The sequence below is a fragment of the Paenirhodobacter ferrireducens genome (assembly GCF_004022265.1).
Classification (GTDB): Bacteria; Pseudomonadota; Alphaproteobacteria; order Rhodobacterales; family Rhodobacteraceae; genus Rhodobacter; species Rhodobacter ferrireducens.
The window spans coordinates 1-53,980 of the sequence record NZ_SAVB01000006.1 but is presented as its reverse complement, the minus strand read 5'-3'; the positions used below and the strand labels follow the sequence as shown (position 1 = coordinate 53,980).

The following is a 53,980-nucleotide window of genomic DNA, read 5'->3' as shown; positions in this document are numbered from 1 at the left end:
GCGCCCGCCCCTTCCCTCAGTCGAGGTCGAGCATCCGGCCGAGCGAGCGGCCGCCAAGGATGTGCAGATGAAAATGCGGCACTTCCTGCACCCCATTCTCGCCGGAATTGGTGATCGCGCGGAAGCCCTTGCCGCCGTCCTTCGCCGCGATCCCGAGCATGTCGCAGACCTTGGCGCAGGCGCGGGTGAAGTCGACGATCTCGGCGTCCGAGGCCTCAGCGCAGAAATGGTCGTAGGTGACATAGGGCCCCTTCGGGATCGCCAGCACATGCACCGGCGCCTTCGGCGCGATATCGCGGAAGACGAGCGTGTGCTCGGTCTCCAGAACGGTGTTGTTCGGGATCTCGCCGCGCAGGATGCGGGCGAAGATGTTGTTCGTATCGTAGACGTAAGCCACGGGTCTCTCCTCAGTCGACGAACAGATAATGGGTCGCCGCGATGTCCTGCGCAACCTCGGGCTCGATGTTCAGGAAGCGGGCAAGCGGCGTCGCGTTCTCCTCGGCGCGCACGCTTTCGCGCATCCGCACGAACATCGGGAAGCGCGCGTCGCGCATCCGGTCGCTCTCGAATTTCAGATCGAAGCGCACCGTCGGCAGAAGCCGGTCGATCACGTCCTGCGGCGTGCTGTCACCGGCCAGGCCGATGCGCCGGGCATGGCCGATCAGGTAGTCGTCGGTGAAGTCGCACTCGACCTCGAGGATGCGCACCGTCGCCTTGTCAGAGGCGAAATCCTGCATCATGTCGAAATCGGCCGGATCGACGCAGATAATCAGCTTGTCGGTGCGGAAATAGTCGAACAGCATCCGCACCAGCGCCCGGCGGTGACGATTGCGCTTTTCCACCGTGCGCTCGATGCCGCCCAGATGCGGCAGGCCGCCCTCTTCATGGAACAGGTAATCGACCGCGGGAATACCGGTGCGCAGGCGGATCTGCTCGACCAGCCGCTTCGCCACATGCCACTTCTTGCACACCACCATCATCAGCGTGCGCTCGCGCCCGAGGCTCGCTTCCGTTTCCCAAAAGCGCGGCGCAAAGCGGCGCCCGATGCGGCCGCGACCGGTCAGGAACTTGTAAAGCGAGCGTCCCTCGTTCGAGATCGGGAAGCTGACGCCGGTCTGCGTCCACAGCTCGCCAAGCCGCTGCTTGAGCTCGGCCGCATCGGCGCTGATCTTGCGCGCGAACAGGAAGTCCTGCGCCAGCAGCAGGTCGTAATGATCGTTGTAGAAGGTCACCGGCATGCCGTAGTCGGTGAACATCAGGAAGGTGAGGGTCCGGGTGCGGATCTCCCTCTCTGGCACGACATGGCGCACGATGGTCTGGAAGAAGGTCTCGTCCGGGATCCAGGTGGTGCGGAAGAAGCGCATCACGTCGGGTCGCTCGGTGCAGAAGGCCAGCACCGCCTCGATCGTATGCCGGCGCAGGCACCACCATTGCGAGCCGATCATCATCTGGATGTCCTCGGGCACCGCGCGGGTGAGGCCAAGCGCCTTCTGCAGCTCGAAGCTGCGGTAGAACAGCCAGCTTTGCGTGCGCTCGTTGAACCAGTGGCGATAGATCAGCCGCTCTTCCTTGATCCCGGTCTTGATCCAGTCCGAGGCGAAGAAATCGAAGCTTTCGATATAGTCGACATCGGTCGCATCGAGGAAGGCATGGGCGAATTCGGCGGTCTTGATCTGCATGCAGTCGCCCGAGAGCATGTAGAAATGCGTGGCCTCGGGAAAGGCCGCAACCGCAGCCTTCACCGCCTCGAGCGTGGCCGCGACAAGGCTCCACTCGCCCCAGCCGCATTTCAGCCGCCGCGCCGCGAAGGTGACCGAGGGGTTGTCGGCGAGCGCCGTGCGGAGCTTCTCGAAATCGGCCAGTTTGGCCCGGGCGTCGAAATGGATCGAGACGTAATCGCCGGTTGCCGTCAGCCGCTGCGCCTGCGCGATGATCCCGTCCGGGTCTTTGTGCGTCAGCAGGATGAAGGCGATTTTAGCCATACCAGAAACAGTTCTTTCGCCCGTTACGTACTATCTGCCTTGATACCGTCAAAGAACATTGAAAAGACAGAGGTTCTTTGATCTGTAGTGAGTAAATATTTCGGCCACGACGTCAAGATGACGCCCGGTCGTTCAAGGAGGCAAGATCCATGGGTTTTCCAGGAACGTGGATGACGGAAAGCGAAAGCGTCGTCTATCGGGTGGTTCCGAAATGCGCCTGCTCGTCGATCGGGCAGATCATGTTCTACTCCGACCATGGCCGCTTCTTCGACGGCGATATCCATGATTCGACCTCCGGCCTGCACAAGTGGTCGCAGGAGGACAGCCAGAAGCTGATCGAGAAGAACGTGAAGGCACACAAGAGCTATGCCTTCACCTGCGTGCGCAACCCCTATGCGCGGCTGCTCAGCTCGTTCTTCGACAAGATCGCCGGCATCCAGCGCAACGGCAAGCGCTATCGCGGCAATCTGGTGCCGCAGCTGATCCAGCGCTACGGCGTCGAGGTCGGCAGCCCCGAGGACAATTTCGAGTTCGACCAGATCAAGTCGTTCCGCCGCTTCCTGCTGTTCGCCCGCGACACCATCCGCTGGCGCCGGCCGATGGAGCCCGACATCCACTGGTCGGCGATGTCGGGGCATATCTCGACCTTCATCGTGAACGGCGGGCGCTACGACAACATCTTCTTCACCGAGAAGTTCAACGAAGGCATGCAGTCGGTGCTCGACCACATCACCACGCCGGTGCCGGTCGATCTGGCGAAAGTGCCGAAGTTCAACGAATCGGAAGGCCACGGGCCGAAGCGCGCGCACAAGGTCAGCGAGTATTTCGACGACCTGTCGCGCCACCTGATCTGGGAGATCTACAAGAAGGACTTCCAGCTCTTCCGCTACGATTTCGACGACCCGGACAACAAGTATCCGCTGGGCGAGGTCGATCTCGACGAGGTCCACGCCAAGCTCGGCAACTGAGCCCGTCCCGGCTCAGGCCGGCACGGCGGTGAACAGCACCTGCCCCCGCGGCAGGCGCATCGCCTCGCGGGTGGCGATCCAGCCGGTCTGCGCGGCAAAGCCATGCACATCCGCCTCGAGCAGATGATAGGGCGGGCGGATGTCGTGGGTGACGACACCGTCGGGCTGGCGGAAGGGCCGCGCCGCGGTCACCGCATCGGGGGCAAGGAAGACGGTGAACAGGAACCGTTCCAGCCGCGAAAACCGCCGCAACCCGGTCATCGCGCGCCGCAGCATCGCCATCGGCAAATGCGGGAAGACGGCGAAGGCGATGGCGTGGGTGATGGTGTCGGGCACACCCGGAAAGTCGAAGCGCGCGTCCTCGATCAGCTGCGCCGGATCGAGCCGGGACGGATCGGCCAGTTCCGCCGCATGCCCCGCCAGAAGGATCGCGCGCGAGGCATCCGTCGCCCAGTAGTGGCCGGGCTCGAGATAGGGCACCGCCTTGCAGCCAAGCCGCAGCGAGCCCGCCCCGATGTCGAGAAGCGCGTGCCCGGGCAAGAGCCCCGCCGTACGCAGCGCGATCATCTGCGCTTCGCCGGTCTCGTCCCAGCGGCCACCGACGATCTCGCGATGGCGCCCGCGCGCCAGCTCGCGCGCATAGAAGGCGTCGTCATAGGGCGAGGCGGCCATGCTCCCTGTCCCGCTCAGATCAGGCCCTTCGCCCGGAACAGCGCCTTGATGTCGCTTTCGGGGCGCGCGCCGTAATGGCTGATGACCTCGGCTGCGGCGACGCAGCCCATGGCGCCCGCCACCTTCAGGCTCTGCCCGGTGGCATAGCCATAGAGGAAGCCCGCCGCGAACTGGTCGCCCGCCCCGGTCGCATCGACCGGCACGACGCGATGCACCGGCACCTCGACCCGCTCCGCGCCGCGGATCAGCACCACATCGGCGCCCGAGCGGGTGCAGACCACCAGCCCGCATTCCGCCGCCGCCTGCGCCAGCGCCGTCTCGAGATCGGTCTGATAGAGCGATTCCCACTCGTGCTGGTTGCCGATGACGTAATCCATCTCTTCCGCCACCAGACGGCGGAAGCTGTCGCGGTGACGATCGACGCAGAACGGGTCCGACAGCGCGATCCCCGCCTTGCCACCGCCACGGTGGCAGCCCTGCGCCGCCTTCAGGAACGCCGCCTTGCCGTAATCCTTGTCGAAGAGATAGCCCTCGAGGAACAGGATCTCGGTGTTCTCCACCACCTCGAGCGGCACGTCCTCGGTCGAGACCTCCGCCGAGATGCCGAGATAGGTGTTCATCGAGCGCTCGCCATCCGGGGTGACGAAGATCATCGAGCGCGAGGTCGGCAGATCGGCTGCGGCGACCGGCGGGTTCGGAAAGCCCGTGCCCTCGCCCTGCAGCGCCGCCTCGTAGAAGCGGCCAAGCGCATCGTCGCGCACCCGGCCGATGAAGGCGGTGTTCAGACCAAGGTTGCCAAGCCCGGCGATGGTGTTGCCGACCGAACCGCCAGGCGCCTGCGTGCGCTCTCGCATCGCGGCATAGAGCACCTCGGCGCGCTCGCGCTCGATCAGCTGCATGATGCCCTTCTCGATGCCCATCAGCTCGAGGAAGCTGTCGTCGCATTGCGCGATGACGTCGACGATGGCGTTGCCGATACCGACAACCTGATAGTTCTTCACGCGGTTTTCTCCTCGAAGGCGCACAGGTCGCGGATCAGGCAATCGGCGCAGCGCGGCTTGCGCGCGGTGCAGATATAGCGGCCATGCAGGATCAGCCAGTGATGTGCGTGTTGCTGGAATTCGACGGGCACGTTGTCCTCGATCGCCCGCTCGACGGCGTCGACATCCTTGCCCGGGCAGATGCCGGTGCGGTTGCCGATGCGGAAGATATGGGTGTCGACCGCCTGCGCCGGATAGTGGAACCACATGTTCAGCACCACATTCGCGGTCTTGCGCCCGACCCCCGGAAGGCTCATCAGCGCGGCGCGCGAGGACGGCACCTCGCCGCCGAAACGCTCGACGAGGATCGCGCTGAGCTTCATCACGTTCTTCGCCTTCTGCCGGAACAGGCCGATGGTCTTGACATGCTCGATCAGCCCCTCCTCGCCGAGGGCGAGCATCTTTGCGGGCGTGTCGGCGATCGGAAACAGGCTGCGGGTGGCCTTGTTCACCCCCGCATCCGTCGCCTGCGCCGAGAGCGCCACCGCGACGAGCAGGGTGAAGGCGTTGGTGTGCTCGAGCTCCCCCTTCGGGTGGGGCTCGGCCGCCGCGAACCGGCGGAACACCTGCTGCATGGTTTCATAGTCGAACTGGCGTGCCATGCCCCCTTCTGCCCGCCCCGCCCGGCGCCGGCAAGGGGGCTGTGCCGGAGCCGGGAAATTTCGTGCCGGGGTGGTGCCGTTAACCCGACATTTTCTCTGTTGCGCGAAGATCGGCAGGGAATCGGCGCGGAAGACGGCAGGAGAGGATGATGCAGGTTGGCTACCCGGTGTCGGCGCTCAGCTTCGACCCGCAGCGCAAGGTCTGGTCGCTGGCCCCCGACTTCGATCCGGGCACGATGCTGTGGCGGCTGGTCCAGACCGAAGACGGGGCAGAGCTGCGCGACGCGCTCGACCGCCCCGTCACCTGCGGGATTGCCTCGGCCGAGCTGCCGCTGTTGCTGCGCGCGGCAAGCGGGCGGATGCTGCGGCTTGAGCGGATCGACATCGACGGGCTGCCCGGCCTCTTCATTGCCTCCGAACCGTTCGTTCCCGGTGCCGAGTATACCGAGCTGCCGCATCCCGCCACCGCCGGCCGCGCCGCCGGCCCTGAGGAGATCGCCCGCCTGCCCGCCCTCGGCCCCGGCACGATGATCGCCACCGCCGACGGGCCGCAGGCGATCGACTGGCTGCGCCCGGGCGACGAGATCCTCACCCGCGACCACGGACTGAGACCGCTCGTCTGGCTCGGCCATCATGTGATGCCACTGCGCGCGCCCGCGGTGTCGCGCCCGCTGCGGATTTCCGCCGCGGCCTTCGGACCGACCCATCCCGAGCACGCGACCATCGCCTCGCCCGGGCTTGGCATCCTGCTCGCCGGCCCCGAGCTGAAATTCTGGTTCACCGAGGGCGAGATGTTCGGCCGCGTCGCCGAGATCTGCACCGCCCCGCGCCTCGAAGGGCGGCAATCGCTCTACACCCTGCTGTTCGACGCGCCCGAAATCGTACTGGCGAATGGGATCTGGGTCAGTTCGGTGCAGCTCGACGCCGCCTATGCGGCGCTGCTGCCGGCCGAACTGCGCATGACCCTGCGCCCGCGCCTTGCCGAGGCCCATGCCGAGGCGGCACGGTCCTGGCTCGAACGCTGGGAGGTCGAGATGTTCTGCCGCGCCCGCAATGCGCGGCGCCGGGTGATCGCCGCCTGAGACGCCGAATGCGCAGCTTTCGGGTCGCGTCGGCGCGCTGCCTCGGGATAGGATCGGTTGTCCCGTCCTGACCCGAGCCCGCCGATGTCCGACACTGTCTTTCCCCCCGCCGCCCTGCCCGACGCCGATGCCGAGGCGCAGCGGCAGGATTACCACTACCGCGTCATCTCGCGCGCGCTGCACGAGATCGACGCGGCCCGGGCCGAGGCAGCGGCGGGTGGTCACCGGCGCGAGCTGCCGCTGGCCGATCTGGCGGCCCGGCTCGGCTTCTCGCCCGCGCATTTCCAGCGCGTGTTCTCTGCCTGGGTCGGGGTCTCGCCGAAGCGCTATCAGCAATATCTGTCGCTCGATCTGGCGCGCGAGCTGCTGGCCGAACACCTGCCGCTCGAGGAGGTCGCCGCCGGCGCTGGCCTCTCCGGCCCGTCGCGGCTGCATGATCTCTTCCTTCGCTGGGAGGCGATGACCCCGGGTGAATTCGCCGCAGGCGGCGGCGGACTGACAATCCGCTGGGGCCGCTTCCCCTCGCCCTTCGGCGAGGCGCTGGCCTTCGCCACCGCGCGCGGCCTGTGCGGTCTCGCCTTCACCGCCGAGACCGGTTTCGATGCGGCCTTCGCCGACATGGCGGCGCGCTGGCCCGGCGCCACGCTGCGCGAGGAGGCCGACGCGATCCGGCCTTGGGTCGAGGCGGCGCTTGGCGGCCGCGGCGAGGCGGCGCTGACGCTGATTGGTGCCCCCTTTCAGATCAAGGTCTGGGAGGCGCTGCTTGCCATCCCCTCGGGCGAGGTGACGACCTATTCCGAGATCGCCGCGCGGATCGGCAATCCTGCGGCGGTGCGCGCCGTCGGCACCGCGGTCGGACGCAACCCGATCAGCTACCTGATCCCCTGCCACCGCGCCTTGCGCAAGTCGGGCGGGCTCGGTGGCTATCACTGGGGCCTGCCGGTCAAGCGCGCGATGCTGGCGCGCGAGGCGGCACGGGGCGACGCCGGCATCGCCCCGACGCTGCTGTGCCTCGCCCAGAAGTGATGGGCAAAGAACCGCCACCCGCGCAGATCGGATGGAACAAATCCCGGGGGATCGCGTAGAACGGGTGAGACGCCTCAAGGGCGCATTCCCACGCGAGAGCACGGACATGAAGAAGAACATCCCCTTCCTCGTCGCGGCCACCGGCCTGATCGGCCTGACCGCCTGCACCGACACCTACGGCCCGGGCTATGACGCCTCGACCGACCCGAACGCCAAACGCAACTCGGGCGCGATCACCGGCGCGCTGATCGGCGGCGTCTTCGGCGCGACCCGGCGCGGCGACGACAAGCTGGCGAAGGCCGCAACCGGCGCGATGATCGGCGGGCTGATCGGCGGCGCGATCGGCAGCCAGCTTGACAAGCAGGCGCAGGAACTGCGCCGCGACCTCGACACCAACGGCGTCTCGGTGGTCAACACCGGCTCGCAGCTCGTCGTCACCATGCCGCAGGACGTGCTCTTCGCCACGGACAGCTCGGTGGTGCGTGGCGATCTGCAGCGCGACCTCTACACCCTTGCGGGCAGTCTGAACCGCTATCCCGACACCACGGTCGAGGTGGTGGGCCACACCGACAACACCGGCGACGCGAACTACAACCAGCGTCTGTCGCAGCAGCGCGCCGATTCCGTCGCGCAGATCCTGATCGGCGCCGGCGTGCCGCGCTCGCGCCTCGTCGCCTATGGCCGCGGTGAAGATCAGCCGATCGCCTCGAACCTCACCGTCGAGGGCCGCGCGCAGAACCGCCGGGTCGAGTTCATCATCCGCCCGAACAACTGATCCGCGTCGCACGGCGACCCAAGGCCGGGGCCCTCCCCGGCCTTTTTGCTGCGATTCCCATTGCCGGGCCCCGGATGTGGTCATACATCTTGACCAACGGGGGGAAGCAATGCCGTTCCAGAAGATCGAATCCGAAAAGCTCGCCTCGGCGGTCGTCCGCCAGATCGAAGGGCTGATCCTGCAGGGCATCCTGCGGCCCGGCGAACGGCTGCCCTCCGAGCGCGAACTGTCCGAGCGCCTCGCGGTCTCGCGCCCCTCGCTGCGCGAGGCGGTGGCCGAGCTGCAGGAGGAAGGCCTTCTGACCACCCGTGCGGGTTCGGGCATCTTCGTGGCCGACGTGCTCGGCTCGGCCTTCTCGCCGGCGCTGATCCGGCTCTTCGCGCGCGACGAGCAGGCGGTTTTCGATTACCTCTCGTTCCGGCGCGACCTCGAGGGGCTGGCCGCCGAACGCGCTGCGCGGCTTGCCTCGGACACCGACCTGCGGGTGATCGACACACTGTTTCAGCGCATGGAAGCGGCGCATGCGAAGCGCAACCCGGCCGACGAGGCGGCGCTCGATGCGCAATTCCACATGGCGATCATCGAGGCCGGGCACAACGTCATCACCTTGCACATGATGCGCGCGATGTTCGACCTGCTGCAGGAGGGTGTGTTCTACAACCGCCAGGTCATGTTCCGCAATCGCCCGACCCGCGACGCGCTGCTGGAACAGCACCGCGCGATCAACGCGGCCATTCAGGCGCGCGACGGGGCCGCGGCCCGCGCCGCCGTGGCCGATCACATGGAATTCGTCGAGAAGGCGCTGACCGAACAGCGCAAGGCCGAGCGCCACGAGACCCTTGCACAGATGCGGCTGCGCCACGAGGCCGAGAAGGCGGGCTGAGCCCCCGGCCCAGCTGCAGACATGAAAAAACCCGGCCTTGCGGCCGGGTTTTCAACTTTCCCAAGGCAGGTCTCAGTTGAGACGTGCCTGCACCTCGGAGATCGCAGTGTCGATCAGCCCGGCTTTGCGGTCAGGCGTCATCTGGCCGGCAAGCACTTCGGCCGCGGCGGCGATCGCCACCTGAACGGCACGGTCCTTGACGTCCTTCAGCGCCGAAGCCTCGGCCGAAGCGATCTGCTCCTCCGCCGCCTTCAGACGCCGCGCGATCGACGCCTGCAGCTCGGCCTTGGCCACGTCGGCCGCCGCCTGCGCATCGCGCTTCGCAGCCACCACGATGCCCTCGGCCTGCGCCTGGACTTCACGCGCCTTGCGCTCGTAGGAGGCAAGGATCGACTGCGCTTCTTCACGCAGCGCACGAGCTTCGTCGAGTTCCGACTTGATCGTGTCCGCGCGCTTGTCGAGCAGGGAGCCGAGCAGCGCCGGAACCTTGAACTTGACGATGATCGCCACGAACAGAAGGAAGGCGATCAGCACCACGAAGTTCGGGTTGCGCAGCGAGAAGAACGGCCCTTCCTCGGAGGCGAGCGCCGGCGAAGCGGCGAGGATGAAGAGAAGCGTGAGTTTCTTCATGGTCTCAGCCTTTCACCCGTGCGCCAACGGCCGTGGCCAGAGCCCCGGTGTCAGCCTGCCCGCCAAGAGCGACGACGATCTCGGCCGCGGCATCGCGCGCGACGGCTTCCACCGCCTCGAGCGCCCCGGCACGGATCTCGTTGATCCGGGCTTCCGATTCCGTGGCGCGCTTGGCGATCTCGGTATCGGCCTTGGCGGTCGCCGCGTCGAGGTCCTTCTGGATCTCGGCCTTGGTTTCCGCGATGATCTTCTGAGCCTGAGCCCGGGCATCCGCGAGCGCCTTTTCATAGGCGGCCTCGGCGTCCTTCGCCTTCAGCTTGTAGTCCTCGGCGGCGGCAATGTCGCCGGCGATGGTGCTCTGGCGATCGGCCAGCACCGCGGAGATCCGCGGCAGGGCGATGCGCGAAAGCATCCAGTAGATCACGACCAGCGCGACGCAGAGCCAGAAGATCTGGTTCGGGAAGGTCGAAAGATCAAGCTGCGGCATCGGCACGGCGGCCGCGGCACCATGCGCCGCATCACCCGCCATCTCGGCCACTTGCTGTTCAGTTTCCATGTCGTCCCCCTGGACCCTCAGATAACCGGATGGGCCCGCGTGCGGACCCATCCGACCGAAAGGATTGGATCAGGGATCAGACCGCGAACAGCAGCAGCAGGGCGACGAGGAACGCGAAGATGCCCAGAGCTTCGGCGAAGGCCATGCCGATGAACAGCGTGGCGGTCTGGCCGGCGGCGGCCGACGGGTTGCGCAGCGCGCCGTTCAGGAAGTTACCGGCGACGTTGCCAACACCCATGGCGGCGCCCGCCAGGCCGATGCAGGCCAGGCCCGCGCCGAGGTATTGACCGAATTCCGAGATGCTGCCTTCCATTGGGATGCTCCTTAGGGATTGAAAGGTTGAAACTTTGTCTCTCTGCGGTCCGGGCCTCAGTGGCCCGGATGCAGCGCGTCCTTCAGGTAGACGCAGGTGAGGATGGTGAACACGTAGGCCTGCACGAGGGCCACGATCACTTCGAGCCCGTACATCGCGGTGACCGCGAGGACCGACAGCGGGGTGACCAGCACGCCGACGGCGGCCGACATCAGGATCACCGGCGCGAAGCCCGCGAAGACCTCGATCACGGCGTGGCCGGCCATCATGTTGCCCGCAAGTCGGATCGAGTGGCTGACCGGACGCACGAAGTAGGAGATCACCTCGATCACCGCGAGGATCGGGCGCAGCGCGAGCGGCGCCGAGCTGACCCAGAACAGGCCGAGGAAATGGGTGCCGTTCTTCACGAAACCGACGACGGTCACGGTGACGAAGACCAAGATCGCCAGCACGCCGGTGACGGCGATATGGGCGGTCGGGGTGAACGAGAGCGGGATCAGGCCGAGGAAGTTCGAGAAGACGATGAACAGGAACAGCGTGAAGATGTAGGGGAAGAACTTCAGCCCTTCCTTGCCGGTCACGTCCTCGACCATCTTGTGGATGAAGCCATAGACGAGCTCGGCGAGCGACTGCATCCGCGACGGGATGATCGCGCGGCCGCGGGTGCCGACGACGAGCAGCAGCGCCATGCAGATCAGGCCGATCGCCATCCACAGGGTGACGTTGGTGGGCGTGTACCAATGGATCGGCCCGTCACCGAACAGGGAATGGATCTTGAAAGGTTCCATCGGATGGAACGCCAGACCTTCACTCGCTTCTTCCGCCACGTCTATTTTCCCTCTGCATCGGAGGCCGGGGCCGCCGCATGTGCCTTCTTGTTCATCTCTTCGGCGGAGCGGATCACCACCCGGATCCCCGCCACGAGCCCGAGGAGCGTGAACACCAGCATCAGCCAGGGCTTCGTCCCCGCAAGCGCGTCGAGCCCAAATCCGATGCCGAAGCCGATCCCCAGCCCCGAAACCATCTCGATGACCATCCGCCACGCCATGTCGGCCTGGCGGAACTTGTCATCCGCCGCGGGCTTCGGAGCCTTTTCCTTGCGCAGCTCGGCCAGGCGCCGTTCCAGCGCCACAAGGCGCTCGGGATCGTGCTCGTCCGAGGGACGGTCAGTCATAGGCTCCCCCCGCAACAACTCGGGGCTTTGATAGACTTCACCGCCCTGTGAGTCAACGCCGTTAGCGCCCATCATGAGATCGACTAACTCCTTGTTTCGAAATAGTTTCTGAAATCACCTCCTGTCCCATGACCGCCCAAATGTGCTGCGGCGCGGAAATCGCATATTCAACCTTCCGGTTGACGTTTTTGCCCCCCCACCGCATCACTGGGCCATGAGCACATCGGCCACCGCCCCCCTCGATGCCGTCTTCGCCGCGCTGGCCGACCCCACGCGCCGCGCGATCCTGACCATGCTGCTCGAGGATGACATGGCGGTCACCGATGTCGCCGAGCCCTTCGAGATGTCGCTCGCCGCGATCTCGAAACACCTCGCGATCCTCGCCGAGGCCGGGCTGATCTCTCAGGAAAAGCGTGGCCGGGTGAAATGGTGCAAGCTCGAGCCTGCGGCGATGGCCGGCGCCATCACCTGGATCCAAAGCTTCGGTCAGCTGGAGCCGATCGACCTTGATGCCTTCGAGCGCTTCCTGGAGACGGAATTGCGCGACACGGATGGCGCCGAGGGGGTGCCGCCCCCTCGGCCCTGACGGGCCTCACCCCAGGAGATTTGAGGCAATTGGAAGGGAGGGCCGCGGCGCCCAAAGCCCTTCCCGCCCTCTTCCCCTCTTCCAATTGCCCCAAATATCCTCGGGGGGTGAACCGGCCGCTGGCCGGGAAGGGGGCAGACAGCCCCCTGCCCCGCTCTCAGGCGAACCCGTGGCTCCGGTCATAGCCGTTCGGCGCAGGCGAGGCCCAGCCCGCGGGCGCCTGCTGCGGGCGATAGATCTCGATCTTCAGCGGATGACAGGCGGCGGCGTCCGAGCTGTGCTCGGAAGAGCAGTCGCCGCCCGGGCAGGCCGAGAGCGCGCCGGCGAGATCGATCTCGGCGAAGAATTCGAGAAAATCGCCCGGCCGCACCGGGCTTGCCTTCATGAAATACTGCCCGGCGTCGCGGGTGAAGCCCGTGCACATGAAGACATTCAGCACGTCGTGCACCAGCCCCTCGCAGGCCTCGGTCGTCATTCCGCGGCCTTCGGCGAGCGCCCGGGTCAGGTTCGAGTGGCAGCAATGGTGATAGGTCTCGCCTCCCGACAGCAGGTAATGCGTGTAGGGGTCGCAGCGAGTGCCGATCACGTCATGCACCGAGCCGCCATGCTCGTCGAAGCCATACCAGTCGAGCGTGTCCTCGGTGATCGTCGCCATCGGCCGCAGGAAGGGCAGCGAGGACCAGAGCTGATCGCCGGTCGACAGATGCGTGCCATGCAGCGCGCGGGTCTTGCCAGAATAGAAGCGCTCGGTCAGATCTTCGAGGTGCCACAGATCGAGGTCGCCGACCTGCGGCCCCTCGATCGAGACGATGCGGAAGAAATGCCCGGCCGGCACCGTGAAGAAGCGCGCCTCGCGCGGCGGCACGATCACCTCCTCGAGCAGTTCCCAACCGGGGCGCACGGCGCGATAGCCTGCCACGTCCGGGCGCGGCAGGGTTTCGACCGGATAGCAGATCACCGGGTGGATCGCCCGTCGCGCGGCGGCATCGGCGGGGGCGGCATGGTCTGGACGGGAAAGTTTCATCGCGGCTCCTTGGCTGGTGCCTTATCCTGCCATGGCCGCGGCAAAACAAAAGCCCCGGCGCGACGCGCGGGGCTTCGGTTTCGACATCGGTCGGTGCGCTCAGGCGGCCGAGTAATACCCGAACATCTGCTCGATCGGGGTTTCGACAGCGGCGATCGCCGCGGTGGCCGAGACCTCGTCTTCGGGGATGTAATAGGCGTAGGCCTGCTCCAGAACCCGCAGCGCCTCTTCGGCCTGTTCGCGTTCGGACGCCTTCACGAATTTGACGATCTTCGACATGGAACTCTCCTGTGGTCGGATTGAGTTCCTCCCTGCCGGTCCATGTAGGGGATCGGGGCGCGTCTGGGAAGGGGCACAGGCGCAAGGGTGCCATGCAGATGCTGCAGTGCAGCAAATCGTCACACCCCGGACAGACAGGAGCCCCGGATCGCTCCGGGGCCCCGATCGTGTGGTGCTGCCTCAGACCTGACGGCTGACCATCAGCCGCTTGATCTCGGCGATCGCCTTCGCCGGGTTCAGCCCCTTCGGGCAGGTCTTGGTGCAGTTCATGATGGTGTGGCAGCGATAGAGCTTGAACGGATCCTCGAGCGCATCGAGACGCTCAGCCGTCGCCTCGTCGCGGCTGTCGATGATCCAGCGATAGGCATGGAGCAGCGCCGCCGGGCCGAGGTAGCGGTCCGAGTTCCACCAGTAGCTCGGGCAGGAGGTCGAGCAGCTGGCGCACATGACGCATTCGTAGAGACCGTCGAGCTTGCGGCGGTCTTCGATCGACTGCCGCCATTCCTTCTCGGGAACGTTGGTCTTGGTCTGCAGGAACGGCATGATCGAGGCGTGCTGCGCATAGAAATGCGTCAGGTCCGGGATCAGGTCTTTCACCACCGGCATGTGGGGCAGCGGGTTGATCTTGACGGTGTCGCCCTTGATCTCGTCGAGACCATAGATGCAGGCGAGCGTGTTGATCCCGTCGATGTTCATCGCGCAGGAGCCGCAGATGCCTTCGCGGCAGGAGCGGCGGAAGGTCAGCGTCGGGTCGATCTCGTTCTTGATCTTGATCAGCGCGTCAAGGACCATCGGACCGCATTTGTCCATGTCCAGGAAATAGCTGTCGACGCGCGGGTTCTCCCCGGTGTCCGGATCCCAGCGGTAGATCTGGAACTTGCGCACATTCTTGGCGCCTTCCGGCTTCGGCCAGGTCTTGCCGACGCGGATCTGCGAATTCTTCGGAAGCTTGAACTGAACCATGGTTTTCACCCTCTCCAGTCGGTTCTGGCGTAAAGCGGCCGCGTCGGCATGCGGCCGGATCTCTGATAGACGCAGCGGTCATAGGCCGCTGACGGGTCTCCTTGCGTGCGCAGCCCGAGATTGAGCCGCACCTTGGCGGTGGTGCGCGGGCCGGAACTGGTCATGCCGATGCCGGCTTCGCCAGAAACCGGAGGTTCCGGCGCGATCTGGCGGAAGCACTGCGCCTCGGCCTGCTCGACGGGCACGGGTCCGCAGCCGGCCAGAAGCGGCGCGAGCGCGACGCAGGCCAGCCACGGCAACCGCCGCCCCCCCTGCCCCGTCATCTCGCGGCTCCGCTCCATCGCCCCCCTCACAGCACGCCGAGCCCGTTGCGGGCGATGCACGACATCGTCGCGGGGCGCTGCGCAATGGTCATCACCGTCGAGACGGTGTCGGCGCTGACGCCGACGACCGCCCCCTTGGCGATGCTGTAAACCTCGCCCATCGAGGCGTTGTCGATGATGCAGTCGGTGACGGGGGCAGCATTCACCCCCGGCATCTTCTGCGCCACCACCCCGTTGACCACCGATTTGGCCTGAGCGCGCGCGACTTCCTCGGCGCTCTGCCCCATCGTGCAGGCCGACAGGGCCGCCGCCGCAAGGAGCGAAAGACCGCGCATCAGTAGACGCGCGCCTTCGGCGCGATCTTCTTCAGGTCGATCCCGCCCTCGTCCTGCGGCGTCAGCGGATCGACGTGGACCGCGCGATAGCTCAGGTCCACGGTCGAGCCGTGCACGCGCATGATCGAGTGCTTGCGCCAGTTCACGTCGTCGCGGTCCGGATAGTCCTCGTGCGCATGCGCGCCGCGGCTTTCCTTGCGCGCCTCGGCGCCGACGATCGTCGCCAGAGCGTTCGGCATCAGGTTCGTCAGCTCGAGCGTTTCCATCAGGTCCGAGTTCCAGATCAGCGACCGGTCGGTGACGTGCAGGTCGTTCATCTTCTCGGCGACGGCGGTCATCTTGACCACGCCTTCGGCCAGCGACTTGTCGGTGCGGAACACCGCGGCGTCCGACTGCATGGTCTTCTGCATCTCGAGACGCAGCGCGGCCGTGGGCACCGAGCCCTTGGCATTGCGCAGCCCGTCGAAGCGGTCGAAGGCCTTGTCGATTGCCGATTTGGCCGGCGTCGGGATCGCCTTCTCGCGGTCGATGACCTGGCCGGCGCGGATCGCGGCGGCGCGGCCGAAGACCACGAGGTCGATGAGCGAGTTCGAACCGAGACGGTTCGCCCCGTGCACCGAGGCACACCCCGCCTCGCCCACGGCCATCAGGCCCGGAACGACGGCGTCCTGGTCTTCGGCGGTCGGGTTGATGACCTCGCCCCAGTAGTTCGTCGGGATGCCGCCCATGTTGTAGTGCACGGTCGGCAGAACCGGGATCGGCTCCTTGGTCACATCGACGCCGGCGAAGATCTTCGCCGATTCCGAGATCCCGGGCAGACGTTCGGCCAGCGCTTCCGGCGGCAGGTGCGAGAGGTTCAGGAAGATGTGGTCCTTGTGCTCGCCCACGCCGCGGCCTTCGCGGATCTCGATCGTCATGCAGCGCGAGACGACGTCACGCGAGGCCAGATCCTTGTAATGGGGCGCATAGCGCTCCATGAAACGCTCGCCCTCGGAGTTGGTCAGATACCCGCCCTCGCCGCGCGCGCCCTCGGTGATCAGGCAGCCCGAGCCATAGATGCCGGTCGGGTGGAACTGCACGAATTCCATGTCCTGCAGCGCCAGACCCGCGCGCGCCACCATGCCGCCGCCGTCGCCGGTGCAGGTATGCGCCGAGGTCGCCGAGAAATAGGCACGGCCATAGCCGCCCGTCGCCAGCACGACCATCTTGGCCGCGAAGACGTGGAAGGTGCCGTCGTCGAGCTTCCAGCACAGCACGCCTTCGCAGGTCTTGCCGTCTTCGCTCATCAGCAGGTCGAGCGCGAAATACTCGATGTAGAATTCCGCGTTGTTCTTCAGCGACTGGCCGTAGAGCGTGTGCAGGATCGCGTGGCCGGTGCGGTCGGCCGCGGCGCAGGTGCGCTGCACCGGCGGGCCTTCACCGAACTCGGTGGTGTGGCCGCCGAACGGGCGCTGATAGATCTTGCCCTCTTCGGTGCGCGAGAACGGCACACCGTAGTGTTCCAGTTCATAGACCGCGGCCGGGGCGGCGCGCACCATGTATTCCTGCGCGTCGGTGTCACCGAGCCAGTCAGAGCCCTTGACGGTGTCGTAGAGGTGCCACTGCCAGTTGTCCGGACCCATGTTCGAAAGCGAGGCGGCGATGCCGCCCTGCGCCGCGACGGTGTGCGAACGGGTCGGGAAGACCTTGGTCACGCAGGCGGTACGCAGGCCCTGTTCGGCCATGCCCAGCGTGGCGCGCAGGCCCGCGCCGCCGGCACCGACCACCACGACGTCATAGTGATGCGTCTCGTAAGGATAAGCTGCCATTTGTATCGTCCCGTATTCAGTTCATCGCGCCGAGCACGATGCCGAGGAAGGTCATCTTCGCCAGCGCATAAAGCGCCACGGCGATCACCAGATAGGCCACCGAATGGGCGGCGATGACCAGTACCTTGCGCGTCATGCCGGCGGTGTAGTCTTCGAGCATCATCTGCGCGCCCTTGGCGAAGTGGCGCATGCCCACAACCACGAGCAGCGCGGTCACGATCGCCGGGAAGGGGCGCGAGAAGGTCGCGATCACGCCTTCCTGGCTCTGCCCGAGGGCACGCCCGAAGACGATCAGGAAGACCGGCACGAGGAAGGCCAGCGCGACGGCCGAAACCGTCATGTACCAGTGGTGCTCGGTGCCGGTATGGGAGGCACCCTTGCCCACGGCGCGTTTGCGATCGGTCAGGTAATGCATGAATGCCTCCTCAGACCATGACGATGATGACGGTGATGATGGTCAGAACCACCGACCCGATGATGCAGGCCCAGCCGAGCTTCTCGGCGGTCTCGATCTCGAGGCCCTTGCCGGCGTCGAAGTAGAGGTGACGCAGGCCGGCGAGATAGTGATACCACACCGCCCAGGCCGAGAGCGTGAACACCAGATCGCCGAACCAGGAGGTGACGATCGCGTTCACGAAATCGAAATAGCCGGGGCTCGTGGTCGCCGCGAGCAGCCACCAGACCGCGAGAAGCGCGCTTGCGATGAGGGCGTTGCCGGTGATCCGGGTCAGGATCGACGACATCGAGGTCATCTGCGGGCGGTAATACGGGCCGATCATGAAGGGGGAAAGGGGCCGTTCAACCCGTTTCGTTTCAGCCATTTTGGGTCCCTCTGTCGCTGGGCCCCGTTGGCGCGCCGGTCGAGGGCGGCGGGCGCGGGCGGGGCTGGCCGGAATTGCGCCTCCTGAATAGCGCATATTTCGCCCAAGTCACGAGCCCAGATTCGCGAATTGTCGCTTTCCGGCCGGGAAACGCGCAAAAAAAGAGCTTCGTGATCACAAATTTTCAGCGCGTGATCACGTGATTGCGCTCACACGACTCAGCGAGCGACGGCACGGAATGCGGCCCCGCCCCTTGCAACCGCAGCGTGTTGCGCCCAGCATTCCAGGCCGGAAACGCACTTGCCCGAAAGGAGCCGGCGATGACCGAAACCGCGACCAAGACCCCCGTGCATGAACATTCCGTTCCCTTCTTCTGGCCGATGGCAGCGGGGATCGAACTGGGCGAGGCGGGGCTCGACGCCTTTCGCCGGAACCTGAAATTCGTTGACCTTGCCGAGAAGATCGACCACCCGCCGCAGCCCGGCTGGGCGACGAAGAACCGGGTGCGGCTCGATCTCGATACGATGCGGCTGCGCGACTTCTCGGCCGAGGGCGCGACGGGGGTGCCGGTGCTGGTCGACGCCCCCTTTGCCGGCCACAACGCGACCATCGCCGATTTCGCCCCGGGGCAGAGCCTTGCCGCCACGCTGCTGGCGAACGGCATCGGCCGGGTGCTGGTGACGGACTGGAAGACCGCCACCGAGGAGATGCGCGATTTCGACATCGACAAGTATCTGGCCGAGCTCAATGTCGTGGTCGACGACCTTGGGGGCCGGGTGATCCTTGTCGGCCTGTGCCAGGGCGGCTGGATGAGCGCGATGTTCGCCGCGCGCTTCCCCGAGAAGGTCGCCGCACTGGTGCTTGCCGGCGCGCCGATCGACACCGACGCCGGGCACGGGCCGATCCGGGCGATGGCGCATCGGCTGCCGCTGTCCTTCTATGAAGAGTTTGTCACCGCGGGTGGCGGCCGGATGATGGGGACGAACATGCTGGCGGGCTGGAAGAACATGCACCCCGACAAGCAGTTCGTGGAGAAGTACCTCGATCTTTACGCCCATCTCGACGACCGCAACTATATCAAGCGCACCGAGACCTTCGAGCGCTGGTACGAGAACCCCGTCGACCTGCCCGGGCGCTATTACCTCCAGGCGATCGACCTGTTGTTCAAGAAGAACCTCTTCGCCAAGGGGGCGTTCCGCGGGCTTGGGCAAAAGCTGCAGCTGAAGGACATCACCTGCCCCGCCTATCTGTTGGCGGGCGCCTCGGACGACATCACCACCAAGGAACAGGTCTTTGCGGCGCGCGATCTTCTTGGCACGCCGAAGGAGAAGATCACCAAGAAGCTGGTGCCGGGCGGGCATATCGGGCTTTTCATGGGCAGCCGGACGCTCGCCGAGGAATGGCCGCTGATCGCGGCCTGGCTGAAGGACAACGGCGGCGCCTGAGCCCCGCCGTCGTGCCCGCGTTGCACGCGGAATTTGAGTATTTGGGCCGAGAAAAAGCCCGGAGCCCACGAAGGTGCCCGGGCGTTTTCCTTTCGGATCACATCGGCATCAGCGCCCAATAGTCGAGATCGAGCAGCACCTCGGGCGCGTATTTGCCGTCTTCGCCCTTCAGCGCGAACTCGGCCGCGCCCTGCTTGACCGCGACCAGCCGCAGCCGGATCGCGCCGACGCCCGGGGCATCGGTCTCGGCCTTGTCGAGCACCTCGGACCAGGCCTTGACGGTGTCGCCGGCAAAGCAGGGGTTCGCGTGCGCGCCGCCGTTCAGCGCCACGATCATCTGCGCATTGGCAAGCCCGTTGAACGACAGCGCGCGGGCCATCGAGATCACATGGCCGCCATAGATCAGCCGCTTGCCGTCGTCGCGGAAGGTGGCGTCGAAATGCACCTTGGCGGTGTTCTGCCACAGCCGCGTGGCGATCATGTGCTCGGCTTCCTCGATCGTCACGCCGTCGACATGGTCGATCTTCTCGCCGATCTCGTAATCGCCCCAGCGGTGCGGCTCGCCGGCCAGACCGAAGTCATAGTCGCTGAAATCGAGCCCCTCGGGCACCACCAGATCCGCGGCCGGCACCACCTTTTGCAGCGCGGGAAGCACGGTTTCCGGCGCCGGCGCCGACAGGTCGCCCTTGCGCACCATCACCCAGCGGACATATTCGAGCACGACCTCGTCCATCTGGTTCAGCCCGCGGGTGCGGACATAGACGACGCCCGACTTGCCGTTCGAGTTCTCCTTGACGCCGATCACCTCGCTTTCCGAGCGCAGCGTGTCGCCCGGCCAGACCGGCTTCAGCCAGCGCCCCTCGGCATAGCCGAGATTGGCGACGGCGTTCAGCGACACGTCGGGCACGGTCTTGCCGAAGACCACATGGAAGGCGATCAGATCGTCAAGCGGGCTGCCGTCGAGGCCGGAGGCGGCGGCGAACTCATCCGAGGAGTAAAGCGCGTGGCGCGCCGGATAGAGCGCGTGATAGAGCGCGCGCTCGCCCTCGGCCACCGTGCGCGGCACGGCGTGGCGGATCACCTGCCCGACCTTGTAATCCTCGAAGAAACGGCCCGGATTGGTCTTTGCCATCATTGCTCTCCCAGCTTCATCTCGGGGTCATAGTCCTTGCCCGGCACCTCCTTGGTGACGGCCTGCGCACAGCGCATCACGCCCTTCGCGGCGTCGAAGCCATAGGCGGGCGAGCCGTGCAGCTCCCACCCTTTCGACAGTGCGAGCGAGACCTTGTGGCAGAAGGCCGAGGTGTCGTCCTCGGTCAGCAGACGATAGAGTTTCATCGCATCACCCGAATGTCGGATAGCCGGCCGCGTAATGCAGCCCGGCGATCGCCCCATAGACGATGACCGTGCCAAGCACCGCCATCGCTTCCTTGCGCGCCCCGCCGGTGGCGGCGGGCGGCGCCCATTTCGTGCGGTTGGTCAGCACGATCTCGACCAGCGCCCAGAGCCCGAGCCCGCCGAAGAGCACAAAGCTCGGCGTGTCGCCATTCACCAGCAGATGCGCGAGCGACCAGATCAGCATCCCGGTCAGCATCGGGTGGCGATAGTGTCGCGCGACCCAGGTCTTCATCCCGGCCGCGGCGAAAAGATAGACCGCGACCAGCATCAGCAGGTTGTTGATGCCCGCCAGCGCCGGGGTGCGCACCCAGTACACGGTGCCGAACCAGGAGCGGTAGCCGATTACCATCAGCACCACGCCGACGACGATCGCCGCGGTGACCGCCGGCCGCTCCGCCGCACCAAGGGCCCGGGAAAAGCCCGGGAAGATCCGTTTCGCCAGATGCGGCAGGCTCCACAGCAGGAGACCGAGGACCAGAAGCGCCATGTGATTGCCTTTCAGTTGCCCAGAGCGGCAATCGCCTCCGCCTTGGCGAGGATCTGCCGCGCCGTCACGATATGCAGGTTTTCGACGATCTTTCCATCCACGACCGCGACACCGAGCCCGGCTTTCTCGGCCTCGTCGAAAGCGGCGATCTGGCGCTGCGCCAGGTCGATCTCGGCCGCCGAGGGGGCGAAGGCCGCATTCGCGATCTCGAGCTGAGCGGGGTGGATCAGGGTCTTGCCGTCAAAGCCCATGTCGCGGCCCTGGTCGCATTCGACTTTCAGCCCGTCCTCGTCCTTGAAGGCGTTGTAGACGCCGTCGACGATGATCTTGCCGAAGGCCTTGGCGGCGAGCAGGCAGGTGCCGAGCCCGGCCATCATCGGCAGACGGTCAGCGCGGAAACGGCTCTGCAGCTCCTTCGCGAGGTCGTTGGTGCCCATCACCATGCCCTCGAGCCGGGGGTGCGAGGCGATCTCGGCCGCGTTCAGCATGCCGAGCGCGGTCTCCATCATCGCCCAGAGCGGCACGCCCGGGATCAGGTCGGCGACCGCGTCGAGGTCGGATTTGCGCGACACCTTCGGGATCAGGATCGCGTCGACCTTGGCGCCCTCGCGGATCGCGGCGGCAAAGGCGCGCAGGTCGTCCCGGCCCCACTCGGTATCGAGCCCGTTGACCCGCACGATGCGCGCCCGCGCAGCGTAATCCGCCTCTTTCAGCGCCTTCGCCAGGATCGCGCGGGCGTTCACCTTCTCGTCGACCGCGACCGCATCCTCAAGGTCGAAGATGATCGCGTCGCAGGCGAGGCCCGTGGCCTTTTCGAGCGCGCGCTCCTTCGAGCCGGGGATATAGAGCACCGAGCGATAGGGACGGGACGTGCCGTGAGCGGTCATGATTCTCTCCTCGCAACAATCTTTCGCCAAAGACCACACATCCGACACTTTCAGCAAGAGGAGATTTGCCGCATCGCAGAACCATTCGGTACAGCCGCAGCGCGCGACTCGCCCTCTTCCCCTTCGGGCCGGATCAAGATTTCGGCATACAACGGCATGCCGAACGGTTTCGGGCCGCGCCGGGCCCTTGCCAGACGGGGCGCGAAGGGCTAACCCTGCCGCGTCAGTTTCAACACATCCATCCTGACCTTTGGAGGAATCCCATGGCCCGACCCAAGATCGCCCTCATCGGCGCCGGCCAGATCGGCGGCACGCTCGCCCATCTCGCCGCGATCAAAGAACTCGGTGACGTCGTCCTGTTCGACATCGCCGAAGGCACGCCCCAGGGCAAGGCGCTCGACATCGCCGAATCCGGCCCCTCCGAAGGCTTCGACGCCACGCTGAAGGGCACCACCGATTACGCCGACATCGCCGGCGCCGACGTCTGCATCGTGACCGCCGGCGTGCCGCGCAAGCCCGGCATGTCGCGTGACGACCTGCTCGGCATCAACCTCAAGGTGATGAAGTCGGTCGGCGAAGGCATCGGCAAACATGCTCCGAACGCGTTCGTGATCTGCATCACCAACCCGCTCGACGCGATGGTCTGGGCGCTGCAGCAGTTCTCGGGCCTGCCGGCGGAGAAGGTCGTCGGCATGGCCGGCGTGCTCGACTCGGCGCGCTTCCGTCACTTCCTCTCGGTCGAGTTCAACGTCTCGATGAAGGACGTCACCGCCTTCGTTCTGGGCGGCCACGGCGACACCATGGTGCCGCTCGCCCGCTACTCGACCGTTGCCGGCATCCCGCTGCCGGACCTGATCGAGATGGGCTGGACCACCCAGGAAAAGCTCGACGCGATCATCCAGCGCACCCGTGACGGCGGCGCCGAGATCGTCGGCCTGCTGAAGACCGGCTCGGCCTTCTACGCGCCGGCCACCTCGGCGATCGAGATGGCGGAAGCCTATCTCAAGGACCAGAAGCGCCTGCTGCCCTGCGCCGCCTACGTCAAGGGCGCCTTCGGCCTCGACGGCATGTATGTCGGCGTGCCGACGATCATCGGTGCCGGCGGCATCGAGAAGGTCGTCGACATCAAGCTGAACAAGGACGAGCAGGTGATGTTCGACAAGTCGGTCGACGCGGTGAAGGGCCTCGTCGCGGCCTGCAAGGGCATCGACCCGACCCTCGCCTGATCCGGCAAGGATTGTCTCTCGGGAAAGGCGCGGCTTCGGCCGCGCCTTTTTCGTTGCGCTCAGGCGGCGACGAGGGGGGCGGGATCGAAGCCGAACGTCTGCGCCGCCCGCGCGAACAGCGCCGCCTCATGCGCAAGGAGCGCGCGGTCAAAGCCCGCGGGGGTCAGGTCGACCGCGCCGACCACCCGCGCCGTGCGTGCCGCAATCTGCGGATCGAAGCGGGCGAGCACGCCTTCGCGTTCGAGCACGCGCGCCTGTTTCGCGTCGATCACCTTCGCCGCCAGCCACTGCGCATGCAGCGCGCGCGCATTATGCGCCGCGCCCGCCATCGCCTCGAACTGCAACTGCCGCTGTGGCGCGTGCGAAGGCGGGTTCTTCGCCATCGCATTCAGCGCACGGCGCATCATCTTCAGCGCGTAATGCAGCTCGGTCAGCCCGTCGTAATGCAGAAGCTCGAGCTTGGCCGTGCCGTCATAGGACACATCGCGCCCGCCACCGCTCCACTCGCGCATCGGCCGGTGCACGCCGATGAACAGCCCCCGCCCCGACCGCACCGCGCATTTGCCGAGGTTGTGCCCGCACAGCCCCTTGTTCAGCAGCGCCAGAGCGGCGTCGTCATAGATCACGCCGCCGCGGGCATTGAAGCCCGCCCAGGGCCGGCGAAAGACGCCCGAAAAGATGTCGGCCGCCGGCAGATCGTCGAGATGGGTGCGCTCGGCGACAGCGATCTTCACCCAACTCGCGCCGTGACGGACAGCGCTCAGCACCTCGGCCACACTCTCGCCCGCCGTGGGCAGCACGAATTCGTCGGCGTCGCAATGCACCAGCCAGTCGAGCTTCGTCTCGGCCAGCATCCGGCTGGCGTGATACTTCTGCCGGCCCAGATGCTTGGCCGGGCGGTAGCCGTTCGAAAACGCCCAGCCGTCGTCGCCCGCGTCATGCAGCACCGCCCCCGGCACCCCTGCCAGCAGGTCGCGCGCTTCGGGATTGGGGCGGTCGAGGCAGACATGGACCTCGTCGGCGCCGAGGTCGAGATGATGGGCGACGAAAGCCGCAATCAACGCCGCCGGCTCGTCCGCCAGTGCCACCACGCCCCATCTGTCCATGACCTCTCCACCCCTCAAGAAACCCGCCGGAGTCTTTCCGATTCCTTCGTCCCGGGCAAGCCTCATGCTGCCCCGCAGCATTTGTGATCACGCTCCCGAATGGTGTGATCACAAAGTGCGGTTTTCTGCCGATCCGGGCATCCGGCACGCATTTATCAGTTTGTTACACGCCCCGAATGTGCCACACCACCATGCAAATCGCACCAGCATGGGAACTCTGCCATGAACATTCATGAATATCAGGCGAAGCAGCTCCTCAAGAGCTACGGCTGCCCGGTCTCCGAGGGCCGTCCGGTCCTGAAGGCCGACGAAGCCAAGACCGCCGCCTCGGAACTCGACGGCCCGCTCTGGGTGGTCAAGGCCCAGATCCATGCCGGCGGCCGCGGCAAGGGCAAGTTCAAGGAGCCGGAAGCCGGCGAAAAGGGCGGCGTCCGCCTCGCGAAGTCGGTGGAGGAGGCTGCCGAACTCGCCAAGCAGATGCTCGGCCGCACCCTGGTGACGCACCAGACCGGCCCGGCCGGCAAGCAGGTGAACCGCATCTACATCGAGGACGGTTCGGACATCTCGCGCGAGCTCTACCTCGCGCTGCTGGTTGACCGCCAGACCTCGCGCGTCTCCTTCGTCGTCTCGACCGAAGGCGGCATGGACATCGAGGAAGTGGCCGCCCACACCCCCGAGAAGATCATGTCCTTCTCGGTCGACCCGGCGACCGGGCTGAGCGATTTCCACGGCCGCCGCGTGGCCTTCGCCCTCGGGCTCGAAGGCGCGCAGGTCAAGCAGTGCGTCGCGCTGGTCAAGAACCTCTACCGTGCCTTCATCGAGAAGGACATGGAGATGCTCGAGATCAACCCGCTGATCGTGATGACCGACGGCAATCTCAAGCTGCTCGACGCCAAGCTCGGCTTCGACAACAACGCGCTCTACCGTCACTCCGACATCATGGCGCTGCGCGACGAGACCGAAGAGGACCCGAAGGAGCTCGAAGCCTCGAAGTACGACCTGAACTACATCGCGCTCGACGGTGAGATCGGCTGCATGGTGAACGGCGCGGGCCTCGCCATGGCGACGATGGACATCATCAAGCTCTACGGTGCGGAACCGGCGAACTTCCTCGATGTGGGCGGCGGCGCGACCAAGGAAAAGGTCACCGAAGCCTTCAAGATCATCACCTCGGACCCGAACGTGAAGGGCATCCTGGTCAACATCTTCGGCGGCATCATGCGCTGCGACATCATCGCCGAGGGCGTCATCGCCGCGGTGAAGGAAGTCGGGCTGAAGGTTCCGCTGGTGGTGCGTCTCGAAGGCACCAACGTCGAGCTGGGCAAGGAGATCATCTCGAAATCCGGCCTGAACGTGATCGCGGCGGACAACCTCGCCGACGGCGCCCAGAAAATCGTGAAAGCTGTGAAGGGCTAAGAACATGGCAGTCCTCGTCAACAAAGAAACCAAAGTCATCTGCCAGGGCATCACCGGCTCGCAGGGCACCTTCCACACCGAGCAGGCGATCGCCTACGGCACCAAGATGGTCGGCGGCGTGACGCCGGGCAAGGGCGGTTCCGAGCACCTCGGCCTGCCAGTGTACAACTCGGTCCACGAGGCTGTGGCCAAGACCGGCGCCAACGCGACCGCGATCTACGTGCCGCCGCCCTTCGCCGCCGACAGTATCCTCGAGGCGATCGACGCCGAGATCGAGCTCATCGTCTGCATCACCGAGGGCATTCCGGTGCTCGACATGATGAAGGTGAAGCGCGCGCTGATCGACAGCAAGTCGCGTCTGATCGGGCCGAACTGCCCGGGCGTCATGACCCCCGACGAATGCAAGATCGGCATCATGCCGGGCTCGATCTTCAAGCGCGGCTCGGTGGGCGTGGTTTCGCGTTCGGGCACGCTGACCTATGAAGCGGTGAAACAGACGACCGACATCGGTCTGGGCCAGTCCTCGGCTGTCGGCATCGGCGGCGACCCGATCAAGGGCACCGAGCATATCGACGTGCTCGACATGTTCCTCGACGACCCGGAAACCACCTCGATCATCATGATCGGCGAAATCGGTGGCTCGGCCGAAGAGGAAGCCGCGGAGTTCCTGAAGGAGCAGAAGAAGAAGGGCCGCTGGAAGCCGACCGCCGGCTTCATCGCGGGCCGCACCGCTCCTCCCGGCCGTCGCATGGGCCACGCGGGCGCCATCGTCTCGGGCGGCAAGGGCGACGCCGGCTCGAAGATCGAAGCGATGCGCTCGGCCGGTATCGTGGTGGCCGAAAGCCCCGCCCATCTCGGCGAAGCCGTGATGAAGGCGATCAAGGGCGAATGAGTTCCGGGAGGCCGCGGGAGACCGCGGCCTCCATTCCCACTCCGCAGTGCCGAGCGGGCCCGATGGCCCGTTCTGCCCTTCTGAGTGATCCCAAAGGCCGGACGCGGCCGGAGTTCGGAGGTTGAGATGAGAAACGTGACGTCTGGCACCCTGGCCGCGGCCATTGCCCTCGTGATGCTGGCAGCCTGCAGCGGCGGCCCCGGCAAGGACCCGATCCCGCTTTCGGCATCCGGCCCGATCACCACCTATCCGATCATCGGCACCAGCAAGGTCCCGCAGGGAACCACGCCGACCGGCTCGACCGGTTACGCCGTGGCCAATTCCGCCCGTTCCAACGGCTCCATCGTCGCCGGCACCGCCGCGACCTGCGGGGCCGCGAATGCCGGCGGTGAATACGAGCTAGCCTGTGCCCAGGCGGCCGGTCAACCGGGCGCTGCCTATCCCTACAAGTGACGCAGCGTTCCGCAGGAGTATGAAGACAATGAAACGTGGACTTCCGGCTGTCTCGGCCGCGCTGGCGGCGCTGATGCTCGCGGGCTGCATGACTGCAGCCCCCGGCAGCAGCACCGAGACGGCCGCGCTGGCACCGCCGGTGCCGAAGGACGAGCGCTCGCACGGCACCTTCGAGCAGATGACCGGCATCAATGGCGATGCCGTCTCGGCGATCTCGGGCGACACCAGGCGCGCCTATATCTATTTCGATTTCTTCGCCGCCGACAAAACCGCGGTGAAAGCCGCGCCGGCGAAGCTCTGTGGCCATTACGGCAAGGGCCTGAAATCGTCCTTCGTCACCGAGCCGGGCGACCGCGAACCCGGCATCAAGGTTCTCGTGGTGGACTGCGCAGGCTGATCCGCCACACCCGCCCCTCACCGGCCCCTCAGCCGTTTCCAAGGACAACCGTCATGAATGACCAATCCCCCAACGAACAGTTCGAAGCCTCGAGCTTCCTGCAAGGCGCGAACGCGGATTACGTCGAACAGCTTTACGCCCGTTTCGCCGCCGACCCGAGCTCGGTCGACACCGCCTGGGCTGCCTTCTTCGCATCGCTCGGCGACGACGAGCTCGACGTGAAGAAATCGGCGCAGGGCGCATCCTGGGCGCGCTCCGACTGGCCGCCGAGCCCGAATGACGACCTGACCGGCGCGCTGACCGGCGAATGGCCGATGGTGCCGGCGAAGGAAGCCAAGGCTGCCGGCGACAAGATCAAGGCGAAGGCCGCCGAGGCCGGCGTGCAGGTCTCCGAAGACGCGGTGAAGCGCGCCGTTCTCGACTCGGTGCGCGCGATCATGATCATCCGCGCCTATCGTATTCGCGGCCATCTGATCGCCGATCTCGACCCGCTGCACATGCGCGACGAGACGAGCCACCCCGAGCTCGACCCGAAGTCCTACGGCTTCACCGATGCCGACATGGACCGCCCGATCTTCATCGACAACGTGCTCGGCCTGCAGGTCGCGTCGATGCGGCAGATCATCGACGTGCTGAAGCGCACCTATTGCGGCACCTTCGCGCTGCAGTACATGCACATCTCGAACCCCGAGGAAGCCGCCTGGCTGAAGGAGCGGATCGAGGGCTATGGCAAGGAGATCCAGTTCACCCGGGAAGGCCGCCGCGCCATCCTGAACAAGCTGGTCGAGGCCGAGGGCTTCGAGAAGTTCCTGCACGTCAAGTACATGGGCACCAAGCGCTTCGGCCTTGACGGCGGTGAAGCGCTGATCCCGGCGATGGAACAGATCATCAAGCGCGGCGGCAACCTCGGCCTGAAGGAGGTCGTCTTCGGCATGCCGCACCGCGGCCGTCTGTCGGTCCTGGCCAACGTGATGATGAAGCCCTACCGGGCGATCTTCCACGAATTCCAGGGCGGTTCCTACAAGCCCGACGACGTCGACGGTTCGGGCGACGTGAAGTATCACCTCGGCGCCTCGGCCGACCGTACCTTCGACGAGCACACCGTCCACCTGTCGCTGACCGCCAACCCCTCGCACCTCGAGGCGGTGAACCCGGTCGCGCTTGGCAAGGTGCGCGCGAAGCAGGACCAGCTGAACGACGCCGACCGCACCCAGGTGATGGCGGTGCTGCTGCATGGTGACGCGGCCTTCGCCGGTCAGGGCGTGGTGGCGGAATGCTTCCAGCTTTCCGGCATCCGCGGCCACCGCACCGGCGGCACCATCCACATCGTGGTGAACAACCAGATCGGCTTCACCACGGCGCCGCATTTCTCGCGCTCCTCGCCCTACCCGACCGATATCGCGCTGATGGTGGAAGCCCCGATCTTCCACGTCAACGGCGACGATCCGGAAGCGGTGGTGCACGCCGCCAAGGTGGCGACCGAGTTCCGCCAGAAGTTCCACAAGGACGTGGTCATCGACATCTTCTGCTATCGCCGCTTCGGTCACAACGAAGGCGACGAGCCGATGTTCACCAACCCGGCGATGTACAAGAACATCAAGGGCCACAAGACCACGCTGCAGCTCTACACCGAGCGTCTCGTTGCCGACGGGCTGATCCCGGAAGGCGAGATCGAGGACATGAAGGCCGCCTTCCAGGCGAAGCTGAACGAGGAATTCGAGATCGGCAAGGCGTTCAAACCGAACAAGGCCGACTGGCTCGACGGCCGCTGGAAGCACCTCGACCGGCAAACGCAGGACTATGACGCCGGCGTCACCCCGATCTCGCCCGAGCAACTGGCCGAGCTGGGCAAAGCGCTGACCTCGCATCCCGACAGCTTCGACATCCACAAGACCGTGGCGCGTCTGCTCGAGTCGAAGAAGAAGATGTTCGAGACCGGCGCCGGCTTCGACTGGGCGACGGCCGAGGCGCTGGCCTTCGGCTCGCTGCTCACCGAAGGGTTCGCGGTGCGCCTGTCCGGTCAGGACTGCACCCGCGGCACCTTCTCGCAGCGCCATTCCGCCTTCATCGACCAGACCACCGAGGAACGCTACTACCCGCTGAACCACATCAAGCCGGGTCAGGCGCGTTACGAGGTGATCGACTCGATGCTGTCGGAATATGCGGTGCTCGGCTTCGAGTACGGCTATTCGCTGGCCGAGCCGAACGCGCTCACCCTGTGGGAAGCTCAGTTCGGCGATTTCGCCAACGGCGCGCAGATCATGTTCGACCAGTTCATCAACTCGGGCGAACGCAAGTGGCTGCGCATGTCGGGCCTCGTCTGCCTGCTGCCGCACGGCTTCGAGGGCCAGGGCCCCGAGCACAGCTCGGCCCGTCTCGAACGCTTCCTGCAGCTCTCGGCGGAAGACAACTGGATCGTGGCGAACTGCTCGACCCCGGCGAACTACTTTCACATCCTGCGCCGGCAGATCCACCGCAACTTCCGCAAGCCGCTGATCCTGATGACGCCGAAGTCGCTTCTGCGTCACCCGCTGTGCACCTCGAAGGCCGAGGAATTCACCACCGGCTCCTTCTTCCGCCGCGTGATGTGGGACGACGCCGACGTGCAGCAGAAGCACGGCAACTCGGAGTTCCGGGTGAAGCCGGACAGCGAGATCAAGCGCGTCGTGATCTGCTCGGGCAAGGTCTACTATGACCTGCTGGCCGAGCGCGACAAGCGTGGCCTCGAGGATGTCTACATCCTGCGCCTCGAACAGTTCTACCCGTTCCCGGCGCATTCGATGGTGACCGAGCTCTCGCGCTTCAAGGACGCCGAGGTGATCTGGTGCCAGGAAGAGCCGAAGAACCAGGGCGCCTGGACCTTCGTCGAGCCGAACATCGAGTGGGTGCTGTCGAAGATCGACGCCAAGCACTCGCGTCCGCGCTATGCCGGCCGCAACGCCTCGGCCTCGCCGGCGACGGGTCTTGCCAAGAGCCACAAGGCGGAGCAGGACGCGCTCGTCAACGACGCGCTGGAGGGCTGATCGATGACCGAAGTCCGCGTCCCCACGCTTGGCGAGAGCGTCTCGGAAGCCACCGTCGCCACCTGGTTCAAGAAACCGGGTGACGCGGTCGCCGCCGACGAGATGCTGTGCGAGCTCGAGACCGACAAGGTGACCGTCGAGGTTCCGGCCCCCGCCGCGGGTGTGCTGGCCGAGATCGTCGCCGCCGAGGGCGAGACGGTGGGCGTGAACGCCCTTCTCGCCACGATCAACGAAGCGGGCGCCGCGGCGCCCGCCCCGCAACCCAAATCCGAAGGCGCGGCAGCCCCTCAGCCGGCCGCGCAACAGTCCAAAGAGGTCAAGATGACGGACGTGATGGTGCCCGCCCTGGGCGAGAGCGTGTCGGAAGCCACGGTTTCCACCTGGTTCAAGAAAGTGGGCGACACGGTCGCGCAGGACGAGATGCTGTGCGAGCTTGAAACCGACAAGGTCTCGGTCGAGGTTCCCTCGCCCGTCGCCGGCGTGCTGACCGAGATCGTCGCCCCCGAGGGCGCGACCGTCGCCGCCTCGGCGAAGCTTGCCGTCGTGGCCGAAGGCGCGGCCGGTGCGGTCGCCGCGCCTGCCGCCGCCGCTCCGGCCGCAGCCCCCGCCCCGGCCGCGGCGCCCGCCGGCAAGGATGTCGAGGATGCGCCCGCCGCGAAGAAGGCGATGGCCGAAGCCGGCCTCACCCCCTCGCAGGTCACCGGCACCGGCCGTGACGGCCGGATCATGAAGGAAGACGTCGCCGCGGCCGCCGCCAAGGCTGCCGCCGCTCCGGCCGTCTCGATCGCCCCCGCCCCGGCCTCGGCCCCGCGCGCCCCGGTCTCGTCGGACGACGCCGCCCGCGAGGAACGCGTGAAGATGACGCGCCTGCGCGCCACCATCGCCCGCCGCCTGAAGGATGCGCAGAACACCGCCGCGATGCTGACGACCTACAACGAGGTCGACATGTCCGCGATCATGGCGCTGCGCAACGAGTACAAGGACGCCTTCGAGAAGAAGCACGGCGTCCGCATGGGCTTCATGTCCTTCTTCACCAAGGCCTGCTGCCACGCGCTGAAGGAAGTGCCGGAAGTCAACGCCGAGATCGACGGCGGCGATGTCGTCTACAAGCATTACGTCCACATGGGCGTGGCTGCGGGCACGCCCACGGGCCTCGTCGTTCCGGTGATCCGCGACGCCGACCAGATGTCGTTCGCCGACATCGAGAAGGCGATCTCCGAAAAGGGCAAGCGCGCCCGTGACGGCAAGCTGACCATGGCGGAAATGCAGGGCGGCACCTTCACCATCTCGAACGGCGGCGTCTACGGCTCGCTGATGTCTTCGCCGATCCTGAACCCGCCGCAGTCGGGCATCCTCGGCATGCACAAGATCCAGGATCGCCCGGTCGTGGTGAACGGCCAGATCGTGATCCGCCCGATGATGTATCTGGCGCTGAGCTATGATCACCGCATCGTCGACGGCAAGGGCGCCGTGACCTTCCTCGTCCGCGTCAAGGAAGCGCTTGAAGACCCGCGCCGCCTGCTGCTGGATCTGTGATCCTTCGCGGTGACGGCTCAGGCCGTCACCGCTCCTTCGCTGCCTTACCGGCCCCCCTCGCATCAGTCTGCACGAGAAGTATGAGTACCACTGTCAAGTCTATCCGCATTCGCAGCTTCGCCCTGGGGCTTCTTGCCCTGCCCCTTCTTTCGGCCTGCGCACCGGCACCAAGCGCCGTTCCCCCAGCCGATCAAACCGCTGCATTTAGCTATAAGCGGGAGATGCTGAGAAAGGGGTCCGTGTACAATGGCATCACCCAGTCGGATCCATCGCTGATGACCGTGACCTATGCGATGCAGTGCGAGAACGAGGCGAGCTACAAAGCGGCAAGCGGCAAGATTGCAGCGATGCCGGGTGTTGTTTCCGCCCTGGGGCCGAACATCATCCGCGAGGGGGAGCGCCGTAGGGCCAATGCGGTCACGCAGCCGCTCGGCTGCACGGTTACGCTGGTTCAGCTCACCCAAGGCAGCGCCGATAAGACTGCAATTGTCCAGTGGCTTGTCCAGAATCCGCAGGCCATGTCGGAACTGAAGCGACACCGCTGAGACCAACCGGGCGCCGCGCGTCCGATCCGAATTGAGGAGAGTTTAAATGGCAGAATTTGATGTGATCGTGATCGGCGGCGGCCCGGGTGGCTATGTCTGTGCGATCCGCTGCGCCCAGCTGGGCCTCAAGACCGCCTGTGTCGAGGGCCGTGGCGCCCTTGGCGGCACCTGCCTGAACGTCGGCTGCATCCCCTCGAAGGCGCTGCTGAACGCCACGCACCACCTGCACGAGGTGCACGAGAACTTCGAGAAGATGGGCCTCACCGGCGCCAAGGTGAAGGTCGACTGGGCGAAGATGCAGTCCTACAAGCAGGACGTCATCGACGGCAACACCAAGGGCATCGAGTTCCTGTTCAAGAAGAACAAGGTGACCTACCTGCAGGGCTGGGGCTCGATCCCGGCCGCGGGTCAGGTGAAGGTGGGCGACGAGGTCCACTCGGCCAAGGCGATCGTGATCGCCACCGGCTCGGAACCGGCCTCGCTGCCGGGCATCGAGATCGACGAGGACACCGTCGTCACCTCGACCGGCGCGCTCTCGCTGCCGAAGATCCCGAAGTCGATGGTGGTCATCGGCGCCGGCGTCATCGGCCTCGAGATGGGCTCGGTCTATGCCCGCCTCGGCACCGAAGTGACCGTCGTCGAATATCTCGACGCGATCACCCCGGGCATGGACGGCGAGGTTGCCAAGAACTTCCAGAAGATCCTCACCAAGCAGGGGCTGAAGTTCGTCCTCGGCGCCGCGGTGCAGGGCGTCGAGAAGGGCAAGGGCAAGAACACCGTCAAATACAAGCTGCGCAAGGACGAGAGTGAGGCCGCGATCGAGGCCGAGGTGGTGCTCGTCGCGACCGGCCGCAAGCCCTATACCGCGGGTCTCGGCCTCGAGGCGCTCGGCGTCGAGATGCTGCCGCGCGGCCAGGTGAAGACCGACGCGCATTGGGCGACCTCGGTGAAGGGCATCTACGCGATCGGCGACGCGATCGTCGGCCCGATGCTCGCCCACAAGGCCGAGGACGAGGGCATGGCGGTGGCCGAGGTGATCGCCGGCAAGCATGGCCACGTGAACTATGACGTGATCCCGGGCGTGATCTACACCACCCCCGAGGTGGCCTCGGTCGGCAAGACCGAAGAGGTGCTGAAGCAGGAAGGCCGCGCCTACAAGGTCGGCAAGTTCTCCTTCATGGGCAACGGCCGGGCGAAGGCGGTGTTCCAGTCGGAGGGCTTCGTGAAGCTGATCGTCGATGCGGGCACCGACCGCATCCTCGGCTGCCACATCATCGGGCCGTCGGCGGGCGAGCTGATCCACGAGATCTGCGTCGCGATGGAATTTGGTGCCTCGGCGCAGGATATCGCGCTGACCTGCCACGCCCACCCGACCTTCTCGGAAGCGGTGCGCGAGGCGGCGCTCGCCTGCGGCGATGGCGCAATCCACGCCTGAGGCCCCGGCCTGCCACGAACATCGGAAAGGCGGCCCTCGGGCCGCCTTTCTTCATTTGCGCAGGCGAGATCCGCCGCATAGTTCCGCCAACTCGGCACGGCAGGCCCAGAGCCGGGCAGCGCGGCCCGCCGCCGCGGCTCAGCCCGCCTCCGAGGTCGCCGCCATCTTCGCCGCGAACTCGCGCCGCAGGGCCTTGCGGATCTCCGCGGCCTTCCAGCGCTGCGTCTCGACCTCGGTCGCGGGCAGCAGCCGTGGCACTTCGGCGGGCCGCCCCTCGTCATCGACCGCGACCATGGTGAAATAGCAGCTGTTGGTGTGCCGCCGGGTGCCGCGGGTGATGTTCTCGGCCTCGACCCGGATGCCGATCTCCATCGAGCTGCGCCCGGTGTGGTTCACCGCGGCGCGGAAAAGGACCAGCTCGCCCACATGGATCGGCTCCTTGAAGGTCACCTGATCGACCGACAGCGTCACCGCATAGCGCCCCGAATAGCGCGAGGCGAGCGAGAAGGCGACGCGGTCGAGCCAGTTCAAGAGCGCGCCGCCATGCACCTTGCCCGAGAAATTCGCCATGTCCGGCGTCATCAGCACCGTCATCTCGAGCACTTTTCGCTCGTCGTCGGTCAGGGTCTCGCTCATCGGCACCTCCGTTTCGGGCCAGCATGCCCCCGGGCGCGGAAAGGTCAATCCCCCTGCCCTGCCCGTGCTTCACTGCGCGAGGTGGCGCAGCCCCTGGGTCACGTCGGTGCGCACTGCAAGCCGCAGCCCCGGCTCGTCGCCCGCCCGCAATGCGGCGAGGATCAGCCGGTGGTGGCGCGGCGGCTCGTTGCGCTGGATCCGGCCGTAGAGCGCGCGCATGGTGGGGCCGAGCTGCAGCCAGACGGTCTCGATCACCGCCAGCATCGCCGGCGCCTGCGCGCGCAGGTAAAGGGTGCGGTGGAACTCGAGATTGGTGCGGATGTAGCCCACGGCGTCATGCTTGGCGACCGCCTCGGCATTCGCGGTGTTGATCGCGCCGAGCCGGTCGATCAGCGCGAGGTGGGCGCGCGGCAGGGCGCGGGAGGCGAGTTCCGGCTCGATCAGCGCACGCAGCGCGGCAAGCTCCTCGATCCGCTCGTTCGACAGCTCCGGCGTCGTCACCCGGCCCGAGGAGGAGAGCATCAGCGCGCCCTCGGCAATCAGCCGGCGCAGCGCCTCGCGCACCGGGGTCATCGAGACGTCGAACTGTTTCGCCAGCCCGCGCAGGGTCAGCGCCTGGCCGGGGGCCAGCTCGCCATGCATGATCTGCAGCCGCAGCGTGCGGTAGATCCGGTCATGCGCGGCGGTCTCGATCGGGCGGGTGGTGATCGTGGTCATGGGGCGTATGTGATCACGAATCCGCCCCGCGTCAATGCCGCGCCGTCAGTCGCGGAAGCGGATCGCCTGCAACGCGCCCCCCTCGCGCTTCAGCCAGGCGCGATGCGGAGCGTAATCGGGCATCAGTCGCGCCACCTCGGCCCAGAAGGCGGGCGAATGGTTCATCTGCGCCAGATGCGCGACCTCATGCGCCGCGACGTAATCAAGCACGGCGGGCGGCGCCATGATCAGCCGCCAGGAATAGGAGAGCGAGCCGTCGGCCGCGCAGGAGCCCCAGCGCGAGCGGGTGTCGCGCAGGGTGATGCGGCGGAAGGGACGGCCCAGCACCTCGGCGTGGCGCTCGGTCGCGGCCTGCAGGCGCAGCCGGGCGCAATGGCGCAGGAAGGCCTCGAGCCGCGTCGCCAGCCGGTCCTCGCCCGGCGGCACGATCAGCCGCCCGGGTTCGAGCCGCGGCGCCCGCACCGCGCCCGGCTCGATCCGCCGCTCCTCGCCCTCGACCGGCAGGGTGGCGCCGAAGGCCGGGCGGCGCAACGCCGGCATCGCGGCCAGCGTGCGGCGCAGCCACTCGCCATGGCCCTGCGCGAAGGCCAGCGCCTCGGCGAGCGGCGCACGGGTCGGCAGGGTCAGCACCACCTGCCCATCGAGTCGCGACACCCGCAGGCTGAACCGCCGCGCCCGGGCCGAGCGGCGCAGCGTGAGCGCGACGCCGGGCAGGTCAGGCAGGGTGAAACGGCTTGAGTCCATCGGTCTTCCGGGGCTTCGGGGCGGTTCGCGGCACACGAGCGCCGCCGCGGGGCAGAAAGCGCGAAAAGGCTTTGACACCCCCCCGCATGTATGGCAGTTGGCTGCGACTCTGTGCGAAAGAGCTTGCCAGGAGACTTCCATGCCGAAAGAGGAATGGGGCGTCAAGCGCCTCTGCCCGCATTGCGCGAGCCGCTTTTACGACCTGCAAAAAGATCCGATGACCTGCCCGGTCTGCGGAAACAGCTTCTCGATCGAGAGCCTGACCTCGAGCGGCCGCGGCCGCGTGCTGGTCGCCGACAAGGCCTCGCCGCGCGAACATGATCTCGTGGTCGACGATCTGGCCGACGAGGATCTGGACGAGGACGCGAGCGACGTCGATCTCGACGACGACCTGCTCGAGGACGACGAGGACGACAACGTCTCGCTCGACGATATCGCAGATGTCGGCGGCAGCGACGAAGAGAACTGATCCCTCCCCTTCGGGAGCGGAGGCAGGGCGCGGGCATCCCGCGCCCTTTTGCTTTCGCGCACCCCCTCCCCCGCCGGGCATGAAAAAGCCCCGGGCGCAGAGGCGACCGGGGCAGTGGGGGGAAGAGGGGGCTGGGTTCAGCCCTTCACGATCAGCCGATAGCGCAGCTGGTCGAAGATCACCGCGAGGATCAGCAAGAGCCCGATCAGCACCATCTGCATGTAGGAGCTGATCTGCGCGAGGTTCATGCCGTTCTGCACCAGGATGATGAAGAAGGCGCCGAGGACGACGTTCTCGACCCGGCCGATGCCACCACGCAGCGACACGCCGGCGATAACGCAAGCGGCTATCGACTCCATCGCGATCGTGCCGCCAAGGTTCGCCTCGCCGCTTTCGACGCGGGCGGTGAGCAGGAGCCCGGTCAGTGCCGCGATCAGCGCGCACAGGCCATAGACGAGGATTAGCACGCCGCGGGTGTTGATCGCCGACAGATGCGCTGCCTTGATGTTGCCGCCGACCGCATAGACACGGGCGCCGGCGCGGGTGCGCGCCATGAAAAGCCACATCGCCGCAATCGCCACCAGCGCAATCGCCACCGGCACCGGCAGCCCCAGCACCTTGCCGAAGCCGAAGGTGTCGCCGAAGGCGAAGGGCAGCCCCGAGACCGGCACGCCGCCGGTGAGGAACAGCGCAAAGCCGGTGCCGACCGAGGATACGCCGAGCGTCATGATGAAGGGCGAGACGTCGAACAGGGCAACGCCGATGCCGTTGATCGCGCCGACGACCAGCGCCACGGCAAAGCCAGCGAGCGCGCCAAGCGCGATCACCAGCCAGACCGCATCGGGAAAGACCGGCGCCAGCGCCGTCATCACCAGCGCCGAGACGACCGAGGAGAGCGCGATCACCGTGCCGACCGACAGATCGAAGCCGCCCGAGATCAGCACCAGCATCTGCCCGAGCGAGACGAGCACCAGATAGACCGACTGCCGCGCCACGTTCATCAGGTTCTGCGGCGTCAGGAAGTTCGGCGACAGCACGGCGAAGATCACCATCGCCGCGATCAGGAAGAACGGCAGCACGCCGAGTTTGACGAAGATGCGCAGCGGCAGGGCCAGCAGTCCGCGCGCGGGATGGGCCTGCGTCATGCGAGGTCTCCTTGCAGTTCGGGGGCAACGGTTGCGGCGCCGGGCTCGGCACCGTCGAAGAAATGGCGCAAGATCGCGTCCTCGCTCAGCTCTTCACGCTCGAGCCGGGCGGTGATGCGGCCATTCGCCAGAACGAGCGCGCGATGCGCGAGGTTCATCACCTCGGGCAGGTCGGAGGAGATCACCACCACCGCCTTGCCGGCCTCGGCGAGTTCCGCAATCAGCCGGTAGAGCGCGGCGCGGGTGCCCATGTCGACGCCGACGGTGGGCTCGTCGAAGATGTACAGATCGGCGTCATGGCCGAAGGCCTTGCCGAACAGCACCTTCTGCTGGTTCCCGCCCGAAAGCTTGGCGACGGTGCGGCGGCGATAGGCCTCGGGCAGCTCGACATGGCCGAAGATCTGCGCGGCGCGGCGGCGCAGGGCGGCAAGGCTCAGCACCGGGCCGCCGTCCAGCATCAGGTCCATGCGCAGGTTGCCGAAGGGGGTTTCCGCCAGGATCAGCCCCTCGTGCTTGCGGTCGGGCGACAGATACCACGCACCCGCCTTCACCACCCGCCGGGTCGGGGCACGGGTGATGTCCTGCCCCTTGAAGCGCACCGTGCCCGCAAGCGTCGGCGCAAGCCCCATCACCGCCCGGAAGAGGCGCGACTTGCCGGAGCCCACGAGCCCCGCCACGCCCAGCACCTCGCCGCGGCGCAGGGTGAAGGAGGCGTCGAAGACGCCCGGAGCGGCAAGCCCCTCGACCTCCAGCACCACCGCGCCGGGAGTGCGGGCGATCTGAGGATAGATGTCGCGGATCTCGCGCCCGGCCATCATGTCGACCAGCGCCTCTTCGCTCATCTCGGCCATCGGCGCGGTGCCGATCCTGGCGCCGTCGCGCAGCACGGTGACGCGCTCGGCGATGCGTTCGAACTCGTGCACGCGGTGCGAGATGTAGACGATGCCGACGCCCTCGGCCTTCAGCCGCTTCACCACGTCGAACAGCTGGTCGACCTCGCGGTCGGTCAGCGAGGCGGTGGGTTCGTCGAGGATCAGCACCGACAGCGCGCCCTGCATCGCCTTGGCGATCTCGACCATCTGCTGTTGCGCCCGCGACAGCCGCGCGACGGTGGCGCCCGGATCGATCGCAAAGCCCAGCTCGGCCAGCGTGGCGGCGGCGCGGCGGCGCATCTCGCCCGGCGCCAGGAAGGGGCCGGGGCCCGGTTCGTGGCCCAGGAACATGTTCTGCGCCACGGTCATCGTCGGGATCAGCGAGAATTCCTGAAACACGGTGTAGATGCCCTGCGCCTGCGCATCGGCGACCGAGGCAAAGCGCACCGGCACGCCGCGCACGCGGATCTCGCCCTCGGTCGGCGTGTTCGCACCGGCGAGCAGGGAGATCATCGTCGACTTGCCCGCGCCGTTCTCGCCGAAGAGCACGTGCACCTCGCCGGGCAGCAGGGTGAAATCGACCGCGTTGAGGGCGAGAACGCCGGGATAGGCCTTTGTCAGGCCCCGGGTCTCGAGAAGGGGAGAGGTCATCGGCAACGCTCCGGTTGGAAAGGCGCCCCGGTACGGGCCGGGACGCCGTGGGAGATCAGTTGACCGAGAACACGGGCTGGAAGCCCTCGGGCGGCAGCACCGCCTCGCGCGGGGTCTTCGACAGGTTGTCCTTGGTGATCACGAAGATCTTCGGACCGACGTGCTTGACGTAGGGCTTGCCCTCGAGGATGCGCACCGCCTGGTCGACCGCGATGCGGCCCTGGATGACCATCGAATCCGCCGGCGCCGCCTCGATGAAACCGCGCTGGATGCCCGAATAGACGCCCGGCGTCAGGTAGAAGGCCAGCAGCCCGACCTTGTCGGTCAGCCCGCGCTCGCGCAGCAGGCCCTGCGCCGCCTCGGCGGTGACCGCGGTGCCGGCGATGTAGTTCACCTCGGGGTTCGCCTGCAGCACGTCCTCGACCAGCTTCAGCTGCGCTTCCTTGCCGGTGTCGCCATAGCGCGGTTCCAGAACCTTCACCGCCGAGCCCTTGACCGCCTCCATGAAGCCGGTGTTCGCCGCCTCGACCCAGCCGGCGCCGGCCGGGCCCGGGAACCAGCCCACGGTGACCTCGGGGCTGCCCGCGGGGTGCTTCTCGGCCAGATACTTGCCGGTCTCGTGGCCCATGGTCCAGAACGAGACCAGCGACTTCGCCGAGATGTCGGGCGAGGACATGCCGTTCACCACGTCGATCACCGGCACGCCCTTGGCGGCGGTTTCCTTCACCACCGCGTTCAGCCCGTCATAGGAGATCGCACCGATGATCACCGCCTGCGCGCCGCCGGCGACGCAATCCTCGATCTGGCTGATCTGCTTGGCGAGTTCGGTATAGCCGCCGGCCTCGACCACGTTCAGCTTCACGCCCGCGCGCTTCGCCTCTTCGGTGACGCCGTAGTCGACGCCGAGCCAATAGGCGTCCTTCATGTGCGGGAAGGCAACGCAGATGTTCCAGGGCTTGTCGGCCTTCGGCAGCGCCTCGTAGCTGATCGGCGCGGAGGTGCCGTCGGTCGAGAAGGCGGGGGTCACCTCCTCGGCCGGATAGGGGAACCAGTCACCGGCGAAGGCCGGCACCGCAAGGGTCGTCGCGCCAAGCAGCGCAAGGGCAAGACGGGCATGTTTCATCGTTCAGAGACCTCTCTGTTCTTGTGGGATCGGTCGCGGTTGGTCCGCGTTTCTTTGGGTAGTGTGGGTGAGTGGTGGTGGTCGTGGTGGTGGCGGCGCGCCGCGGGCCCTCAGGCCAGCGCGGCACGCAGCTTTGCAAGACGGTCGCGGCGGGCGGCGCGGGCCGCGAGCGCCTCTTCCATCGTCACCTCGGTGAAGCGCACCTTGGTGTTCGGCTGCAGCTGGCCGATCAGGTCCATGTCGGCCGAGATCACCGCACCGAGGGTGAAGTAGCCGCCGCCCGAGACCGCATCGCGGTGCAGAACGATCGGCTCCTGTCCGCCCGGCACCTGGATCGAGCCGTAGGAATAGCAGCCGTCGACGATGTTCGACGGGTCCGAACCCGCACCGAAGGGCTGTTCGCGGTCGACGAATTCCATCGGCGAACCGCCGCGGAAGCGATAGCCCATGCGGTCGGCCTCGGGCGCCACGACCCATTCGTCGGCGAAGAAGCGCGCCTGGCAGGCGGGCGTCAGCCGGTGCCAGTAAAGCCCGGTCAGCACCCGCAGCGAGACCGGCGCCGAGACCGGGACCAGAAGGCTGCGGTCGAGGCTGCGCTCGGTCATCGTCGTGGCCTCGCCCACCGGCACCACGTCGCCCGCGGCGATGGCGCGGCCGTCGATGCCGCCAAGCGCACCGATCGGATAGGTCGAACGGCTGCCAAGCGCGAGCGGCGTCGCGATGCCGCCGCCGAAGGCGATGTAGATCCGCGCGCCGGCCTTGAGGAAGCCGAAGCGCAGGGTCTGGCCGGCCTTCACCACGAAGGCACTCCAGCCCTCGCGCGGCTCGCCATCGACGAAGATCGGCATCTCGGCGCCGGTGACGGCCACCAGCGTGTCGGCGTCGAAGGTCAGCTCCGGCCCCATGAACACCGCCTCGAGCCCGGCCGCGCCCTCGTCATTGCCGACCAGCATGTTCGCCACGCGCAGTGCAAAGCGGTCCATCGCGCCGCCCTCGGGGATGCCGAGGTGGAAATAGCCCGGACGGCCCAGATCCTGCACCGTCGTCGAGAGCCCGGGTTTGACGACCTTAAATGCCATTGAGGGCCTCCATCAGGTTCGCGTTGGTGCCGGCGATGTCGGCGTTGAAGGCGTCGAGATCGAAGGTGACGGGGGCGATGCGCGGCGTGTAGGTGCCGGCGGCCACCGCAGCCTCGATCCGCTCGTATTCGGCGCGGTCGACGGGCTTCCATTTCACGATGTCGCCCGGCCGGAAGAACACCATGAAATCCTTCAGGTAGGACACCGTCTGCGTCGGGTCGTAGATCGGCATCGGGGTGATGCCGAAGAGCTGATAGCCGCCCGCCCCGCGCACCGAATAGATGCAGCCGAAGCAGCCGCCGATGCCGACCGAGAGCTTCGGCGTGTCGGTGCGCGGGCGCAGGTATTTCGGCACCTGGATCTGCTTCTCGCGCTCGACGAGCTGGTAGAGGAAGGGCAGGCCCGCGACGAAGCCCACCATCGACACGAACCAGGGCTGCGAGTGGAAGGCCTCGAGGAAGGCCTCGACGCTGTCATAGCCGTTGATCCGCGCCGCATAGTCGAGATCCGAGCCGGTCGGGTCCTGATGCCGCTCGCGGAAGCGCATCAGCGTCTCGTGCGTCCAGGGGTCCTGGAAATAGACCGGGATCTCGATGATCCGGGTCTCGAGCCGCTTGTCCGAGACCTCGGCCTTGTGTTCGAGCTCCCTGATCCGCGCCATGATCTCCTCGGGGGCGATCACGTCGGGGTCGAAGCGCACCTCGAAGGAGGCGTTCGCCGGGCAGATCTCGGTCACGCCGGGGATCTCGGCCTCGGCCACCGCATTACGCAGCGAGAGCGCGATGAAGAAGGCCTCGAGCGACATCTCCTCGTCGATCTCGACATAGACGTGCTCGTCGCCGCCGAAGGAATACCTTGTCTTCACGGTCTCTCTCCTATGCTGCGGTGGGGGGCGGTCAGGTTCCCGGCGGCAAGCCAGGGTTCCAGCCATTGGGTGTGGAACTCGCCCGCGCGCACGCCCGCATCGGCGGCCAGCGCCAGGTGCAGCGGGATCGTCGTCTTCAGCCCGCCGATCTCGATGCCGGTGAGGGTGTCGGCCATCCGCCCGATCGCCGCGGCACGGTCCTCGGCCCGGACGATCAGCTTGCCCAGAAGCGAATCGTAGAAGGGCGGGATCTGATAGCCCTCGTAGAGGAAGTGGTCGAAGCGCACGCCCTCGCCCACCGGGATGGTCAGCGCCGTGACCTTGCCCGGGAACGGCAGGAACTGCAGGAACGGGTCCTCGGCGTTCAGCCGGACCTCGATCGCGTGGCCGGTGCAGCTGATCTGCTCCTGCGTCAGCGGCAGCGGCTCGCCGCCCGCGATGCGCAGCATCAGCGCCACGAGGTCGAGCCCCGTCACCATCTCGGTCACCGGATGTTCCACCTGGATGCGGGTGTTCATCTCGATGAAGTAGAAGCGGTCCGCCGCGCCGTCATAGAGATATTCGATGGTGCCCGCGCCGCGGTAGTTCACCGCCTGCGCCAGCGCCACGGCACTGTCGCACAGCGCCTTGCGGGTGGCCTCGGGCAGACCGAAGGCCGGCGCCTCTTCCCAGACCTTCTGCCGGCGGCGCTGCAGCGAGCATTCGCGCTCATAGCAGTGCACGGCCGCGCCGGTGCCGTCGCCGAGGATCTGCACCTCGATGTGGCGCGGGTTGAGGATCACCTTCTCGAGGTAGAGCCCGCCGTCGCCGAAGGCGGCCTCGGCCTCGGCACGCGCCTGCGGCGCGAGACGGGCGAGTTCCTCGGCCGAGGTGGCGATGCGGATGCCGCGCCCGCCACCGCCCGCCGCGGCCTTGATCATCACCGGATAGCCGATGCCCTCGGCGATCGCCACGGCCTCGGCCGCCTCGATCCGCCCGTCCGAGCCCGGCACCGTCGGCACGCCCGCCGCCTGCGCCGCGATCTTCGCCGCGACCTTGTCGCCCATCCGGTCGATCGTCTCGGCGGTCGGGCCGACGAAGACCATGCACGCCGCCTCGACCGCGCGGGCGAACTCGGCGTTCTCGGCGAGGAAGCCATAGCCCGGATGCACGGCATCACAGCCCGCATCCTTCGCGGCGGCAACCACCGCCGCGATGTTCAGGTAGGATTTCGCCGCCTGCGCCGGGCCGACGCAGACCGCGCCATCGGCCAGCTGCACGGCCAGCATCCCGGCATCGGCCTCGGAATGGGCCTGCACCGTCTCGATGCCCAGCGATTTCGCGGCGCGGATGATGCGCACGGCGATCTCGCCCCGGTTCGCGATGAAGAGTTTGCGGATCGCCATCGGATCAGTCCAGCTTCGCCAGGGTTTCGCCCGCGCTGACCGGCGTCGCATCGGCCGCGACATAGCCCGCGAAGGTGCCCGCCGCCTCGGCCTTCACCTCGATGAAGGTCTTCATCACCTCGATCAGGCCGATGGTGTCCTCGGCCGCGACCGCCTCGCCCGCCGACTTGAACGGCGCCGCGTCCGGCGAGGGCTTGTGGTAGAAGGTGCCGGGAAGGGGCGAAAGAATATCGGTCATGGCTCTCTCCTGTCAGATCAGTCTTGTTTGAGCACCAGCGCCGCGGGGGCGATGGTGATGCCGTTTTCGAGCAGCGTTGTCTTGATCGCGCGGCCGATCTCGACCGCGCCGGGGGTGTCGGAATGGAAGCAGATCGATTCGAACTCGACCCGGATCTCCTTGCCGTCCACCGTCTCGACGGTGTTGTCGAGGCAGGCGCGCAGGCATTTCTCGGCGAGTTTCGCCGGATCGGGCGGCGCAACACGGCGCTGGAACACGATCGAGCCGCTCGCATCATAGTCGCGGTCGGCATAGAACTCGCGCACCACCGGCTGACCGAGGCGCTGCGCCACCTCATAGGTGTGCGAGATGTCCATGCAGAACAGGGCCAGCTCGGGCGCGGTGCGCTGCAGCGTCTCGACCAGATGGCGCGACAGGTCCTCGTTCGCCGCCGCCTCCATGTAGAGCGCGCCATGCGGCTTCACGTGCTGCAGCGCGATGCCATAGCGCCGGCCGAACTCGCGCAAGGCGCCGATCTGATAGAGGATGTCGTTCACCAGCTCCTCGGAGGAGGCACGGATGTAGCGCCGGCCGAAGCCCACGAGGTCGCGATAGCCCGGGTGCGCGCCCAGCCCCACCGCGTGCTGCTGGCACAGTTTCACCACCCGGTTCATCAGCGTCGGATCGCCGGCGTGAAAGCCCGTCGCCACATTCGCCGAGGAGATGACTTCCATCAGCTCCTCGTCGGGGGCGCCCATCGTCCAGTGGCCGAAGCCTTCTCCAAGGTCACAGTTGAGGTCGACGATCTTCGGCATGTCCAGGTCCACGTAACATTTGCATGAACAGGTTTCCCGAAGATGTGCCTCATGTAAAATTCAAAGATATGTCTTTGCCATTTCTGATTTTCAGATAAACAGGCCATCGGGAGCCCTGTGCAAACTTCCATGATTCCTTGGGTTGCTTGGCATTTGAGCAATTCGTCAACACGGATCTTCGGAAGATATGATGGGCGGCATCTGAATATCAGAACGGACGGCATGAACTTCCGGCAAATCAAGTATTTCGTCGCCACCGCCGAGACCGGCCAGGTCAGCCGCGCCGCAAGCGCGCTGTCGATCTCGCAATCGGCGGTGACCACCGCGATCCGCGAACTCGAGACCGAGATCGGCACCGCGCTGTTCACCCGCACCGCGCACGGGATGGAGATGACGCAATCGGGGCGCGAGCTTCTGGCGCTGAGCTACGAGATCCTGACCAAGATCGACGAGGCAGTGAACATCCGCGAACGGGCGAGCGGCACCACCGGGCGGATCCTCGTCGCCACCACCTACACGGTGATCGGCTATTTCCTGCCCTATCACCTCGACCGCATCGCCCGGATGCACCCGAACCTCGACATCCAGGTGCATGAGCTGAACCGCGAAAGCGTCGAAGAGGGCTTGCTCGCGAACCGCTTCGACATCGCGATCGTGCTGACCTCGAACATCTCGAACCCCGAGCTCGAGACCGACACGCTGTTGCGCTCGCCCCGGCGGCTGTGGCTGCCGCAGGGCCACCGCCTCGCCGACCGCCGCAGGGTGCAGTTCAGCGAGATCTCGGAAGAGGATTACATCATGCTGACGGTGGACGAGGCGGCGAACACCACGATGAAATACTGGACCTTCGGCTCGACCCCGCCGCAGGTGAAGATGCGCACCTCGTCGATCGAGGCGGTGCGCTCGATGGTGGCGAACGGTCAGGGGGTGACGGTGCTTTCCGACATGGTCTATCGCCCCTGGTCGCTTGAAGGGCGGCGGATCGTGACGGTGGAGACCGACCCGGTCGTGCCCTCGATGGACGTGGGGCTTGCCTGGCGGCGCGGCACCGAGATGACGCCCGCGACGCAGGTGCTCTACAGCTACTTCCGCCAGGCCTTCAGCACGCCACAGATCTGAGCTCAGGCGGGAAGGCGATCGGCCTCGGTCAGGAACAGGACCTCGACCCCCAAGCGACCGGCCAGCGCCCGCCCCGCGGTCTCGCCGAGCACCATCAGGGCACTGGCGACGGCATCGGCGCGCATGCAGGTCTCGGCCAGCACGGTGACCGAGGCGGGACCGCCCAGCACCGGCGCGCCGCGGCGCGGGTCCATGGTGTGCGACAGCTGGCGGCCGCCGACCTCGACCCGGTGGCGATAATCGCCCGAGGTGGCGATGGCGATGTCATGCAGCTCGAACACCGAATGCACGGCGCGGAGCGCGGGATCGGGGCGCTCGACCGCCACCGCCCAGCCCCGGCCGTCGGGCTGGGTGCCGAGGCCGCGCAGCTCGCCGTCGATCGCGGCAAGCGCGCGGGTGATGCCATGGGCGCCCAGCACCTCGACCAGCGCGTCGACGCCATAGCCCTTGGCGATGCCGCTGAGGTCCAGCGTCATCTCGGCGCGCTTGCAGGCGGTGCCGGCGGCGCGGTCAAGCTCCAGCCCCTCGAAGCTCGGCCGCCGCGGGCAGGTCATCGCGGCGCGGATCGCGGCGGGATCGGCCGGCGCCGGGCCAAAGCCCCAGGCCGCGACCGCATCGCCCATCGCGATCTCGAAGGCGCCGCCCGACAGCCGGCCGATCTCCAGCGCCTCGGACAGCACCGTCATCAGCCGCGCGGGCAGCGGCACCGCGACGTCGAGCGGCGCCGCGTTGAGCCGCATCAGGTCGCTCTGGGGCCGCCAGGTCGACATCTGCGCATCGACCTCGTCCACCGCCGCTTGCAGCGCGGCCGCGAGAGGGGAAAGGTCCTCCCCCTCGGGCGCGAACAGCACCACCGACCAGCGCGTGCCCATCGTCGGACCGCTCAGCGCGCGCCGGATCAGATCAGAAGACGTCTTCAGCATAGCGTCCCTCTTCCTTCAACAGTGCAAGGCTCTTGCCCTGCCCCTCCAGGATCGCGGAGAGCGCGTCGCGCACCCCTGCGGCCATCTCGCGTCCGCCACAAACCAGCACCTGCGCGCCCGCGGCCAGAAGCTGCCCGACCTGCGCCGCCTCGGCACCGATGCGGTCCTGCACATGCTCGCGCCGTCCGGCGCGGGAGAAGGCGGTGCTCAGCCCCGACAGACGGCCATCGGCGCGCCAGGCGGTCAGATCCTCCTCGTAGAGGAAATCGCTCTCGGGGGTGCGGGCGCCGAACCACAGATGCACCGGGCGATGGCGGCGGTTCGCGCGGACAAAGCCCGCAAGCGGCGCGATGCCGGCGCCGGCACCAACCAGGATCAGCGGCTTGCGCCCCTTCGCCGGATGGAAGGCCGGGTTGCGGCGCAGGAAGGCGGTGACCGTCGCCCCCGGCGCAAGCGCGGTGAGCTGGCCCGAGCAGAGCCCGCCCGGCTGCCGGCGCACGCAGATCTCGACGAAGCCGTCGCGCGCACCGGAGGCCAGCGAATAGAAGCGCGGCAGGTCCGAGCCCTCGGGCAGCACGCCGAGCAGGTCGCCGGCCTCGAAGCGGGCAAAGCCCTGCCCGGTCAGCCGCTGCCACAGTCCAAGCTTCGGCAGAGCGAAGCGCAGGATCGCGGCCGGCGCCTGCATCTCGGTGCCATAGTCGCGACGCGAGATCAGGCGCAGCACCTCGCCCTGCGGCACCTGCGGCAGATGCGCGAGGTCAAGCGGATGACCGAGCACATCGCCCAGATCGCGGCCCCAGCGGGCGAAATCCTGCGGCGACTGGCGGTTGACGGTGCCAAGCGGCATCAGCTCGGCCCAGCCGACGGCACGGGCGGCCTCGGTCAGGTCCTGCGCATAGGCGCAGAACTCGGGGAAGCTGCGGTCGCCGAAGCCGAGCACGGCGAGCGGCGCGGCGGGCGGGGTCTTCAGCGCGCGGATGCGATCCAGAACACCGCGGGCGGCGGCGGGCGCCTCGCCCTCGCCATAGGTCGCGGCCAGGATGAGGAAGCGCTTCGCCTTGCCATAGCGCGCCGGGTCGAAGGCGCTGAGCGGCGCGGCGTGCACGCTGTGGCCGGCCTGCGCCAGCGCGTCGCGCAGGGTGCGGGCAAAGCCCCAGGTGGTGCCGCCTTCCGAGGCGACGAGCAGGATGGTCCCGGCACTGCCCGAGGCGACATTGCCCGGCAGGCGCACGCCCGAGCGGCGGGTGCGCAGCCATTGCACCGCCCCGGTGACGGCAAGCGTCGGCACGCTCAGCGCCATCAGCCCGAGGATCAGGCCAAGCGTTGCCGCGCCGCGACCGGTGTGCAGCATCTCGACAATCGCGCTCGCGCGTTCCCACGCGCTCGGCAGGGCCGAGGACAGCACGGCGCCGGTGCCCGGGTCGATCAGCGCGGTGCCGCCCGCGGCACTCAGGGTGAAGACGTCGGTCGGGTCCTGCGGCGAGGGGAAGGAGAGGTCGCGCAGATCGGCGACCGGGGTTTCGGCCAGCAGCGGGATCTGCGCGGGGGCAAGCCGGGGGAGGCCCGCCGTCGCCACCGCGGGGGCCGGGTCGACCGCCTCGTCGGGCAGAAGCGAGAAGGTCGAGGCGGTCATCCACAGCGCGGTGAGCGAGGACAGCAGCAGCCCGCCCACGGCGAAGCGGGCCAGCTCGACATGCACGCGCCCGGGCCAGGGCCCGCGGGTGCGGCCGAACCAGCGTCGCCAGCCGCCCATGCGCCGCGCCACCAGTGCCGCGCCCGAGAGCGTCAGCACCGCCATCGCCGCTGCACCTGCCGCCATCACCAGCCGCCCGGTGTCGCCAAGGAACAACGAGCGGTGCAGGTTGGTGAGCCACAGCTCGACCGACGAGGGATCGGCGCTGACCGCATCCGCCCCCGTCGCCGGGTCGATCACCGCACTGCCGGGCGTGCCCGCGTCGAACCACCAGGCGGTGATCCGGCCCGAGGGCGCGCGACGGATCTGCTCGAGCCCGGGATGGGCCGCCTCGACCTGTGCCGCCAGGTCGGCGACGCTCAGCCCCGCCGGGGCCTGCGGCGCCCCCGCCCGCTCGAGCGCGGGAAAGACCGAGAGCGCCGCGCCGCTGAGGGCGAGGACAAGGACGAGCAGCGCGGCAATCAGGCCGGGCCAGCGGTGGATCGAGCGCAGCACGGGCGGGCCCTCCGGATCAGAAGCTGACGGTCAGCGTGTCGATGTAGCTGCGCCCCTGCACGGCCTTGCCGACACTGTCCGAGGTCAGCGGAAGCACCACCTCGTTCGGGCTTTCGCGCATGTCCTCGACCGCGGCATCGACATGGAGCACATAGCCCGCATCGAAGAGCGCGTCCTGAAGGTCGAGCGTGATCTTCAGCGAGCGGCCGGCACCGACCGAGGCACCGGTGATGCCGTCGACCTGCGCGGTGTCGCCGCCGGTCGCCGCCTGCCAGCCGGTGAGGTGGCGATAATACTTGGCCTTGCCGCCCGCCATCCACAGGCTGCCGACATAGCCGCCCTGCGCATCAGTGACGTAGAAGGCGAGATAGGCGCCGTCGCCACCGTAATTGCGCATCTGCGTGGTGAAGGTGACGGGCTTGGCCTGCGCGAGCGCCGGCACGGCGGTGAGCGCGGTGGTCAGGGCAAGTGCGGTGAGCAGGTGTTTCATTCTCTCTCTCCTCGGATCAGTTCGTCTGCACCGCGGGCTTCGCACCCGGGGCGAACAGCCCGTTCGCGGGCGGCGCCGAGGTGCCGGCGGGCGCCGGACCACGGCCCTGGCCCCGGCCGCCCTCGTCATCGTCGTCATCGTCGTCATCGTGACCGCCACGGCGTTCGTCGTCGTGACCACGGCGGCCGAAGAACCAGCCCTCGTCATCATCGTCATCCTCGGCAAGACGCATCGGTGCCGGGGCGGCCGGGCTGGCGGCAGCCGGGGCAGTGGCGGCATCGGTCGCGCCGCCGGAGACGACGACGGCCGAGCGGACGAGCGGGCCGAGCGGCGATGCCGCGGCGGGGGCGGCGGGCGTCACCTCGGGCACGGGCGCCGCGGAAAGGGCGCCGACGACGGTCGTGGTGATCGCGGTGGTCAGGGCAAGCAGGGCAAGAACGGATTTCATCGGGGGTCCTTCGTGTCTGGTATCTGTCGCAAAGTGTCGCGCCCGAAGCTGAGCGCAGGCTGAAGCGGTGGAGCTTTCCGCTTCAGCGGGCTGTCAGGTCGGGCGCGCCGGTCGAACAAGGGACAAGCCCGGCGCGCCCTCTCCCGGGGGGACGATTCCCGGGAGCCGGACCGGAACCCCGGCCCGGAAATCGGGGTCAGTCGCCGTGTCCGTGTTCGTGGCGATCGTCATCTTCCTCGATCTCGCCCTTCAGCACCGCGAGCGTCGCCGGATCGAGTTTTAGCTCGACCGCCCGGCCCTGGGCATCGCGCGCATCGAGCTCGTAGCAACCGTCATCGATCTTGATGCGCCGCACCGTCAGCCCCTGCGCCTCGGCCAGTGCCTGCACCGCGGCGCGCGGCTGCCAGTCGGCCATCGGCACGCGGCAATGGTGGTCGCCGGCAATGGCCGCTCCCGGCGCGGCGAGAAGCAGCAGCGCAGGCAGCGCCAGACGGGACAGCGGGCGAGAGAATGACGACATCGGCTCCTCCGGTTTCGGTTGCCCATTCTCTGGCGTGCGAATCTGACGCGAGCCTGAACCGCCCCCCGGTTGCGGTTCAGCTTGCCGTCAGCTTCGCACGGAATAAGCTGGCCACACCGCCGGAGGAGCCCATGCGCATTCTGCTGATCGAAGACGACGAGGTGCTGGGCGCCGCGGTGCGCGACCAGATCGCGGCCGACGGCCATCCCGTCGACTGGGTGACGCGGCTCGATGCGGCGCGCGATGCGATGGCGGTGGCGGTCTATGACCTGATCCTGCTCGACCTGATGCTGCCCGACGGGCTGGGCCTTGGCTTCCTGCGCGCGCTGCGCGGGCGCGGCGATGCCACCCCCGTCATCATCCTGACCGCGCTCGATCAGGTGTCGGACCGGATCGACGGGCTGAATGCCGGCGCCGACGACTATCTGGTGAAACCCTTCGACCTCGCCGAGCTGTCCGCCCGCATCGGTTCTGTCGCGCGCCGCTATGCCGGCAACCCGAACCCGATCATCACCCTCGGCCCGCTCGAGATCGACCTTGCCGCCCGCGCCGTGCGCCGCGACGGCAAACCGGTGTCGCTCACCGCGCGGGAATGGGCGCTCTTCGAGGCCTTCCTCGCCCGCCCCGGCCAGCTGCTGTCGAAACCCGCGCTGGAAGAGCGGCTCTATTCCTTCGACGACGAGGTCGAAAGCAACACCGTCGAGGTCCATGTCAGCCGGCTGCGCAAGAAACTGGGCGCGGGCGTGATCGAGACCGAGCGCGGCCTCGGCTACCGGCTGGGCCGCGGATGAGGGCGCCGCATTCCCTGCAGCTGCGCCTTGGCCTTGCCGTGGGCGCTGTGGTCACGGCGCTCTGGGCCGCAGGGGCACTCACCACCGCGCAGCTTTTGCGCCGCGAGATGAACGAGGTCTTCGATTCGATGCTCGAAGAGACGGCACAGCGCGTGCTGCCGCTTGCCGTGACCGAAATTCTCGGCCGCGAGGGGGCGACCGGCGCGCAGACGGTGCCGGTAATCCGCGCCCATGAAGAGCAGTTCACTTACGTCGTGCGCGATGCCGCCGGTGCCATCCTGCTGCAATCGCACACTGCCGATCCCGCCGATTTCCCGCCCTATGCCGGGCCCGGTTTTTCCGACACGCCGCAACTGCGGATCTATTCGGACGAGGCGCTGCGCGGCAGCGTGACGATCTCGGTGGGCGAGCCGGTCGCACATCGGGCCCGCCTTGCGGGCAAGGTGCAGATGGGGCTGCTCGCCCCGCTGGCGCTGATGGTGCCACTGTCGCTTGGCGCGATCGCGCTGGTGCTGCGGCTTGGCTTTGCGCCGCTGCGCCGGTTCCGGCTGAGGCTGGCGCGGCGCGGCGCGGCCGACCTGTCGGCGGTGGAGACGCGCGACCTGCCGGCCGAGGTGCAGCCGCTCGCGGAAACCCTGAACGCGCTGCTCGCCAGGCTCGATGCCGCCTTCCAGGCCGAGCGCAGCTTCACCGCCAATGCCGCCCATGAGTTGCGCACGCCGCTTGCCGGCGCCATCGCCCAAGTGCAGCGGCTGCGCGCCGAAAGCACCGACCCCGCCACCACCGCCCGCGCCGCCGAGATCGAGGCCGGGCTGAAGCGGCTGACGCGGCTTTCCGAAGGGCTGATGCAGCTTGCCCGCGCCGAGGGCGGCAAGCTGCGCACCGGCACGCCCCGCGATCTGCGCCTGGTCGCGCGGCTGATGGCCGAGGACACGGCGCGGCTCGCCGGCGCGCCCGCGGTGACGCTCGATCTGCCCACGGCGCCGGTGCTCTCCGACCTCGATCCCGACATCTTCGGCATCCTCGTGCGCAACCTCGTCGAGAACGCGCTGCGCCACGGCACGCCCGGTGCGCCGGTCTCGGTCCGTCTCGGCCCCGACGCGACGCTCTCGGTCGAGAACGACTGCGCCCCGGTGCCCGCCCAGACCCTCGCCCGCCTCGGCACGCGCTTCGAGCGCGCCCCCGGCGCCGGCAAGGGCAGCGGGCTCGGCCTTGCCATCGTGCGCGCGATCGTCACCCGTTCCGGCGGGCGGCTGGATCTCGCCTCCCCCCTTCCCGGTCAGGACCGCGGCTTCTCGGTGCGTGTCACCCTGCCGCCCTCCCAGCCCGGCTGACCCGCCTTTCCTTTTCAACCCAGCGATACCGCGAGGCCCCCATGTCCCCCCTTCCCTACCAGTCGGCTCACGAGGAGCTGCATTTCATCAACCGCTCCGGCTGGCTGCGCGCCGCCGTGCTTGGCGCGAATGACGGCATCGTCTCCGTCGCCTCGCTGATCGTCGGCGTGGCCGCCGCCGATCCCTCGCCCACGGCGGTGCTGATCGCTGGCGGCGCCGGCCTTGCCGCGGGCGCGATGTCGATGGCGGCCGGCGAATATGTCTCGGTCTCCTCGCAATCCGACATCGAGCGCGCCGATATCGCGCGCGAGACCGCAGCGCTGCGCGACACCCCCGAGGAGGAGGAGCGCGAGCTTGCCTCGATCTTCGAAAGCCGCGGTCTGAGCCCGGCGACCGCTGCGCTGGTGGCGCGCGAGCTGACCGAGAAGGATGCGCTCGGCGCCCATGTGCGCGAGGAGCTGGGGCTCTCCGAGGTGCACGCCGCCAACCCGCTGCAGGCGGCGCTGGCATCTGGCCTGACCTTCTCGGTCGCGGCCGCGATGCCGCTGATCGCCGCGGTGCTGGCGCCGGCGGGCCAGGTGATTCCGGTGGTGGTCGGCGCAACGCTCGTCTGCCTTGCGCTTCTGGGCGCGCTCGGCGCCCAGGCCGGCGGCGCGCCGAAGCTGCCCGCAACGCTGCGCGTGCTGTTCTGGGGCGCGGCCGCAATGGCGATCACCGCGGGCGTCGGCCGGCTCTTCGGGGTCAGCGTCTGAGGCCTTTCCAAGGCCACGCGGAGGGGCGTGGAAAATTTTGCGGGGAAACGCAAAAATCCTCTTGCGCCCATCCGCGCCCCCCCGTATACGACGCCCCACGCAAGGCGCTGAACCAGCGCACTGCGGACCTCACGGTGGGGCCATAGCTCAGTTGGGAGAGCGCTTGAATGGCATTCAAGAGGTCAGGGGTTCGACTCCCCTTGGCTCCACCAAATAAACCAGTAAAAACAGCAAGTTACGCGGGCCGCTACCGGCGGTCTTTGTAGTTCATGAATACCGCGTAAGTTTGGCGTAAGACCTGCCCCGAGGTCCGCTGGCGCGTAAGCTGCTGATTCATCGCGCAAACGAAAAGCGCCCCGCAACCCATGCCGCGAGGCGCTACAGGTCATGCGGTAAAGGAGGCCCGCACCCTGACTGCGGCTGTTGCGATTAACGAGGAACTGAACCGCTATGCCTCGTCGCGGGCGGCATTGAGACCCGCGCCCTGAGCTACTCCCGATCCCTTGGACAGTTTCCGGGATGATTTAAGCTACTCTCTGCGCCTGCTGGTCGGTTTCGATCTGGTTGAAGTAGACCACGGCGGGCGGCTTTCCGCCATGGGCGGCGTGG

At 67.3% G+C, this 53,980-nt stretch carries 60 protein-coding genes and 1 tRNA gene; 22 read left to right on the top strand and 39 right to left on the bottom strand.

Annotated elements, in window-relative coordinates:
- Positions 1-16: 16 nt before the first annotated feature.
- Positions 17-397, bottom strand: a complete 381-nt coding sequence (locus EOW65_RS06070; protein ID WP_128148083.1) for an HIT domain-containing protein — start codon at positions 395-397, stop codon at positions 17-19.
- Positions 398-407: 10 nt separating this feature from the next.
- A complete protein-coding gene (locus tag EOW65_RS06065; protein ID WP_128148082.1) occupies positions 408-1,982 on the bottom strand; it encodes a DUF5928 domain-containing protein in 1,575 nt (524 codons plus the stop codon).
- Positions 1,983-2,131: 149 nt separating this feature from the next.
- Here EOW65_RS06065 and EOW65_RS06060 point away from each other — a divergent pair, with 149 nt between their 5' ends.
- A complete protein-coding gene (locus EOW65_RS06060; RefSeq protein WP_113899556.1) occupies positions 2,132-2,950 on the top strand; it encodes a sulfotransferase family protein in 819 nt (272 codons plus the stop codon).
- Positions 2,951-2,962: 12 nt separating this feature from the next.
- Here EOW65_RS06060 and EOW65_RS06055 read toward each other — a convergent pair whose 3' ends face one another.
- The 3 genes from EOW65_RS06055 to nth are packed head-to-tail and all read right to left on the bottom strand — an operon-like array spanning position 2,963 to position 5,264.
- Positions 2,963-3,622 carry a class I SAM-dependent methyltransferase gene (locus tag EOW65_RS06055; RefSeq protein ID WP_128148081.1) on the bottom strand — a complete coding sequence of 220 codons (660 nt, stop codon included), beginning with the start codon at positions 3,620-3,622 and terminating at the stop codon, positions 2,963-2,965.
- A gap of 14 nt (positions 3,623-3,636) precedes the next feature.
- The gene (locus EOW65_RS06050; protein WP_128148080.1) at positions 3,637-4,623 is read right to left on the bottom strand and encodes an adenosine kinase; all 987 of its coding nucleotides are present in this window, start codon (positions 4,621-4,623) and stop codon (positions 3,637-3,639) included.
- Entirely contained in the window at positions 4,620-5,264 is a 645-nt protein-coding gene (nth, locus tag EOW65_RS06045; RefSeq protein ID WP_128148079.1) for an endonuclease III, read from the bottom strand. Before nth ends, EOW65_RS06050 begins: the two co-directional genes overlap by 4 nt.
- 149 nt (positions 5,265-5,413) lie before the next feature.
- Here nth and EOW65_RS06040 point away from each other — a divergent pair, with 149 nt between their 5' ends.
- The 4 genes from EOW65_RS06040 to EOW65_RS06025 all read left to right on the top strand — a co-directional run bounded on the left by EOW65_RS06040 (position 5,414) and on the right by EOW65_RS06025 (position 9,030).
- On the top strand, positions 5,414-6,346 hold the full coding sequence (locus tag EOW65_RS06040; protein ID WP_164880010.1) for a Hint domain-containing protein: 933 nt from the start codon (positions 5,414-5,416) through the stop codon (positions 6,344-6,346).
- An 84-nt stretch (positions 6,347-6,430) separates the two neighbouring features.
- Positions 6,431-7,372 (top strand): methylated-DNA--[protein]-cysteine S-methyltransferase, encoded by a 942-nt coding sequence (locus EOW65_RS06035; RefSeq protein ID WP_128148077.1) that lies wholly within the window; start codon positions 6,431-6,433, stop codon positions 7,370-7,372.
- A gap of 106 nt (positions 7,373-7,478) precedes the next feature.
- On the top strand, positions 7,479-8,147 hold the full coding sequence (locus EOW65_RS06030) for an OmpA family protein (protein ID WP_128148076.1): 669 nt from the start codon (positions 7,479-7,481) through the stop codon (positions 8,145-8,147).
- 109 nt (positions 8,148-8,256) lie between these two features.
- Positions 8,257-9,030, top strand: a complete 774-nt coding sequence (locus EOW65_RS06025) for a FadR/GntR family transcriptional regulator (RefSeq protein WP_121533827.1) — start codon at positions 8,257-8,259, stop codon at positions 9,028-9,030.
- 72 nt (positions 9,031-9,102) lie between these two features.
- Here EOW65_RS06025 and EOW65_RS06020 read toward each other — a convergent pair whose 3' ends face one another.
- The 5 genes from EOW65_RS06020 to EOW65_RS06000 form a co-directional block, all read right to left on the bottom strand.
- The gene (locus EOW65_RS06020) at positions 9,103-9,660 is read right to left on the bottom strand and encodes a F0F1 ATP synthase subunit B (protein WP_121533828.1); all 558 of its coding nucleotides are present in this window, start codon (positions 9,658-9,660) and stop codon (positions 9,103-9,105) included.
- 4 nt (positions 9,661-9,664) lie between these two features.
- Positions 9,665-10,216 carry a F0F1 ATP synthase subunit B' gene (locus EOW65_RS06015; RefSeq protein WP_128148075.1) on the bottom strand — a complete coding sequence of 184 codons (552 nt, stop codon included), beginning with the start codon at positions 10,214-10,216 and terminating at the stop codon, positions 9,665-9,667.
- Between the two features lie 76 nt (positions 10,217-10,292).
- Positions 10,293-10,529 (bottom strand): F0F1 ATP synthase subunit C, encoded by a 237-nt coding sequence (locus EOW65_RS06010; protein WP_113899546.1) that lies wholly within the window; start codon positions 10,527-10,529, stop codon positions 10,293-10,295.
- A 56-nt stretch (positions 10,530-10,585) separates the two neighbouring features.
- Positions 10,586-11,356, bottom strand: coding sequence for a F0F1 ATP synthase subunit A (locus EOW65_RS06005; RefSeq protein WP_276319593.1), 771 nt, complete (start codon positions 11,354-11,356; stop codon positions 10,586-10,588).
- 2 nt (positions 11,357-11,358) lie between these two features.
- Positions 11,359-11,703 (bottom strand): AtpZ/AtpI family protein, encoded by a 345-nt coding sequence (locus EOW65_RS06000; protein ID WP_128148073.1) that lies wholly within the window; start codon positions 11,701-11,703, stop codon positions 11,359-11,361.
- A gap of 214 nt (positions 11,704-11,917) precedes the next feature.
- Between EOW65_RS06000 and EOW65_RS05995 the strand changes: the two genes are divergently transcribed.
- Complete coding sequence (locus EOW65_RS05995) at positions 11,918-12,289, top strand: ArsR/SmtB family transcription factor (RefSeq protein ID WP_128148072.1); 372 nt, start codon at positions 11,918-11,920, stop codon at positions 12,287-12,289.
- Positions 12,290-12,446: 157 nt separating this feature from the next.
- On the opposite strand, the gene EOW65_RS05990 is transcribed toward EOW65_RS05995, so the two are convergent.
- The 8 genes from EOW65_RS05990 to sdhC form a co-directional block, all read right to left on the bottom strand.
- Positions 12,447-13,313, bottom strand: a complete 867-nt coding sequence (locus EOW65_RS05990; protein ID WP_128148071.1) for an urea carboxylase-associated family protein — start codon at positions 13,311-13,313, stop codon at positions 12,447-12,449.
- A 99-nt stretch (positions 13,314-13,412) separates the two neighbouring features.
- Complete coding sequence (locus tag EOW65_RS05985; RefSeq protein ID WP_128148070.1) at positions 13,413-13,592, bottom strand: hypothetical protein; 180 nt, start codon at positions 13,590-13,592, stop codon at positions 13,413-13,415.
- Between the two features lie 180 nt (positions 13,593-13,772).
- On the bottom strand, positions 13,773-14,555 hold the full coding sequence (locus EOW65_RS05980) for a succinate dehydrogenase iron-sulfur subunit (protein WP_128148069.1): 783 nt from the start codon (positions 14,553-14,555) through the stop codon (positions 13,773-13,775).
- A gap of 5 nt (positions 14,556-14,560) precedes the next feature.
- Positions 14,561-14,878 carry a hypothetical protein gene (locus EOW65_RS05975; RefSeq protein ID WP_128148068.1) on the bottom strand — a complete coding sequence of 106 codons (318 nt, stop codon included), beginning with the start codon at positions 14,876-14,878 and terminating at the stop codon, positions 14,561-14,563.
- Between the two features lie 26 nt (positions 14,879-14,904).
- Positions 14,905-15,213, bottom strand: coding sequence for a succinate dehydrogenase (locus EOW65_RS05970; protein WP_113899538.1), 309 nt, complete (start codon positions 15,211-15,213; stop codon positions 14,905-14,907).
- Positions 15,213-17,021, bottom strand: coding sequence for a succinate dehydrogenase flavoprotein subunit (gene sdhA / locus EOW65_RS05965; RefSeq protein WP_128148067.1), 1,809 nt, complete (start codon positions 17,019-17,021; stop codon positions 15,213-15,215). The genes EOW65_RS05970 and sdhA overlap by 1 nt, the downstream gene beginning before the upstream one ends.
- Positions 17,022-17,037: 16 nt before the next feature.
- The gene (locus tag EOW65_RS05960; protein ID WP_128148066.1) at positions 17,038-17,436 is read right to left on the bottom strand and encodes a succinate dehydrogenase, hydrophobic membrane anchor protein; all 399 of its coding nucleotides are present in this window, start codon (positions 17,434-17,436) and stop codon (positions 17,038-17,040) included.
- 10 nt (positions 17,437-17,446) lie between these two features.
- Positions 17,447-17,842, bottom strand: coding sequence for a succinate dehydrogenase, cytochrome b556 subunit (sdhC, locus tag EOW65_RS05955; protein ID WP_128148065.1), 396 nt, complete (start codon positions 17,840-17,842; stop codon positions 17,447-17,449).
- A 320-nt stretch (positions 17,843-18,162) separates the two neighbouring features.
- Between sdhC and EOW65_RS05950 the strand changes: the two genes are divergently transcribed.
- Complete coding sequence (locus tag EOW65_RS05950) at positions 18,163-19,287, top strand: alpha/beta fold hydrolase (RefSeq protein WP_128148064.1); 1,125 nt, start codon at positions 18,163-18,165, stop codon at positions 19,285-19,287.
- Between the two features lie 97 nt (positions 19,288-19,384).
- Here EOW65_RS05950 and EOW65_RS05945 read toward each other — a convergent pair whose 3' ends face one another.
- Genes EOW65_RS05945 through EOW65_RS05930 form a run of 4 tightly spaced genes read right to left on the bottom strand, consistent with a single transcriptional unit; the run spans position 19,385 to position 22,059 of the window.
- Positions 19,385-20,419 (bottom strand): MaoC family dehydratase, encoded by a 1,035-nt coding sequence (locus EOW65_RS05945; RefSeq protein ID WP_128148063.1) that lies wholly within the window; start codon positions 20,417-20,419, stop codon positions 19,385-19,387.
- Positions 20,419-20,625, bottom strand: a complete 207-nt coding sequence (locus EOW65_RS05940) for a DUF1737 domain-containing protein (RefSeq protein WP_128148062.1) — start codon at positions 20,623-20,625, stop codon at positions 20,419-20,421. Before EOW65_RS05940 ends, EOW65_RS05945 begins: the two co-directional genes overlap by 1 nt.
- 4 nt (positions 20,626-20,629) lie before the next feature.
- Positions 20,630-21,172: an NnrU family protein gene (locus EOW65_RS05935; RefSeq protein ID WP_128148061.1), complete on the bottom strand. Its 543-nt coding sequence runs from the start codon at positions 21,170-21,172 to the stop codon at positions 20,630-20,632.
- An 11-nt stretch (positions 21,173-21,183) separates the two neighbouring features.
- Positions 21,184-22,059 (bottom strand): HpcH/HpaI aldolase/citrate lyase family protein, encoded by an 876-nt coding sequence (locus EOW65_RS05930; protein ID WP_128148060.1) that lies wholly within the window; start codon positions 22,057-22,059, stop codon positions 21,184-21,186.
- Positions 22,060-22,322: 263 nt separating this feature from the next.
- On the opposite strand from EOW65_RS05930, the gene mdh reads away from it, so the two are divergent.
- Positions 22,323-23,285: a malate dehydrogenase gene (mdh, locus tag EOW65_RS05925; RefSeq protein ID WP_128148059.1), complete on the top strand. Its 963-nt coding sequence runs from the start codon at positions 22,323-22,325 to the stop codon at positions 23,283-23,285.
- A 59-nt stretch (positions 23,286-23,344) separates the two neighbouring features.
- Here mdh and EOW65_RS05920 read toward each other — a convergent pair whose 3' ends face one another.
- Positions 23,345-24,391, bottom strand: a complete 1,047-nt coding sequence (locus tag EOW65_RS05920) for a glycosyltransferase family 2 protein (protein WP_164880009.1) — start codon at positions 24,389-24,391, stop codon at positions 23,345-23,347.
- 222 nt (positions 24,392-24,613) lie between these two features.
- Here EOW65_RS05920 and sucC point away from each other — a divergent pair, with 222 nt between their 5' ends.
- The 8 genes from sucC to lpdA all read left to right on the top strand — a co-directional run bounded on the left by sucC (position 24,614) and on the right by lpdA (position 34,088).
- Positions 24,614-25,807 (top strand): ADP-forming succinate--CoA ligase subunit beta, encoded by a 1,194-nt coding sequence (sucC, locus tag EOW65_RS05915; RefSeq protein WP_121533844.1) that lies wholly within the window; start codon positions 24,614-24,616, stop codon positions 25,805-25,807.
- A 4-nt stretch (positions 25,808-25,811) separates the two neighbouring features.
- Complete coding sequence (gene sucD / locus EOW65_RS05910) at positions 25,812-26,699, top strand: succinate--CoA ligase subunit alpha (protein WP_128148057.1); 888 nt, start codon at positions 25,812-25,814, stop codon at positions 26,697-26,699.
- A 126-nt stretch (positions 26,700-26,825) separates the two neighbouring features.
- Positions 26,826-27,152, top strand: coding sequence for a hypothetical protein (locus tag EOW65_RS05905; protein ID WP_128148056.1), 327 nt, complete (start codon positions 26,826-26,828; stop codon positions 27,150-27,152).
- 28 nt (positions 27,153-27,180) lie between these two features.
- The gene (locus tag EOW65_RS05900) at positions 27,181-27,549 is read left to right on the top strand and encodes a hypothetical protein (RefSeq protein WP_128148055.1); all 369 of its coding nucleotides are present in this window, start codon (positions 27,181-27,183) and stop codon (positions 27,547-27,549) included.
- Between the two features lie 53 nt (positions 27,550-27,602).
- Entirely contained in the window at positions 27,603-30,572 is a 2,970-nt protein-coding gene (locus tag EOW65_RS05895) for a 2-oxoglutarate dehydrogenase E1 component (protein ID WP_128148054.1), read from the top strand.
- A 3-nt stretch (positions 30,573-30,575) separates the two neighbouring features.
- On the top strand, positions 30,576-32,108 hold the full coding sequence (odhB, locus tag EOW65_RS05890; protein WP_128148053.1) for a 2-oxoglutarate dehydrogenase complex dihydrolipoyllysine-residue succinyltransferase: 1,533 nt from the start codon (positions 30,576-30,578) through the stop codon (positions 32,106-32,108).
- Between the two features lie 80 nt (positions 32,109-32,188).
- Entirely contained in the window at positions 32,189-32,653 is a 465-nt protein-coding gene (locus EOW65_RS05885) for a hypothetical protein (protein ID WP_128148052.1), read from the top strand.
- A gap of 46 nt (positions 32,654-32,699) precedes the next feature.
- Entirely contained in the window at positions 32,700-34,088 is a 1,389-nt protein-coding gene (gene lpdA / locus EOW65_RS05880) for a dihydrolipoyl dehydrogenase (RefSeq protein ID WP_128148051.1), read from the top strand.
- Positions 34,089-34,226: 138 nt separating this feature from the next.
- On the opposite strand, the gene EOW65_RS05875 is transcribed toward lpdA, so the two are convergent.
- From EOW65_RS05875 to EOW65_RS05865, 3 genes are all read right to left on the bottom strand, one after another.
- Positions 34,227-34,724: an acyl-CoA thioesterase gene (locus EOW65_RS05875; RefSeq protein ID WP_128148050.1), complete on the bottom strand. Its 498-nt coding sequence runs from the start codon at positions 34,722-34,724 to the stop codon at positions 34,227-34,229.
- 69 nt (positions 34,725-34,793) lie between these two features.
- Positions 34,794-35,441 (bottom strand): GntR family transcriptional regulator, encoded by a 648-nt coding sequence (locus tag EOW65_RS05870; RefSeq protein WP_128148049.1) that lies wholly within the window; start codon positions 35,439-35,441, stop codon positions 34,794-34,796.
- Positions 35,442-35,486: 45 nt separating this feature from the next.
- Positions 35,487-36,185, bottom strand: a complete 699-nt coding sequence (locus EOW65_RS05865) for a M48 family metallopeptidase (RefSeq protein WP_128148048.1) — start codon at positions 36,183-36,185, stop codon at positions 35,487-35,489.
- A gap of 139 nt (positions 36,186-36,324) precedes the next feature.
- On the opposite strand from EOW65_RS05865, the gene EOW65_RS05860 reads away from it, so the two are divergent.
- Positions 36,325-36,654, top strand: a complete 330-nt coding sequence (locus tag EOW65_RS05860) for a TIGR02300 family protein (protein WP_113899517.1) — start codon at positions 36,325-36,327, stop codon at positions 36,652-36,654.
- A gap of 137 nt (positions 36,655-36,791) precedes the next feature.
- On the opposite strand, the gene EOW65_RS05855 is transcribed toward EOW65_RS05860, so the two are convergent.
- The 8 genes from EOW65_RS05855 to EOW65_RS05820 form a co-directional block, all read right to left on the bottom strand.
- On the bottom strand, positions 36,792-37,799 hold the full coding sequence (locus EOW65_RS05855; RefSeq protein WP_121533855.1) for an ABC transporter permease: 1,008 nt from the start codon (positions 37,797-37,799) through the stop codon (positions 36,792-36,794).
- Entirely contained in the window at positions 37,796-39,322 is a 1,527-nt protein-coding gene (locus tag EOW65_RS05850; protein ID WP_128148047.1) for a sugar ABC transporter ATP-binding protein, read from the bottom strand. Before EOW65_RS05850 ends, EOW65_RS05855 begins: the two co-directional genes overlap by 4 nt.
- Positions 39,323-39,377: 55 nt before the next feature.
- Positions 39,378-40,445: a TMAO reductase system periplasmic protein TorT gene (gene torT / locus EOW65_RS05845; RefSeq protein WP_128148046.1), complete on the bottom strand. Its 1,068-nt coding sequence runs from the start codon at positions 40,443-40,445 to the stop codon at positions 39,378-39,380.
- 110 nt (positions 40,446-40,555) lie between these two features.
- On the bottom strand, positions 40,556-41,524 hold the full coding sequence (locus EOW65_RS05840; protein ID WP_128148045.1) for a 5-oxoprolinase subunit C family protein: 969 nt from the start codon (positions 41,522-41,524) through the stop codon (positions 40,556-40,558).
- Positions 41,514-42,389, bottom strand: a complete 876-nt coding sequence (locus tag EOW65_RS05835; protein ID WP_128148044.1) for a 5-oxoprolinase subunit B family protein — start codon at positions 42,387-42,389, stop codon at positions 41,514-41,516. The genes EOW65_RS05840 and EOW65_RS05835 overlap by 11 nt, the downstream gene beginning before the upstream one ends.
- Complete coding sequence (locus EOW65_RS05830; protein WP_128148043.1) at positions 42,386-43,774, bottom strand: acetyl-CoA carboxylase biotin carboxylase subunit; 1,389 nt, start codon at positions 43,772-43,774, stop codon at positions 42,386-42,388. The genes EOW65_RS05835 and EOW65_RS05830 overlap by 4 nt, the downstream gene beginning before the upstream one ends.
- A gap of 4 nt (positions 43,775-43,778) precedes the next feature.
- Positions 43,779-44,012 (bottom strand): acetyl-CoA carboxylase, encoded by a 234-nt coding sequence (locus tag EOW65_RS05825; protein ID WP_128148042.1) that lies wholly within the window; start codon positions 44,010-44,012, stop codon positions 43,779-43,781.
- Positions 44,013-44,029: 17 nt separating this feature from the next.
- Positions 44,030-44,818, bottom strand: coding sequence for a 5-oxoprolinase subunit PxpA (locus tag EOW65_RS05820; RefSeq protein ID WP_369407170.1), 789 nt, complete (start codon positions 44,816-44,818; stop codon positions 44,030-44,032).
- Positions 44,819-45,028: 210 nt separating this feature from the next.
- On the opposite strand from EOW65_RS05820, the gene EOW65_RS05815 reads away from it, so the two are divergent.
- Positions 45,029-45,925, top strand: a complete 897-nt coding sequence (locus EOW65_RS05815) for a LysR family transcriptional regulator (RefSeq protein WP_128148041.1) — start codon at positions 45,029-45,031, stop codon at positions 45,923-45,925.
- A gap of 2 nt (positions 45,926-45,927) precedes the next feature.
- Here the strand turns inward: EOW65_RS05815 and EOW65_RS05810 are convergent, their stop codons facing one another.
- The 5 genes from EOW65_RS05810 to EOW65_RS05790 form a co-directional block, all read right to left on the bottom strand.
- The gene (locus tag EOW65_RS05810; RefSeq protein WP_128148040.1) at positions 45,928-46,848 is read right to left on the bottom strand and encodes an FAD:protein FMN transferase; all 921 of its coding nucleotides are present in this window, start codon (positions 46,846-46,848) and stop codon (positions 45,928-45,930) included.
- Positions 46,829-49,036: a PepSY domain-containing protein gene (locus EOW65_RS05805; protein WP_128148039.1), complete on the bottom strand. Its 2,208-nt coding sequence runs from the start codon at positions 49,034-49,036 to the stop codon at positions 46,829-46,831. The genes EOW65_RS05810 and EOW65_RS05805 overlap by 20 nt, the downstream gene beginning before the upstream one ends.
- Before the next feature lie 16 nt (positions 49,037-49,052).
- Positions 49,053-49,526, bottom strand: a complete 474-nt coding sequence (locus tag EOW65_RS05800; RefSeq protein ID WP_128148038.1) for a DUF2271 domain-containing protein — start codon at positions 49,524-49,526, stop codon at positions 49,053-49,055.
- Positions 49,527-49,542: 16 nt separating this feature from the next.
- Positions 49,543-49,974, bottom strand: a complete 432-nt coding sequence (locus tag EOW65_RS05795; RefSeq protein ID WP_128148037.1) for a hypothetical protein — start codon at positions 49,972-49,974, stop codon at positions 49,543-49,545.
- 196 nt (positions 49,975-50,170) lie between these two features.
- Positions 50,171-50,494 (bottom strand): PepSY domain-containing protein, encoded by a 324-nt coding sequence (locus EOW65_RS05790; protein WP_128148036.1) that lies wholly within the window; start codon positions 50,492-50,494, stop codon positions 50,171-50,173.
- A gap of 131 nt (positions 50,495-50,625) precedes the next feature.
- On the opposite strand from EOW65_RS05790, the gene EOW65_RS05785 reads away from it, so the two are divergent.
- The 4 genes from EOW65_RS05785 to EOW65_RS05770 all read left to right on the top strand — a co-directional run bounded on the left by EOW65_RS05785 (position 50,626) and on the right by EOW65_RS05770 (position 53,583).
- Entirely contained in the window at positions 50,626-51,285 is a 660-nt protein-coding gene (locus EOW65_RS05785) for a response regulator transcription factor (RefSeq protein ID WP_121533874.1), read from the top strand.
- Entirely contained in the window at positions 51,282-52,619 is a 1,338-nt protein-coding gene (locus EOW65_RS05780) for an ATP-binding protein (RefSeq protein ID WP_128148035.1), read from the top strand. The genes EOW65_RS05785 and EOW65_RS05780 overlap by 4 nt, the downstream gene beginning before the upstream one ends.
- A 41-nt stretch (positions 52,620-52,660) precedes the next feature.
- The gene (locus tag EOW65_RS05775; protein ID WP_128148034.1) at positions 52,661-53,371 is read left to right on the top strand and encodes a VIT1/CCC1 transporter family protein; all 711 of its coding nucleotides are present in this window, start codon (positions 52,661-52,663) and stop codon (positions 53,369-53,371) included.
- A 136-nt stretch (positions 53,372-53,507) separates the two neighbouring features.
- Positions 53,508-53,583, top strand: a tRNA-Ala gene (locus tag EOW65_RS05770).
- The last annotated feature ends 397 nt before the right edge of the window (positions 53,584-53,980 follow it).

Bases quoted from the DNA above. Each gene is read 5' to 3' on its own strand.
- EOW65_RS06065 (WP_128148082.1), bottom strand. From the start codon at position 1,982: ATGGCTAAAATCGCCTTCATCCTGCTGACGCACAAAGACCCGGACGGG.
- EOW65_RS06060 (WP_113899556.1), top strand. From the start codon at position 2,132: ATGGGTTTTCCAGGAACGTGGATGACGGAAAGCGAAAGCGTCGTCTAT.
- EOW65_RS06055 (WP_128148081.1), bottom strand. From the start codon at position 3,622: ATGGCCGCCTCGCCCTATGACGACGCCTTCTATGCGCGCGAGCTGGCG.
- nth (WP_128148079.1), bottom strand. From the start codon at position 5,264: ATGGCACGCCAGTTCGACTATGAAACCATGCAGCAGGTGTTCCGCCGG.
- EOW65_RS06040 (WP_164880010.1), top strand. From the start codon at position 5,414: ATGCAGGTTGGCTACCCGGTGTCGGCGCTCAGCTTCGACCCGCAGCGC.
- EOW65_RS06035 (WP_128148077.1), top strand. From the start codon at position 6,431: ATGTCCGACACTGTCTTTCCCCCCGCCGCCCTGCCCGACGCCGATGCC.
- EOW65_RS06030 (WP_128148076.1), top strand. From the start codon at position 7,479: ATGAAGAAGAACATCCCCTTCCTCGTCGCGGCCACCGGCCTGATCGGC.
- EOW65_RS06025 (WP_121533827.1), top strand. From the start codon at position 8,257: ATGCCGTTCCAGAAGATCGAATCCGAAAAGCTCGCCTCGGCGGTCGTC.
- EOW65_RS06020 (WP_121533828.1), bottom strand. From the start codon at position 9,660: ATGAAGAAACTCACGCTTCTCTTCATCCTCGCCGCTTCGCCGGCGCTC.
- EOW65_RS06015 (WP_128148075.1), bottom strand. From the start codon at position 10,216: ATGGAAACTGAACAGCAAGTGGCCGAGATGGCGGGTGATGCGGCGCAT.
- EOW65_RS06010 (WP_113899546.1), bottom strand. From the start codon at position 10,529: ATGGAAGGCAGCATCTCGGAATTCGGTCAATACCTCGGCGCGGGCCTG.
- EOW65_RS06000 (WP_128148073.1), bottom strand. From the start codon at position 11,703: ATGACTGACCGTCCCTCGGACGAGCACGATCCCGAGCGCCTTGTGGCG.
- EOW65_RS05995 (WP_128148072.1), top strand. From the start codon at position 11,918: ATGAGCACATCGGCCACCGCCCCCCTCGATGCCGTCTTCGCCGCGCTG.
- EOW65_RS05990 (WP_128148071.1), bottom strand. From the start codon at position 13,313: ATGAAACTTTCCCGTCCAGACCATGCCGCCCCCGCCGATGCCGCCGCG.
- EOW65_RS05985 (WP_128148070.1), bottom strand. From the start codon at position 13,592: ATGTCGAAGATCGTCAAATTCGTGAAGGCGTCCGAACGCGAACAGGCC.
- EOW65_RS05980 (WP_128148069.1), bottom strand. From the start codon at position 14,555: ATGGTTCAGTTCAAGCTTCCGAAGAATTCGCAGATCCGCGTCGGCAAG.
- EOW65_RS05975 (WP_128148068.1), bottom strand. From the start codon at position 14,878: ATGACGGGGCAGGGGGGGCGGCGGTTGCCGTGGCTGGCCTGCGTCGCG.
- EOW65_RS05970 (WP_113899538.1), bottom strand. From the start codon at position 15,213: ATGCGCGGTCTTTCGCTCCTTGCGGCGGCGGCCCTGTCGGCCTGCACG.
- sdhA (WP_128148067.1), bottom strand. From the start codon at position 17,021: ATGGCAGCTTATCCTTACGAGACGCATCACTATGACGTCGTGGTGGTC.
- EOW65_RS05960 (WP_128148066.1), bottom strand. From the start codon at position 17,436: ATGCATTACCTGACCGATCGCAAACGCGCCGTGGGCAAGGGTGCCTCC.
- sdhC (WP_128148065.1), bottom strand. From the start codon at position 17,842: ATGGCTGAAACGAAACGGGTTGAACGGCCCCTTTCCCCCTTCATGATC.
- EOW65_RS05950 (WP_128148064.1), top strand. From the start codon at position 18,163: ATGACCGAAACCGCGACCAAGACCCCCGTGCATGAACATTCCGTTCCC.
- EOW65_RS05945 (WP_128148063.1), bottom strand. From the start codon at position 20,419: ATGGCAAAGACCAATCCGGGCCGTTTCTTCGAGGATTACAAGGTCGGG.
- EOW65_RS05940 (WP_128148062.1), bottom strand. From the start codon at position 20,625: ATGAAACTCTATCGTCTGCTGACCGAGGACGACACCTCGGCCTTCTGC.
- EOW65_RS05935 (WP_128148061.1), bottom strand. From the start codon at position 21,172: ATGGCGCTTCTGGTCCTCGGTCTCCTGCTGTGGAGCCTGCCGCATCTG.
- EOW65_RS05930 (WP_128148060.1), bottom strand. From the start codon at position 22,059: ATGACCGCTCACGGCACGTCCCGTCCCTATCGCTCGGTGCTCTATATC.
- mdh (WP_128148059.1), top strand. From the start codon at position 22,323: ATGGCCCGACCCAAGATCGCCCTCATCGGCGCCGGCCAGATCGGCGGC.
- EOW65_RS05920 (WP_164880009.1), bottom strand. From the start codon at position 24,391: ATGGACAGATGGGGCGTGGTGGCACTGGCGGACGAGCCGGCGGCGTTG.
- sucC (WP_121533844.1), top strand. From the start codon at position 24,614: ATGAACATTCATGAATATCAGGCGAAGCAGCTCCTCAAGAGCTACGGC.
- sucD (WP_128148057.1), top strand. From the start codon at position 25,812: ATGGCAGTCCTCGTCAACAAAGAAACCAAAGTCATCTGCCAGGGCATC.
- EOW65_RS05905 (WP_128148056.1), top strand. From the start codon at position 26,826: ATGAGAAACGTGACGTCTGGCACCCTGGCCGCGGCCATTGCCCTCGTG.
- EOW65_RS05900 (WP_128148055.1), top strand. From the start codon at position 27,181: ATGAAACGTGGACTTCCGGCTGTCTCGGCCGCGCTGGCGGCGCTGATG.
- EOW65_RS05895 (WP_128148054.1), top strand. From the start codon at position 27,603: ATGAATGACCAATCCCCCAACGAACAGTTCGAAGCCTCGAGCTTCCTG.
- odhB (WP_128148053.1), top strand. From the start codon at position 30,576: ATGACCGAAGTCCGCGTCCCCACGCTTGGCGAGAGCGTCTCGGAAGCC.
- EOW65_RS05885 (WP_128148052.1), top strand. From the start codon at position 32,189: ATGAGTACCACTGTCAAGTCTATCCGCATTCGCAGCTTCGCCCTGGGG.
- lpdA (WP_128148051.1), top strand. From the start codon at position 32,700: ATGGCAGAATTTGATGTGATCGTGATCGGCGGCGGCCCGGGTGGCTAT.
- EOW65_RS05875 (WP_128148050.1), bottom strand. From the start codon at position 34,724: ATGAGCGAGACCCTGACCGACGACGAGCGAAAAGTGCTCGAGATGACG.
- EOW65_RS05870 (WP_128148049.1), bottom strand. From the start codon at position 35,441: ATGACCACGATCACCACCCGCCCGATCGAGACCGCCGCGCATGACCGG.
- EOW65_RS05865 (WP_128148048.1), bottom strand. From the start codon at position 36,185: ATGGACTCAAGCCGTTTCACCCTGCCTGACCTGCCCGGCGTCGCGCTC.
- EOW65_RS05860 (WP_113899517.1), top strand. From the start codon at position 36,325: ATGCCGAAAGAGGAATGGGGCGTCAAGCGCCTCTGCCCGCATTGCGCG.
- EOW65_RS05855 (WP_121533855.1), bottom strand. From the start codon at position 37,799: ATGACGCAGGCCCATCCCGCGCGCGGACTGCTGGCCCTGCCGCTGCGC.
- EOW65_RS05850 (WP_128148047.1), bottom strand. From the start codon at position 39,322: ATGACCTCTCCCCTTCTCGAGACCCGGGGCCTGACAAAGGCCTATCCC.
- torT (WP_128148046.1), bottom strand. From the start codon at position 40,445: ATGAAACATGCCCGTCTTGCCCTTGCGCTGCTTGGCGCGACGACCCTT.
- EOW65_RS05840 (WP_128148045.1), bottom strand. From the start codon at position 41,524: ATGGCATTTAAGGTCGTCAAACCCGGGCTCTCGACGACGGTGCAGGAT.
- EOW65_RS05830 (WP_128148043.1), bottom strand. From the start codon at position 43,774: ATGGCGATCCGCAAACTCTTCATCGCGAACCGGGGCGAGATCGCCGTG.
- EOW65_RS05825 (WP_128148042.1), bottom strand. From the start codon at position 44,012: ATGACCGATATTCTTTCGCCCCTTCCCGGCACCTTCTACCACAAGCCC.
- EOW65_RS05815 (WP_128148041.1), top strand. From the start codon at position 45,029: ATGAACTTCCGGCAAATCAAGTATTTCGTCGCCACCGCCGAGACCGGC.
- EOW65_RS05810 (WP_128148040.1), bottom strand. From the start codon at position 46,848: ATGCTGAAGACGTCTTCTGATCTGATCCGGCGCGCGCTGAGCGGTCCG.
- EOW65_RS05800 (WP_128148038.1), bottom strand. From the start codon at position 49,526: ATGAAACACCTGCTCACCGCACTTGCCCTGACCACCGCGCTCACCGCC.
- EOW65_RS05795 (WP_128148037.1), bottom strand. From the start codon at position 49,974: ATGAAATCCGTTCTTGCCCTGCTTGCCCTGACCACCGCGATCACCACG.
- EOW65_RS05790 (WP_128148036.1), bottom strand. From the start codon at position 50,494: ATGTCGTCATTCTCTCGCCCGCTGTCCCGTCTGGCGCTGCCTGCGCTG.
- EOW65_RS05785 (WP_121533874.1), top strand. From the start codon at position 50,626: ATGCGCATTCTGCTGATCGAAGACGACGAGGTGCTGGGCGCCGCGGTG.
- EOW65_RS05780 (WP_128148035.1), top strand. From the start codon at position 51,282: ATGAGGGCGCCGCATTCCCTGCAGCTGCGCCTTGGCCTTGCCGTGGGC.
- EOW65_RS05775 (WP_128148034.1), top strand. From the start codon at position 52,661: ATGTCCCCCCTTCCCTACCAGTCGGCTCACGAGGAGCTGCATTTCATC.